Source organism: Paenibacillus sp. JT22N7 (assembly GCF_059383875.1).
Genome location: NZ_JBXENY010000007.1, coordinates 1 through 57,671 on the forward strand (window position 1 = coordinate 1; position 57,671 = coordinate 57,671).

The window sequence follows — 57,671 nt, forward strand, 5'->3', positions numbered from 1 at the left end:
CCATCTCCAGTATTAGGAAATGAGGTTACCGTTAGTTTCTGGGCTTGTCGTCCTTCGGCTACCCCTGCAGTGATGATTTCGTAAGTTCCCGTGACCCCTGACGCCATATATCGATCCCAGCCATCTGCTGCATTCTCGGAACTCGAATAATTCTCAAACCCAGAATTAGATAATAGATTATCGATCATAGATTTACTCAGTAAATTCCCATTTTCATCGTATTTCATCTCAATTGTACCGTTCGAATCAGTTAATTCAACTAGTTGTCCATTTTTGTTATAAATATAATTTGTTCCTGATTTCGCTCCTACAACTGGAATAACTAATATAAAAACTATTATTACGTAAATAAACAAAAAGGCTGATTTTCTTAGCATCATTTTTCTCCTACATTCTAAAATTCGTAATTTTTCAAATGTTTCACTCTACCTTGGTAGTTATTAAATTTCCGTTCTCGTCATAATAGTATCTAATCACTTGATTATCCGCCAATCTAATTTGAACTAATCTTCCATTATCATCATATTGATAAGTTGTTAATTGTTGAATGATTATATCATCTATGGAGAGTGCACCCATCCCATGAATTCCCCAAAACAAATAGTAATTATCTTGATCCCCCGTTGTGAAGGTTACCGTTTTCATTCCTTTGGTGCCTGTGACATCATTCCATATAGTCCAGCCTTTCATTTCAGTATTATCCATTCCCCGGGCACTAAAATAAAAATAACGATTATTATCATTAGGCTGCATATCTACTGCTTTATAAGCAAAGCTCACGGTGTAGGTCGTATTACGCTGAAATTTCACTTTGTTAGTATCCGTGCTCGCGAAGTCTTTTCCTCCATGGGCTGCAGTATTACTTAAGAATGCAGAGTATGACCCGCTGACTACTTTTGCAGGATCGCTAGTAATTATTCCGGAAACCGGAAAAAAGTTAGTTGCGCTGTAAGATCCTTGCTCAAAGGATTCACTAACTTTTTCAATTTTGATATCATCCAACGATAGAGCCCCGCCCTGATGTATCCCCCAGATTAAATAGTAGTTTGCTTTACTGCCTGTTGTGAACGTAACCGTCTTCTTGCCTTTGTTTCCCGTAGAATCCTTCCAAGTCATCCATCCCTTATCTTCCAAATTATCAGTACTTCTAGCCAAAAAGTAGAAAAAACGATCGTTATCCGAAGCATCCATATCTATAGATTTATAGGAAAATGTCACTGTATACGTTGTATTTCCTTCAAACTTGAATTTATCAGAATCAGTATAGGAGAATTCTTTCCATACCTCACCTGTCTGGGATTCAAGATAAGCGGAATATTGACCTGTAATCACTTTCGCAGGATCATTTGTAATGATGCCGCCATGACCCGCAGTAAAAATTGTATTAGTATAAGTACCGCTTTCAAAAGATTCATTCATCTTAGTAATCTCTATATCATCTAATGAAAGTGCTCCTCCTCTATAAATACCCCAAATTAAATAGTAATTTTCTTTGTTTCCCGTGGTAAACGTTACTGTTTTACTCCCCTTATTCCCACTGACTTCGTTCCATGTTGTCCATCCCTTATCTTCTTTATTATCCGTACTCCTTGCCAGAAAATAAAAACTGCGATCTGCTCCTGCTGCCTCCATATCAATCGACTTATAAGAAAAGGTGATTTTATATTTAGTGTTTTTTTCAAATTTGACTTTATTCGTGTCTGTGTATGAGAACTCCTTCCAGTCTTCCGTCCGCTTTGAACTGAGATACGCTGAGTATTGTCCACTCACTACTTGGGCTGGATCATTTGTAATCACACCATCGCCTGCCAAAAAATTAGTGGAGGCAAAAGAACCGTTTTCGAAAGATTCGCTGCCGGCAGAAGTGGTTTTTACAATCTGAATATCATCAATGGAAAGTGCTCCTCCAGCGTGGATCCCCCATATTAAATAGTAATTCTCTTTATTTCCTATAGTAAAAGTCATCGTTCTGATCCCGCTATTCCCGACTTCATCCGTCCAAGTGATATATCCTTTGTCCTCCTGAGTATCATTATCAGTGCTTCGAGCTAGAAAGTAGAAAAAGCGATTAGCATCGGAGGGGTTCATCTCGATTGATTTATAGGAGAAAGTAACAGAATAGGTTGTATTCTTCTCAAATTTAATTTTACTAGAATTTGTATAATTAAATTCTTTCCAGACTTCTGACGGAGGAGAACTTAATAACGCTGAATATCTCCCATTCACTATTTTTTGCGGGTCACTGGTAATCGTTCCATCAATCGGAATGTAGCTGGTGCCAGCATAAGCCCCACTTTCGAATGTTTCTTTAGGCGTGATAATATTTTCTGCTGCAAATGCTTTACTATGACTAATACTAAGCATAAAAATAAAAAAAACGGTCTGTAGCAAATAAATTAGTATTTTAGTTCTTTTCAATACGTTCACACTCCTGAGGTTATTTAGGTAATCTGAGGACAATTAGCAGATACCGCATTTTTACTGTTTTGAATTTCAAACTCTTTGGGGTGCCATATATAAGCGCTCTAACTTATGGAAACAATAACTTCCTCAACAATCATAAGTCACCATCTCATCTTTTGAAATGGTGGTATTTTGTCGATTAATAAGATTATTTGTCGATAATTAATCTATTTTGTCGATTAAAACCAAAAAAATTTAATTACACAATAGAATTAAATGATTTAAGAGTTAATGCGAAATGTCCCCAACTTTCTAATAAATTATTATAGCTACATAGGTAGATGACGAATTGTAATATGAAGTGCGACACATAAAAATGACCCATGACCGATTCGTGTGTAAAATGAAGTTCCACACTACCCCTACACAGGAGAATCAGCCATGAGTTACCAATATTTTACTACAAGAGAGAGAAGTCAGCTAGAAGTACTCCGTCAATTGGGATGGTTCGCTAGAGCGATTACACGTAAGCTTGGGCGTCATCACTCCAACCTATCCCGCAAGCTCAAACGTCAAGGAACAGAAGAGCCATAGCTAACCCCTCAATTATAAAGATTCACTTCTAAAATCGGCTCATAACTTCATATTAGAATAACTCGACGTAATAACCGCAGCGTTCCCTTCTTCCTTCAACACATGCTAATAACTCTTTCAGCGATTTTTCGGGCTGCCCAATTCATGATTCAATTCATTCACCGTTTCCTCCCAAGTTCGTTCCATCCTCATATTATATAAAGGATCAACTTTACAATCGGATGGCAAATAAGTAGCGGGACCAAACCTTTTGCCAAAACGGCTTAAATCCTTACGTAGTCGATTTTGCAACCGTTCATCTTCTAAGAGGGTATACCTAGGTCCATTTCCAAATCTCTTGAGCATGTGATGTATCTAGCATTATCTCAGTGAGCTTTTTGCAAGCAAGCCCCAAGTCAGATCCCTGATTTTGAAAAATCGCTGTAAATGTTGATCCCATATATCCTCCTTAAGTGTTTCTAAACTCATATGTGGTTGATTGAACAACTTAAAATTATATCTCTTCACTAAATGGCAGCGGTATCAAGTCCTTCTTCTCTTTTCTCCACCAAAATGAGTTTACCCCATAATAAATATCATTTGCCCATTCTTCAGGCAGCATATGAAACAACAAACTCTCATCATCGAAACGATTCCCGGACCAATGTCTATTTACCCGACCCAAGGCCTCCTTGTTTGAAATATTAAATAGTTTTACCATTTCATTAATTACTTCATCACAGTACTGTTCAGCATTAATTGAGACCTGAAAATGATACTTATTCAAAGTTTTATCCACTCTCCTTCACCAATCTAATGGTAGATTGACCGAGAATTAGATAGTAATTTCTATCTTTTTTTAGAAATCTGATTCAGATGTAGAAGGGAGGATTGAAGCTATTTGTTATTAGACAGTGCAGTGCCGTAGACAGGGAGAACCTAGCAGTAGATAAAATTAACCTATCCAAATTTGAGAGAAACGACATTTAAAAAAGTAAATGGGCTATACGTATGGAGTTGTTACACACGCAAATTCCCTGTCCTAGGACTTCAACCTATATATATTTTATTATTTGTCTATTAAATATCCTACTCCATCCAGTCTATCACGTTCTTCTAAATCCCAAGGCTCTATCGTTTTTACTGCACTCAATGGAATTAATAGCCTTGTATCATCTTCAGCGTCTGAAGGTAATATGACTAAGACATTGTTAAAGTAATAATAATTAAGATATATCCCTATTACATATAAGTTATCGAGAAAAGTTATTTTTATGCCTCGATTTAGATACCTCTTCATAAATATCTCTTGATTTTCCATGGTATATACCCCCTCCTATTTATAACTAAACTCTGAAAAATAATTATTATATCTTACCATTCATTCCTGACTGAATACGAACGTAATATCAAAAAGCAGCTTTATTCTCTTGATTTAATTTTTCTCCTTTATGGGTAGAGATATTATTATCAATTCACCTCTACAAACAAACCCATATTTTCAATTGAGGGAATAATGGATTCTATCGATTTTAATGTGTGAACTCCCATTAGAAAATCGTATCCAATAAATACTTTGACCTTGTCTTCATAGAAAACTACCATACCTACATCTTCCCTCAACAACAGTCTAATAATAGGATCAATTTGTTGAGCCGTATACTTTGTTCCATTTTTTAAAATATAATAGGTGTCTTTAATATCTTTACTGCTATAATGCTTACTATATCTGTTTGCCGTACGTTCAAAGACAGTATCATTAAAACTCTTCCGAATATGATTAACTGTAAGGTACGGTATTTGTATATATTCCATAATCATCAGTAAGGCGTTCACGTAACTATCTTCTACTGACGTGTAACGTTCATTAGTTAAAATTTCACCATTAAATGCTTTCCCTATATCGCTAATTGCAATCCAGTCCTCAGGTGTATACCTTCCTGCACTGTCCCTTAAATTTGGATCATACTTTGAAATTTGATAATTTCTCATCCTATCATCAATCCTATTCCACATCAATTGTTCCATACTACGTTAATTTAATCATATCGTCATACAACAAATGTTGATGCTCTGGCAGCTCTTGATTATGATGAAAATGACCAAAAAACCATTTTTCATACTCAAGCTTACCTTTGATTTCATTGAAATAGTCATGCATTTGATCATTGTCTACGTGATTTAACTTCTCAAAGTTCAAGGATAGCCACTTCAAAGCATCAGCTGAACATGTATGGGTAATGACATAGTCCACCTTCCATGAGCTTTGATCCAGGTTATGGAGACCCTCTTCATATTCCCCATAAGATGGCATTTCCCTAGCCCACCAAGAGATGTCAACCTTGCGGTATTGTTTGTCATGTGAAGCTGCTCCGCCAAATGTAAAAAGCTTTTTCCCTTCGAGCTCAAAGATCTGGCCTCTCATCAAATGAATAATGCTTGGCGTAATTTTATGAACCTTGCCGCCCTTCCATTCCTCAACCGGATAGGCTTCAAGAAGATTGAAATTTTCATGGTTCCCATCTATAAATAATGTAGTCCAAGGTTTATTCGTTAGCCACTTCAGCCAATACCAGTCTTCTCGATTCCCCGCCCATAGCAAACCAAAATCACCAGCAATAATGACATAATCATTTTTGGTCAGCGTTTTTCCGACAGGAAAATTTTTAGAGTTAAAACGTTTCCCAACGCTGATTGATCCGTGAATATCGCCCGTTATGTATATAGCCATCCTACCCATCCCTTTCAAAAAAATCAGTTTCACCAACACATCGACCACTAGTTTTTTTGCATATAAGCAAACCATTAAATCATTGTTCTTCCTTTCTGGAATAGGGCTAGCTTTATTTTCCTGTCACGTTCAGATGCCGTAGGCTCTTTGAATTCCTTTAGCCCATTTTCAGATATAGCTCCATGATCCAGTGCAAAATCTAAAGCATGGTATGCTCGTAAATGGATTAGATTCACGACTTGATTGGCGCCGAGCTTCTCCCCCGACCTCACCTTTTCTCTACATTTGAAGGCCTCTGCTTCCTTATGAAAAGCATTCCCGCTTAAAAATTGCTCCAGTTCCATCACTTGAGCCAAACTTAAGCTGTCTTTTTTCATTTCGGTAATTAGAATACTCTCTAAGCCAATGAACCCATTCGCTTTATATTCATACAGGATTTCATTAAAAAGCAGCTTATCGATTTGCCCCTGCTCCACTATTTTTCCACTAAAATAGGCGAAAGCAATATGCTCCTTCACATGAGGGTGCATTTCAACCTTATCCCTAGCATTGTAAATGTTACTTAAGGCTTTAGGTGACAGCAATCCATGAAGCTCCAGTTGTTCATCTAGATCTATTTTTGCAAGTAATATATTAATGGATTCGATTGATTGATTGTCTTCAATATTATTCTCTAGAGGGGTTGCTTCTAAATATTCAATCACATTTTTCACAGCTTCTAATTCTTCAGCAGAAAATATATTCTCACATAGGCTTATAAATTGTTCTAACGCCTGCTTCTCTGGAGCCATAGATATCCCTCCACGTCTGCTATTTTATTTTTCTGATTAGGAATGTTCCATTAACAATAAAAGATCCTCATTTCGAATATTCACTCTTTTATATGATTAGTCGCCTTCTAGCCAATCCATATTTCTTCTCTATCTAATGACATCATATGATCTGTTTTCATTGACCAATATTCTTCTAGGCATACATTTATTTTGGAGGATTCATCTAAAATAAACATCCCAATAAGTCCTGCTAAAGTATCATGAGCTACCAGCAGCAACTCATCTTCTTCAGAGATTATTTTTATGCCGACATCATTTCTTATATTATTGACGGAATATCTTCTCTCAACCTTTCCATTACTTCCATTTTAGTAGGTTTTGGAATTTACATAAACTATTTCACAGAATCAAAAAAATGACCTTAGGTTTTCCCCAGGTCAAAGTTCTTTATTTATTTCGTAATATTTATTCTTTGGAGTTGTTCCTTTAGACTCCAGTGCTGCGGTTTTTTCCTGCTATTACTAAACCATACAGCACCTTCTCTAATCCATAAATCCCTAAATTCTTCAATAGTCATTGGTTCGTTCATAGCATCATCATGAAAACCTGATTGAAATCCGCAACAAGGACAGATACATTGTGCTGCATATCCAAGTTCATCCCTTTGCGGATAATCCAATCCATCATACCCGCAAACTATACATATATACATTTTTCCATTCTCCTTAATGCTCCGTTTAATCTCATTTAATAAAGTTACACGAAAATAATCTCTGTTCGTAAAACCTAAATAATATTCATAGTCCTCCTCATCCATAGAGGAATAATATTCTTGGTGAAATAAGACATTGGAATATTGTTTAAATTCAGCACCTTGCTTTACAACAACACTTCTAAATAAATGATCCATTTCGATTGCTTTAATCATTTCCTCTTTTTGCGTTACTGAGAACCATATTAGGATCGGCGGAGTCTTATTTGGATCATCCCAATGCGGTATAGATTCCTTCCACGGCAATACCCATTCAGAATTTTTGAATACACACCTGTTTAAAATAAATTTTTGTGTACCTTCATCGTACAAATGCAGATTTCTTTCATAAAAAGAGAAAAGTAACATTGCTCCGTCTTCAAGGAAAAATTGTAACAATTCGGCGATATCCTCATCCGACATATTGTGCTTAATTATACCAAAAGTCGGCTTAAAAATGATTTTCACTCTAATCATTCCATTCTGGACTATGATGGTAGGACACTCCAGGGAAACACCCATTCATTATTTGAATATCGCAACCTTGACTTATAAACCCCATCTGTTGAGAAGTACAGCGGTTCTTAAAATGGCTTTCTGTAAGGCAAAAAAGTATTTCGTAGTTCCTCTTAAAAAGCCAAGCATTAACATAATCCTATTCACTGGGCCTCTCTAGCCCTACATAAATAATCCTATATTTCTGCTTTCAAAATCTTCATTCCAATTTACTGTCAACATTCTGTAAACTCACTTCTATTTCGGCGTGGTCACCTATTGCATGCGGAACCTCAACACTAATTCCTATCGCATCCTTTGTTAAATAGCTGTACGTACCGGATGAGAATGAATCTGCGTTTAAAAGCATTTGTAACCATTCCTCATCTGTAAGGTTATCCAATTCCTCTTGAGCTTCAGTAATAGGGGACTGAAGCTTGCCTTCTTTCAGAGCAGAGATGAATCCATTATCTATCTGTACCATATCTTTTAAAGATAGCTGTTTTTCTGCTTGAATATCTATATTGGTTGTGTAATACATATTAACGGGATGAGCGGCCCTCTCATGATAAGTGTATCCAGAATATTGTATACTTAAATACTTACTGTCTTTTAATGTAATTTCATAATCAATGTCTGCACTCCAATCGCTGATTTCTTCATCAGAATATCTCCCAAGATATCCGTACGCATCATCCTGAATCAAACGATTAATAATATCCTGTTTATTACTATTCTCTAATCCAGATAACTGGGGATAGTGAATAACTACATTTGGTTTAGAAAATACTTTATCAATCATTTCATAATTACCTATTTTATCCAATACAGTTATGTTTCGTTGATCATGTTCTGTTGATGCCGATTTATTACCACATCCAGCTAATAGGGCACTTGTGTAAACAAGAAAAATAATAAAACTTAGATTTTTAAACATTGTAGCACCTCTTCTTTATACATATTTACGCTTTTTCCCCAATGGATTTCTAAGTCCGGTGTGATATTTCGATAGATTGTTTCGAATGATATTGGCTCTTCGCTATACTCCGTGGCTAAATCCACCTTTTCTAGACTGATAGTGCGATTTGACATGGAGCCTCTGCGGGCATGAGTACTCGCGAAAGTCGCGAGGCACAAAGACTTTGCGATGCCAATCAGCATATCATGCCCACCACTCCATATAAAATCATAGTCTATTTACCCATTTCGAGTAGCGAGGAAGCTTTATTCCAGTAAAGCATCGTTCCTATTCTAGTGACTTTGCAATTTGTATATCTGATATATTTCACCTCAGAGCCTTCTCTGCTTAAGGGAATTCTTTAGCATTATTCTACAGATCATGCTGCATATTAGAGGAGTGTCACCTTATCTCATTCGATATAAACCCCAAAAAAGCCAATATTGATGAAAATTTTATGAATCATGGCTGATTCTGTTGTCCTGTAACTTCACTGTAAACACGAATCAGCCATGGGTTATTATAAACGTCGCCGATCATTTTAAAATCGAAATTCAATAATGATGCTTGTTTTCTTATCATTGATTCACTTCAAATTACTTAGTTTATAGATTGTCACTTAATTACCTTTAAAACAAGTTTATATTTTTTTTGTCTATCCTCCCAACCATTTGGTAGTCCTGTACTCCTGTTAAATCCATTTACTTTCTTAGAAACAGCCAACAAAGCAGAAGAACCCTTTTCGGCAATGGGATTAATTTTTTTATATACATCCCAGAAGAATCCCGCTGATTCCCATGCATAGTTTTTGGCAACATACGCATATCCTTCATCTACTATTTTAGGATCTCCCATATAATCTGCAAAAGCTTGATATACGTCTCTACCTGTTAATTGCATATATCCAGCTCCTCTATATTTCGCCCCGTCCCCCTTTTCCGTATTTCCATTTCTACCATCATACATTGAAAAATAGCTTTCAGGATCACCATTGTATTTTTCAATTAAAATTGAACCGCTACCTGTCTCATGTAAAACTTGAGCTAGAAAATGTTGAATTTTTTCTGTTGTATCAATATGAAATGTTGCTAGTGTGTCATTTAGACTATTAACCATACTATCAGTTACATCCTTGAAACCTAGCTGATTTAATTGTTCCTTTGTCACATAAGTTTCATTTAGTTTTGGAGAAGGATTACAACTGTCTGCCCCTTCACAAACTCTAAGAGGTGTAAGTATTGGCACCTGTAATCCACCTTGATTTCCAATACTAGATCCTAACACACCTTTTTTCTCGAAGTTTCCTGCAAAAATGGAATTATCATGTAATTCAGGACTTTCTATAGAATACTTTCTATAAGATTGTGAATCTTGTTGTTTAAATTCCAAAACACCCTTGCCTTCAGTAATATTTGTCCAACTTTCTTTATTAAAATATTTATTCGTCGTTAAATAAGTACTAGCGGATTGAGCAATTGATAATGTTTCTGAACCATGTTTCGGACTTGATGCTGTTGAATTTTTATTGTCGTTTTTACGTATGTCTTCTGCTTGTTGATGAATCGCCGCCCTATCTTCTTTGGTTTGAGCTGCATAGTACTGAGTAGTCAAATCAACAATTTCCGCTTGAGAATCTTGACTCAGTTTTTGATCTCCTTCCGCCCAATGCCCCGTCGGATCCCAATATATCAACGGATTATTAAGAACATACGTATACCGATTCAGCGACAACGGCTCATTTGCCCGCCCTTTATACGTATCCTCGGATATAAACCGCCCCACATACGGATCGTAATAGCGCGCTCTCAGGTAATACAACCCTACTTCCGCATCGTAAAACTCTCCCGAGTAGCGAATGGTGCTTTCATACAGCTCAATTGTTAGGGTCGGGCTACCAAATACATCATAGTCATATTGGTTCTCAATTGTTCCCTGCTCATCCACCGTCTGAACAACGTCCCCATGGCCGTTGAATAGGAAATACGACAGCTTGTCCGTCTGATCGATTCGGGCGATATAGTTAATGCCCTTCACATAGCGCACACTGATCGCGTCCACTTTATCCGTCTCCAAAATGACGTATTGACGGTCATACAAGTAGTTCGTGACTTGCTCTGCGTAGCCGTCGACCGAGCTGCGCACCGTTTTCTGCGTCCGAAGATCGTCCCCGTCATAGGTGTATTCCACCGTCGAGCGCTCTCCGCCCTGAACATTGATCGCTTGTGTCAGACGGTTGAAGCCGTCAAAGGTGTTATTCACCTTCTCCAGAAGGCTGCTTATTTCTTCGTTCTGCTCATCCCCATAGGGATTCGCTCCCGTTACCTGATTCATCCCTCGGCTATGCGGACGCAAATAGCTGGTCTGCTGACGCACTTCATTCCCGTTGTTGTCAAACAAGGAAATGACCTTCTTCTCCAGCACCTCTTCGCCCGCTGCATCCTTCATTTGCTCTGTCAGTTGCAGCAGCTCGTTCGCATTCGAATATAGATATTCGCTGCGCTTCACGATATATGTCAGCTCCGCTTTACTGATCGGATCGGTATAGCCTGTCGGCTGCTCCGACGTATACGTCTCCAGCATCGACTCCCGATTGCCACTGCGGTCATACGTGTAGACCGTCGTTTTGCCCGGGGCTTCCGCTTTTACGATACGGCCGACTTCATCATACCCATAATTCGTCGCACCGTAGCTGTCCGTTTTCGTGAGTTGGTTGCCCGACAAGTCATACGTATAGCTGTATTCAGATAATACGGCTCCGTCCACCTTCGTATTGACCAGCTTCAACAACTGGCTGTTACGATCGAACGTGTAGCTTTCCTTCACGCCACCCGCATAAGTGATAGACGCACGGTTTCCGTTCTCATCATAGCTGTAGGACGTCGTTTTCCCTTGTGCCGTTACCGTACTCATTCTGCTCGATTTGTCATACGTATAGCTGGTGATAAAGCCTGTTTTATCCTTCAAGCTCCTCACATTACCTACCGCATCATACGTATACGTGAGCTGGGTCTTACCGTCCTTCGCAACTTCCAGCAAACGATTGTTTCCATCATACACGTAGCTGCTTTGACCGCTGCCATCGCTCATGGAAGCACGGTTACCAACTTCGTCATACGTATATTGAATGCGATCCTCGGTTGCTGCCACCGCTTTTTCAACCAAAAGTCCCCGATTGTCATAGCTATATCGCGTGTGATTCCCATTACGATCCGTCAGCTCTGCCGTTTGCAGCGCCAAATCATAGCGGTAGGACATCGCTTGATTGTTTGGATTGATGACCTGCGTCACCAGACTAAATGCCCCATAGCGATAGCGAGTGACTTTCCCTCTACCGTCCGTCATATCTAGCTGGTTGCCTAGTAAATCGTAACCATAGGTCACGCTGACGCCAAGCGGATCGGTTACGCTCAGCAAGCGTCCCGCTTGATCATAGGCATACGTATGGGTAAACCCTAGCGCATTCGTGTCGGAGATTCGATCTCCTGCTGCATTGTATTGATACTTATTCATTTTATTTTGCAAAGCGGCTTCTGGCTCTGCCTGAGCAATCAGGCGGTTCGCCAAGTCATAGCTGTATACCGTTCCATAGCGCTGCGCATCCGTTGCTGCCGATGCATAGCCTTTCGCATCGATCATTTTAACCAAATTGTCTGCTGCATCATACACATTTCGCGTCACAATGATGTTGTACGGGTCTTTGACCGTCACCAGACGGTTAAGCTTGTCGTACGCATAGGTCATGCGATGGCCGCTCGCATTCGCTTCCGCTATTTTGTTGCCTGCGAGGTCATAGGTGAAGGTCGCCTTATGCCCTTCTCCATCCGTAACGGCCGCTACGCGGTTAAGCTCATCATAGGCGTATTTCGTCACAAAGCCGCGCTCATTCGTTTCTTCCGCTACATTCCCATTTTCATCATACGCAAAACGTTTGACCGCATCCTGCCCGTTCACCTTGCGGCTCGTCTGTACCAGACGATTCATCGCATCATACGTATGCGTTGTCGTGTATTGGCTTCTGCCCGCTGTATCTGTTGAAGCAAACATAAAGGCTCTCGGATCTAGCTCTTTCACCACATTGCCGAGCACATCATACACATATCCCGTTATGATTTGCAGCTTACCCGGATTTTCTTGATCTTGCAGAAGCTCCGTATGAGCCGAGCTATCTAAATACATATGCTGAGCATCGACCAGCTTCACGCTTTGCGTCACTCGATCCTGACTGTCGTACACGAAACGCTCCACATCATAAACCGATGTATCCCGCAGCGTTGAAGTTTCCGTCACATTGCCGTTCTTATCATATTCATGAATCGTCAATGCCCCGCTGTTGTCCGATTCGCGTTTCAGCAAGTCATGTTAGATGTGTTATTGGTTGAATGAGGAGTACATTCGACATTAGCCCTCCTCTGACTCGGAATAAAGCAAAACGGTTATCCAATATGGATAACCGTCAATATCTTATGAGTCTTTGCTGACTAGACGCTCCTACCTATATCTCGGTCAGCTTCTATTTGAAGTTCTATCGTTTTAGATCCCATGTATTTTCTTGCAGTCTCGAGAATCGTTCTGTCATTTCCAAGTATTTCTAGTACCGTAACTGAAAAATTGTTCTTTAATTGAATATCTTCGCAATTAGATACTTCTTCAAAATAATTAAATATACTTTCTAACAGATTGATGTTTCTTTCCTCTTTTAGTAGTTTAATGATTTCAGGCATGAAAATGTCCTCAATTATGATAGTTTCTAGCACCTCATCGTAATACTCGACTGATTCTTTATACGCAGCCTCAGTCGACGGTAAGAAATGCAACATCTTTCTAAAGAATTCTTCCGATTTCTCACTCATATCTACCAACTCCTCTAGTTAAAAAGTCTTATTGCATTTTCTAAATCATCTACTAAAGCATCGATAATATCTAGATCATTAAGACCAACTTTCCCAGATTTAGAAAGATCTTTTAACTCCTTTACCCGGTTCTGAGCTTTTTGTAGATGTTTTGAAGAACCCACATAAAACTCCTGTATTAGTGCATCAGCAGTTCCGCCATCTCCAACTTCTGCAGTTTCTCTATAAAGTTCATTTATTACTTTTTTTAATTTCTCATTCTGAACAGCAGCTAGCAATTTTTCTCTAGTAGTACCAGTAAATTCAGGCATTGTGTCTAAAAGTTTAGTAACATTATTTTCACTACAATAGGTATTATGCACCCAAATCCCAATATCCGTCACATAATACGTATGGTAGTCTGCTACCGTGAAGTTATACACTGTCACTGGCTTATCCAGTTTCACGTACTCGATCTGTCCGATCGTGAGGGTGCTTCCGTCCGCCTTTTGGAGTTGATCTCCCACCTCAAGCTCGTTGGCATACACCCACCCCTTACCTTCTACCCAAAATGGATGGTTATCTGTCGTCTCGATTAGTTGATCCCCAACATGTAGCTTAATAATATCATCGCGCTGGTTTCGGTACAAGGCTGTAACTTCTTTGTAGGCTAATTCTCCATCCGGGTTATTCTCATCTTTGGCAAGAACCCTATCTCCGACTTCAATGTCTTCAATATTTTTCTCACCTTCATCTGTTAAGACCCTAGTTCCTGCCGTAAAACAGTTACATCCAGTAACGTTACTTTTACTCTGAACTTTTACCGGATCTTTTTGTTTCTTAGGATTTATTTTCAATCCACTTGTCACTGCACCAGAAACCATCATATCTAGTGCTGCCTCTACCATTTTTTTCTTTTGGGCGTCAAACGCAGCTTGTGCTTGTGCAACCGTCATTCCTTTCAGACTCAATTCGTAGGCTGTTATCAGATGCTTATCCGTACTGTCGAATCCCCAAAGATGACTGCTTGCTTTTAGACCATAAGAATTTAATTCCTTATTCGTTACCTTTCCGCCATTTAGTATCAATAAATCTAAGGCTACTAATGATTCTTCCAGTGTATACGAGCTATCCGTTGCCATGGAAGTTAGGAAAGCCATTTCATTGGCCGTTACATTGTAAGATAAACCAATATTCGCCGTTGATATATTCGTTACTTCGTGGGTCTTACTGTCTGACTTATAGTAATACTTTGAACTCACCGTTAAATTCGTTCGCCCGATTACTGTTGTGGTTACCGTAGATATCCCTTGCATACTCGCATATCCTGAACTAGTTGAGTAAATGCCAACTTTATTGATAGTCGCCGTCCACTGCTCACTCGTCATATAGTTTCCTTTGGAAACTGCGGTGGCAACCACCTTTTCTATTTCCGCGGTTTGGAAGACCAGGGGGGTCGTTACGCTATTTTTAGCTTCTTTACTTCCTCGTATTTCCTCTGCTTGTTCTTTAATGGCTTTTCGCTCATACGATGTCTGAGCATTATAATAAGCACTCGTTAACGCAATAATTTTAGCCTGCGCTTCAACATTTAACTTACTATCCCCCTGCTCCCAATGCCCTGTCGGGTCCCAATAAATCAACGGATTATTCAGCACATACGTATACCGATTCAGCGACAACGGCTCATTTGCCCGCCCTTTATACGTATCCTCAGATATAAACCGTCCTACATACGGATCATAATAACGTGCCCGCAGGTAATACAAGCCTACTTCCGCATCGTAAAACTCTCCTGAGTAGCGGATTGTGCTTTCATAAAGCTCAATCGTCAGTGTCGGACTGCCAAATACATCGTAGTCATATTGGTTCTCAATCGTTCCCTGCTCATCCACTGTCTGCACAACGTCGCCATGGCCGTTGAACAGGAAATACGACAGCTTGTCCGCTTGGTCGATTCGGGCGATATAGTTTATGCCCTTCACATAACGCACACTGACCGCGTCCGCTTTATCCGTCTCCAAAATGACGTATTGACGGTCATACAAGTAGTTCGTGACCTGCTCTGCATATCCGTCTGCTGAGCTGCGCACCGTTTTCTGCGTCCGAAGATCGTCCCCATCATACGCGTATTCCACAGTAGAGCGCTCTCCACCTTGTACATTGATGGCTTGCGTCAGGCGATTGAAGCCGTCAAAGGTGTTGTTTACCTTCTCCAACAGGCTGCTAATTTCCTCGGTCTGCTCATCTCCGTAGGGATTTGCTCCCGTTACCTGATTCATCCCTCGGCTGTGCGGTCTCAAATAGCTCGTCTGCTGGCGCACTTCATTTCCGTTGTTGTCAAACAGCGAGATAACCTTCTTCTCCAGCACCTCTTCGCCCGCTGCATCCTTCATTTGCTCCGTCAGTTGCAACAGCTCGTTCGCATTCGAATACATATATTCGCTGCGCTTCACGATATAGGTCAGCTCGGTTTTGCTGATCGGATCGGTATAGCCCGTCGGCTGCTCCGACGTATACGTCTCCAGCATCGACTCCCGATTGCCACTGCGGTCATACGTGAACACCGTCGTTTTACCTGGCGCTTCCGCTTTTACGATACGACCGACTTCATCATACCCATAATTCGTCGCACCGTAGCTGTCCGTTTTCGTCAGCTGGTTGCCCGATAAGTCATACGTATAGCTGTATTCAGATAATACAGCACCGTCCGCCTTCGTATTCACCAGCTTTAGCAGTTGGCTGTTGCGGTCGAACGTGTAGCTTTCCTTCACGCCGCCTGCATAAGCAATGGACGTACGGTTCCCGTTCTCATCATAGCTGTAGGACGTCGTTTTCCCTTGCGCCGTTACGGTGCTCATCCGGCTCGATTTGTCATACGTGTAGCTGGTCGTAAAGCCCGTTTTATCCTTCAGGCTCTTCACATTGCCTATCGCATCATACGTATACGTGAGCTGGGTCTTTCCGTCCTTCGAAACTTCCAGCAAACGATTGTTGCCATCATAAGCGTAGCTGCTTTGACCGCTGCCATCGCTCATGGAAGCACGGTTACCAACTTCGTCATACGTATATTGAATGCGGTCTTCGGTTTCTGCCACCGCTTTTTCAACCAGTTGTCCCCGATTGTCGTAGCTATATCGCGTGTGGTTGCCATTTCGATCCGTTAGTTCTGCGGTTTGCAGCGCCAGATCGTAACGGTAGGACATCGCTTGATTGGACGGGTTGATGACCTGCGTCACCAGACCAAATGCTCCATAACGATAGCGGGTAACCTTCCCTCTACCATCCGTCATATCTAGCTGGTTGCCGAGTAAATCGTAGCCATACGTCACACTGACGCCGAGCGGATCGGTTACGCTCAGCAAGCGTCCCGCTTGATCGTACGCATACGTATAGGTAACCCCTAGCGCATTCGTGTCGGAGATTCTATCTCCTGCTGCATTGTATTGATACTTATTGAATTTATTTTGCAACGCAGCTTCTGGCTCTGCCTGGGCAATCAGGCGGTTCGCCAAGTCATAGCTGTACACCGTTCCATAACGCTGTGCATCCGTTGCTGCCGATGCATAGCCTTTGGCATCGATGACTTTAACCAAGTTGTCTGCTGCATCATACACATTTCGCGTCACGATAATGTTGTACGGGTCCTTAACCGTCACCAGACGGTTAAGCTTGTCGTACGCATAGGTCATGCGATGGCCGCTCGCATTTGCTTCCGCTATTTTGTTGCCTGCCAAGTCATAGCTGAAGGTCGCCTTCTGCCCTTCTCCATCCGTTACCGCTGCTACGCGGCCCAGCTCATCATAGGCGTATTTCGTCACGTAGCCGCGCTCATTCGTTTCTTCCGCTACATTCCCATTTTCATCATACGCAAATCGTTTGATCGCATCCTGTCCGTTCACCTTGCGGCTCGTCTGCACCAGACGATTCATCGCATCATACATATGCGTGGTCGTGTATTGGCTTCTTCCCGCCGTATCGGTTGCCGCATACATAAAGGCTCTCGGATCAATTTCCTGTACCACATTGCCAAGCACATCATACACGTATCCCGTTATGATTTGCAGCTTGCCTGGGTTTTCCTCATCTTGCAAAAGCTCCGTATGAGCCGAGCTATCTAAATACATATGCTGGGCATCCACCAGCTTCACGCTTTGCGTCACTCTGTCCTGACTGTCGTACACATAACGCTCCACATCATAAACCGATGTATCACGAAGCGTTGCCGTTTCCGTCACATTGCCGTTCTTATCGTATTCATGAACCGTCAATGCCCCGCTGTTATCCGATTCGCTTTTCAGCAAATTATTCAGGTAATAGGCATAGGTTTTCTCGCGTAAAAAAGCTTCATCCTTCGAGCTGCTTAGGCTCTCTTTAATCAGATTGCCTGCCGCATCGTAAGCATAGCTCTCTACGGCGTATACGACATTGCCGCTGCTGTCTTGCTCCAACGGCGTTTTCGTTTCAATCAGCTTCTTGTTCGCATCGTAGGTATACAGCGACACGCTTCCTCGCTTATCTTTAAGCGACACCAGATTGCCTGCCAGATCGTATTTCGACTCCGTACGCTGAAGCAGCGCGTCCGTCACCAGCTTCACTTGCCCAAAGGCATTATACGCTGTCGTCGTCTTATTGCCGAGCTGATTCGTTTCCGCAGTCACGCGTCCCAGCTTGTCATATTCATAGGACGTCTCTCCGCCATTAGCAAAGGTTATCAAGCGAACTAAGCTATCTGGATAATAAGCATATTCCGTTATCATGCCTCTGGCATCCGTCGATTTCGTTACATTTCCAAGCACATTGTAAACAAACGTAGTCGAATGCTGCAGCACATCCGTCTGCTTGATCAATTGGCCTAGCCCATCATAAACATAGCTCATGCCCAAAGAGGCAGCTAAATCCCCTGTATACTGCAAGCCATCGACCGTTTTGCTTATTCGACCATTCACATCGTAGGCGATGTATTCCATCCCCTTACCTTCTGGCGAGGTCGTAGAAGTAAGGCGATTCATCGCATCATACGTATACGATAGCCCCTTCATGGACTTGACTGTGCCATCACGATCCAGAGAAGCCGTATACTGATTCGGCAAAATCTCTTTGATTACATTGCCGTTCGCATCATAGAGATAACGGGTAACAGCTTCCATTCCATCCGCCGCTGGCTGCTTTTTGCGAATGACCCGATCCAGCTCATCATAGTCATAGCGAGTAAGCAGACCGAGCGGATTTTTTTCTTCAACTAAATTGCCCTTCTCATCATAGGTATAGGTGGTTGCTGCTCCAAGCGGATTGATTTGCTTCACGATGCGGTTATCCAAGTCGTAAGCCAGCTTGGTTACATAACCTTTCGGGTCTGTCTGGCTCACGACATTGCCGGATTTATCGTAGGCATACACCGTTGTCGCCAGCACACGATCGTAGTAGGTATCATCGACCCCGGCATCTGCAAGCTCAGCCTGCACTAGCTCATCCATTTTCACCAAGAGCGACTCCGACAGCTTACGGGATTGTATATCATACGCATAACGCGTGATGTCATAGTCGCCGCTTGCTACCTTCATCCGCTTCAGCGTAATATTCCCAGCCTCGTCATATTGCTGGAGCGTTTCCCGGCCATTTGGCCCGCTAACGCTAAGCACACGCCCCGCTTTATCGTAGCTATTCGTGATTTTATCACCAGCTGAAGCCTTCGTTCCTTCCGCCCCAGACTTCGGCTGTTTAAAGCTGAAGGTTTCACTGCTGAGCAGGCGATTCGCTTCATCATACTGATGCTCCGTCAGCTTATACTGAGTGGAAGTCGAATTAGACGAGATGTAAGCCTGCTCAGCCACTAAATTGCTGCTGGAATCATAGCGATAATAAGAGGCTTGCCCCGCCTGATCCACCTTCTCGATTAATTCACCTTTAGCAGAATAAGACATGCTTTCGACTGTTCCATCCGGATGCTCGATCCGGTAAGGCTTCTCAAACACATTGCTCCTTACGGTCGTTACATGGCCGCTTTGATCCTTCTTGCTAACGAGCGTCTTGCCCGTAAGGTCATAATTGTAGCTTTCCTTGCTTCCATCCGGATAGACTTTCTCCTTCAATAGCCCATTTAAATAATAGCTGTACGACGTTTTACGCCCCAAGGCATCCGTTTCTGAAATGACATTTCCCAAAGCATCATACACATATTGGTTGGTGTAATACGATGTGCCTTTGCTCTCATTGTCCGCGCCAGTCTGTGCAGAAATGACAGCAATAACTCTATCATTTGCATCATATTGATAGGCCGTTCCATACGATTTCGATGGATTTGCCGCCTGATAGCCTTCGCCTTTCCCTTCCTTAATGACGTTGCCGCGCTCATCGTATTGCTTAAACATCACGACCTCTTTGACTTTTCCGTCAAAGGAGCTGGCGGTTGTCATGCGGTTCAGCGCATCATACTCATAAAGTGTTCCCGGCGCATCTTCGAGAGCCAAGGCAGAATATCTGCCGTCACTTTCTTTGATCACTTTACCGTTTGCATCATAAGCATACCGGCTTCGATTGCCAAGAGCATCGCTCTTCGTTGCCATACGGCCAAGTCCATCATAAGTCATCGTTTGCGTAAGGTCAGTTCCTTGCACCGTTAGTGTTTCTGTTAAAAGCTGGCCAAGCTTGTCATAGCGATAAACGGTACGTTTTCCATTGGACTTGCCGCCGTAAGGCTCAACCTTCTCGATGACCTGATTGCGGTAATTATACGTAAACAGTATCGTATCGTAGCCGTCTCCATTAAATACCTGCTGCTTGATGACATTGCCAGCAAGATCCCTATTATAGAACACGCGGTAGCTTCCATGCTCTTCTGTTTTACTGCCATTTTTCTCTTTAAAAACGCCTTCTTCCTTCGTCACCTGACCAGCAAAATTATAGGTGAACAACTGCTGCTTAAAGCTGGTTTCAGCTGCATCCGTATAATACGTCCCGGTAAGCTTATTGCCGTTAAGATCATAGGCATACCGAACATGTGCCGTTCTCGAGCCATCAAGCTTGGCGTATTCATCCGTCACCCGGTTCATCGCATCGTAGGTATAGCTTACATCGCTAGCTACGACACCCGCCGTTCCCGTTAATTTGCCCATTCTCGTTCGAATTGGATTTCCCGCTAAATCGTAATTATGGCGGGTATACGTATAATCCGCTTCACCCTTGGTATAAATACGCTGCTCCGCTACACGTCCAAGAGCATCATAAATAACCTCCGTAACCTTTTTCCCCGGATCTTGCTGGAGCTTTAATTGATCAAGCGCATTGTAGGCATATGAAGTCTCATTGCCTAATGCATCCTTCTTCTCTATTAACCGCCCCATATTGTCATAGCTATACGCTGTCAAACCGTTTTTGCCATCGGTTTCACGCAGCAAATTGCCCATAAAATCATATTCATAGCTAGTTGTATACACCTGCTTATGATCTGGCGTCGTTTCTACCTTAACTGGACGATTTAATAGATCATAATAGAACGTAGTTGAATAGCCCTCCTCATTCGTCAAAATAACGATAAGCGGGGCAGCGCTATTGCCCGTGTACTTATATTGAAGCGTCAGCTCCCCTTTATTGACCTTATCCTGTTCATAAGAGGAACGTTTAGTCAGGCGGAAATTACTATCATATTCAAGGCGGAAGCAATTGCCGTTTGCATCGACTTCCTTCGTTTTTAATCCGAGAGCATCATACTCATAAGCTTGTAAAACATGCCACTCCCCGCTGTCCTCCACAGCTGCTTTAAGCAAATTACCCATGATGTCATATTCATATTGGAATCGATTTTTATTCGGATCGGTATATTGAATGCTTAAATTGGCGTAAGGATTTTCTAAATAGCTGTAGCCTTTTATGCCTTTATCCGGCTCGATCGTTTGAGTAACCCGTCCCAGCTTGTCATAGGTATAGCTTGTTTGCTCCTTATTAGGATTAACATCAAGCTTGCGGTTGCCCGTATTAAAGTCATACGCATACGATTTGGCTGCAATGTCGCCATCTGCGCTGCCATATTGCTTGGTAACATAGGCTCCCTTCATATCCAAGCCGCTCGCATCCACCCCATACTCAAACTGGGTTACGAAGCTTTGTCCCCCAGCGCTTGATGCCTGACGCGTCATATTGCCGTACGAGTCATATTGATAGTCCGTCACGGTCCAGCTATCCTCTGACTGGGCATTCATCTTCGTTTCCCTTGTCACATTTCCTTTCGGATCGATTGCATACTGGATTTGGCTTACGGAATTTTTATCCTTCTTCCATGTCTTTGATGCCAATACATGAAACTTGTCATAAGCATACGCATAAACAACCAAATGATCATTGTTTACAGGATAGCCCTGACTATCGCGCTCTGCTTCCGGGCCAGTGTAATTCGTCAGGTTGCCATATTCATCGTACCGGTAGTTTTCAACGCGCTTAACAGGAGTGTCATTCGATTGACCATTCGTTGTCTGGTAAATCAACGTTTCCTGCTTTTTCACCAGCTTCAGCTCGTCGCGCTCGCTCGATACGACCTCCTTATGATCCTTCCCGGTATTTTCGGTTAAAATCAGCTGATGCAAGCCATCAAAGGTATATTTCATTTTATTTCCAATCGCATCGGTCGTTTCCGTGTAATAGCGAAACTTATCCTTCAAATACGTATTGTCATTTGGGTTATAGTTATCGGTTTTGTAGCCGTCAGCCTCGTTCGTGTAGCTGTATACCGTTTTATTTTTCACCTCGGTGGTAAAACGATCCTCAAACTTGGCTTTGGATGCATCGTAATCCTTCTTAATCAGCTCGCGCTTCTCAAAAATTTTACGGTACTGCATGCTGCCCTCGCTAAGGCCCTTCGTAAACGTATTGTAGATGTAGCGAGTGATATGATTGGTAGGAACATAATCCACCTGCATTAAATTTTCATAGCGATTGTAGACGCCATAATTGGTGCCATTTACAAACGTAAAGCCAAGCTCAGGCTGCTCATACCAAAAATGATATTTCGGGCTGCCGTCCACATCAAATACGCGCTGCAGTCTTGTCCGCACCACATGCTTGGAATCATTGACCAGCACAGCCGATTTATCATAAACGAGCTTATTGTCTCCAGGCAGGTTTACGATTACCTGAAACTGCCCTTGCAGGTCGCCGGAATCCACATTATTCGGATTTTGCGTTGCTTTGTAGGTTTCATTTTTCCCATACGCCTGGTTCGTGATTGCCCCTACTTTATATTGATCGTTTTCTTTATAATCAATGGTCGTAATACGTCCAACGGTATCGACGATTTTGGAAATCAATTTTTTATGCGTCGTTTTGCCATCTACCGTATAGTCTAGTATTTTGTGCTGGAACGTAATTGTATTGCCATAACGATCGACAATGCCGAGAATTGCGCCATCTTCTGCGAAAAATGTTTTTTTGCCTTCCTTATCGGTCATCACATATTTGGAGCTGCCATCCGTTTGCCCATTATTGAACTCCGTCGTTTCCCGAATGACGACATCTTTTACCGTCTGACCTTCCGGCAGCATGACGGGAAGACCATCCTGCGAAGCATTTTTCAAACGGTAAATGTCTCCGCTCTCGGTATGTAGAAATTTATGGCTCGTACCATCTTCATTTTTGCGAATTTCCATGCTCGGGAACGAGAAACGCATTCCAATCCCCAGATTATAGCGATCCTCATAGAAAGAAGAGGATTCATCGACTGGCTCCACATAGTCTACCCATGCGCCATTTACATACTTGACATTCATTTGCTGCACATTGGAAATGCCGCTCTGATAAATCCGTTTAATTTCCAAATCCAATCCATTGCGCCCAGGGAGCACATAATCGGTCTGTGTTAAGCTCAGCTCTCCACTTTGCGGGTTGATGTATTCGGCACTTTTATTGTTGTTCAAATAAACAGGGGACAGCATCGTATTGTAATTTTTCTGCGGTCCTATTAAATTGTTCATCTGCTCTTCCAATGTTTCCGCATAGGCTAATGGAGCAGGAAGCATAGATATAAATAAGATAAATAAGGACGTCTTAAGCCAACGTTTCACCCTTGCACCTCCAAGAAGTTTAACTGCATTTGTAGATTGTTATGCTTGCGAAAACGATTAATTGTATTTGTCTGTGTACGCTTTCGCCATAATCGCTTCATCAGAGGTTCCTGCTTTTTTCTTCGCAATGACGGACTCCGGGGTTAACCCAAGCTTCTGAGCTAATACAAAGGCTTCTGCTACCTGCTGCTCTGTAAACTTTCCTTTTTGAACATATTTGCTCAGCTGCTCCTTCGTAATTTGCAGGCGCGGCAAGCTGAGTGAGCCATTCAAAATATCAAGAGCTGCTGAAATTTCCTGCCAGCCTTTGTTTGCCTCAAGCTTTTCCTTCAAAATATCTTCCATCGCTGCCCCGGATACAAAAGAAAGTGTATCTGCAATCATAATGTCATCTGAGCTAAGCTTGGGATTGCTCATCCATTGCTCCAGCTCATCTGCCCCAAATGCTCTGGGAACGAAAGCTTTATGGCTGGAGTGATACCGATTCATAATGGTCTCCCAATCATTCCCCTTCGAGCGCTCTAAAGCTAGCTGCTCCAAATCTTGCATTTTGCCATAGTTTTGGTATAAAAACTCGTAAGCAACAAGCAAATCAGGCAGGCTGCTGCCCGCTGCTACCAGACGGTCAAGCTCCTTTTGGAATTTTTCATCCACTTGCAGCGTCTTAACCATGCTTTCATAGTTAGCAAGGTTGCGAGCATAAGCCGTCTCATCCGCTTCTTTGATTTGATCCAATGCCGTTTGCGATAGCGACAGGGTCGCAGCACTTTGGAAGATTTTATTTGTGTTGACTGTCGTTTTTTGATCAGTCAAAGCATTTTTCGCAAGCACGCTTCCTAGCTGCAGCACCGTGCCAAGGGCAAGTATGACAACTAAGGATTTTGTCATTTTATTAAATTTATATTTCATTGGTAGTCCGCCTTTACGGTCGATTTGGGTTAATGGCCTCTATTTCCTTCATGACATCAGCCGCTGGGTTGCCAGGCCTAATATCCTCTACAACAGGCAAAGGAACATCCGGTAAAATGTTCTCCCCTTTGCTGTCTTTTACATCTATCGATGCTGTAGTCCCCTGCGTCGTTGTCGTCAAATTATCTTTTATACGCGTGTTGCTTTTCTGAATTTGCTCCAGCAGCGCAAGCTCAATGCCAGACATCGTAATCATTTCATGGGAAGGGCTGCTCATCCGCTTCTCATCTCTCGCTTTTGTATAAGCCTCTTGATCGGAGATATATAGGTTCAAATCCAATTCCAATTGAAGCGCGACCAAATATTCATCCAAAACAGCCTCTGCGCTTCCTACCTTGTCTTCCAGCAAAAGCATGAAATACACAGCGTCGGCAACATTGAACTGTTGAAGCAGCTTCTCATAGCGCTCCTGCTGATCTTCCTCTTTCTTGTCTATGCTTGCCGTAGGAACTTGAACAGCAGGGGCAGGCTGATTGCCGCCCCCCAGCTCTTTCAGTTGGAATTGCAATCGTTCTGCGAGCATTTTCGCCTCTAAAATATCCTCATTCTGATAGCCTTGTGCCTGAAGCTTGCTTGTCACTTCATCCATTCCTGACTCTGCAAGCAGCCCGCTGCGCTTGCTCCGGTCCTCGTCATTTCCCGCAAGCTTGGTTGACTTCAACTGCTCAAGCACCTCGTTCCAAGAAAGCCCCGTGTCTTTCAGCTTTATAATTTCCTCTGCCTTGACACCTGTCATATTGGAAATATCCGCGGCCATCATGCTGTCGCTCTTCATTTCAACGGCAGCTTCTTCTTTATTTGGATTGATTAAATTGTTATCTAGCAGCAATACAAAGGTTTCTGTGATTAAAGCGATGACAACAACAATCGCTACCCATTTGTAATGCTTTTTGAGAAAATGCCTCACATACTCAGCTCCATTTCCGTTTCCATTTCAGTTTCCTGTTAAACCTTTACGTCAATCGTCGTTTGACCTGTTATTTTAGATTTGAAGATGATCGTCGTTACTTCACCGGACCAGGATGTGCCCGGCACAATGTTTTGGCTTTTCTTAAAGGTGATACGTCCCGGTGTGTAGGTGACTTCCAGATTGGAGCCTGCTATTTTGCCGGACTGCTGGTCCAGTGCTGGCGTGAAATCATACAAATCTACAACCTCCAGCGCCGATGCATCATACGTAACGACATACGTTAACTCGCTGAAATCCTGCACATTGCTGCCCAGCAGCGACAAATCAAACGTCTTCCCTTTTACACCATTGACAATATACGAAGGGCTCGTTGTACTCTTCACAATTGCCGGGCTCCATACCGTCACGCCTGCTTCGTTCTTCGCGCGCACCCGGTACGTATGCGAGGTACCAGACTCCAAGCCTGTATCCGTATAGGTTGTTGATGTACCCGTTGATGCTACGGTCTGACCATCCACCTCAATGTCGTAACCGCTAGCTCCCTCTACCTGATCCCAGCGCAGCTCGATGCTGTTGTTATTCGCTATTGCATTCACTTCAATATTCCCTTGGAGGGAGTCAGGAAGGGTAGACAACGACAACACGGCGATCCAGTTTGCTGGCGTCCCTTCTTGTTTCAAGCGGATCTTGTACGTATGAAATTCATTCGCCCCGAGCCCGCCATGATGATAGATCGTGTCCAGCCCGTTATCGGTTAGGACTCCGTCCACTTCCACCTCATAATGCGCATCTATTGCTACCGTTTCCCAAGATACGGTGATTGATCGATTTGTCACGACAGCTGCTACATTCGTTAGCGCCAAATCTGATGCTTGTTGATTAGGCAGAGCTGTGAGCGTAACCTTGCTGCCCCATTCGCTATATCCGCTTATGTTCACCGCACGTACCCGGTAAGCGTAGGCTTTATTTGGAACGAGTCCCGTATGTGTGTATTGATTAGTGGTTACATTCATAATCGTAGAACCATCAATCTCAATCTCGTAGCTTTCCGCATGCGGTACTTTATACCATGTCAGCGTGTTGCCATCCGCTTCAGCTGTTGCGATGAGATTTGTTGGTATGGCGGGCTTTTCAGGATGCGTGACCGTTTCAAGCGGCTCGCTCCACGCGCTTTTCCCTCCCGCATTCGTCGCTCTTATGCGGTACGTATGAGGGCTTAGCGCCGCCAGTTCTTTATGGAGGTAGCTCGTGCGATTGGCATTATCCAAAATTAAGCCGTCTACCTCAATTTCATATCCTGTTGCTCCTGCAACGGGCTCCCAGCTCACCGCCATCTCATGTATCGCCGGCTCTGCTGTTAAAGTGGCTGGCTTTTGTGGAGGATAAGGCAGCGTTTGTGAGGTGACCAAGGCGCTCCATTCGCTGATCCCACCTGTATTTTTTGCCCGTATCCGGTACGTATGCTGTGTTTCTGGTTCAAGTCCAGCATGTACATAACGCTGACCACTTCCAGCATCTTTTACAACTCCATCGACTTCAATGTCGTAGCTCTCTGCTCGAGCCACGATTCCCCAAGTAATCGTCTGCTCCTTCTGGGATGGTGCAACCTCTATTTCCAGCGGAACCGTAGGCGGTTCTGGCAGTGTAAAGGCAGCGAGCAGCGGGCTCCAGCTTCCAGCTCCACTCCCATTTTTCACTCGCACCCGATACGCATGTCTCGTATTTGGCGTGAGCGAGCTATGGAGATACGTGTTTGATGCGCCATTGTTAACGATCGCTCCATCGACTTCAATCTCATATGTGACGGTGCCGCCCGTTGCGGGCCATGAAATGCGCAAGTAGCGCTGCGAAGCTTCTAGCGTTAGTGTCGTCGGTGGGCTTGCCAAGGTTTCTCCGTTCCTTGTGCTGCTCCAACCTGTTTCCTCTCCTAGTGCATTTTTAGCTTTTGCCTGGTACACGAGCGTTGTATTGGATGCTAATCCAGTGACTCGTATTTTCTTGTTCGTCGGGGTAAACCATACGGCCGTGCTGCTTAATCCTCCTGAACCATTCACATACTGAGCTCCAGCTTTCAATTGGTACTGTGTTCCAGCCGGATTTCCATCTTGAAACGTGACCTCAAGACTGCTGTCATTTGCTTGTCCTAGCACGAAAGATGGGCTTTGCGCCTTTGTTTGAACGCTTTTCGTTTGTGATCCAATATGTCCTACTGCATCTCTTGCTTCAAATTTCACGGTGTAATTCGTATTCGGGATAAGACTCGTCGCAGTATGCGCACCTGCGGCCAGCCAATCCGTTGCGCTTGTCCCTATCGTGAAACGATGTGGCAGAGCATGCAATCCTGATACCGTATCCATTGCTGTGCCCGCTACTTGGATAGTCGTATCCGTTGCTGTTGCCTGAAATACGCCAACTGCTGGAGCATTCTTATCCACTTGGAAAGCTACCGTATCTTGAATTTTTTGTGCCCCATCGTTCACCGTAAATTTCATCGTATGCGGGCCCTCACTCAATGATTGGACATTGAGCGCATTAAAGTTTACTTGCTGTGCTGTCGCTGTATTAGAGATGACTTTTGTATCTCTTGGTGTGCTCTCGTTATCTACATAATAGGACAGGGTCAGATTCCCACTTGCTGCCCCTGTAAGCCTGACTGATGGAACAAAGACAGACAGATCACTTACTATTTGTCCTGCTGTAGGAGAGAGAATTTCTTGCTTGGTAGGAGTTGCTATAGTAAAAGGACCCGCATACGCGTATCGTCCCCATAACCCTTTATCCTGCGATCGCATTCTTATATAAGCATTGGTTGTATTAGGCATAGCTGAAATATCAATTAAATAATCAGTTACTCTATGATTAAACTCGCCCCAGTCGGTAAAACCTCTATCAACAATTGAAGTCCAATTTGATCCCCCATCTAGAGATAGTTCAAGGCTGTAGTAATCTGGCTTCCTATGCTGTCTAGGATAATAACCTCTATAGATCCATGTCACTGGTAATTGATTAGTAAAACTAGACCCGGCTATAGGAGCAATAATAAGAGGGGGCTCGTTCAAGCTTCTGGAGATTCTATAGAGTTCGAAATCCGCAGAACTATAAGCTTTTGTACAATCCTTATTAAAATAAACAAGATAATCAGAAACGTAGTCTTCGCTTAATATTATCTCGTAATCGTAACTTTCATATTTATAATAACTCCATTGATTATCGACCCCATCTTTCAAATAACTAACATTAAATTTACAAGTTGGACTTATTTTGTTCGTTGGAAAAACAAGCTTGTAGTCATACTCATAATAGGTACTCGGATAAATTTGCGGCGGAGAAACCCTAACATTCACAAAGTAGCGTTCAAAACGATTGTCATCCTTAAAAGTCCTTACCAATTCCCAATTACCAACATGCACTGGCTCTGCACTATATACAGGAACCAATTCAGTAAACATGGATAAAAGAACAATAATAGCTATCATATTTTTCCGTAAAATGCTTCTCATCATGACGCTCCCCCACATATGCTATTCCACAATATAAGTAATTTTTGAGTAGTCATTTGTTTTCGCCAGAAACTCAATGCTGTTCACTATCGTTTTGTCGGCATTAATAACCTCAAACACGATTTCTCCAGGCACGAATTTCCGTACGATCATATTAGTACCTTGAATTAAACCAGTGCCCAGCTCGATTTCTGGCGTCATTCCACTGAGATCTAGAACCTCTACTTCAGAAGGCTGATAAGTTACCGTAATCGTTCTCTGTGTGACACCCTGCTTCTTAGGAGCAGCAACGACTACATTGAACTTATTGTCCTTGCCTGGGTTTACAATAATTTCAGGTATTGTATTTTTCTCTACTTTTTCAGACCATTCGCTAGAGCTGCTCGCCGAATGGGATCTAACCCGATAAACATGTCGTGTATTGGATTTCAGCCCCTGATGAACATAGCTGACCCCTGAAATACCTTCAATAAGTACACCATCGACTTCAAGGTCATAGCTTGCAGCTCCTGATACCGAGGTCCATTCGACAGTTATTTGATTTGTTTTTGCTACAGTAGAAATGATTTCCGGTACCCCTGCCGAGCTTATAGCTGTGACCGCTTGACTCCACTCGCCTATGGCGCTGCTCGATTTTGCTCGCACCCGATACACATGCTTTGATCCCGGAGCAAGCTGTGCGTGTACATATCGGGTCAGATTGCCGTTATCTACAATCCTTCCATCTACTTCAACGTCATAACCATTTGCACCGACAACGCTGTCCCACTCTATGGTAATACTCGTACTTGCGGAGAGAACTTTATGAATAACTGGAATGCCCAGCCCCGTACTTGCTCTAACCGTGTCGCTCCAATCGCCAGTCAAATCATTATTTTTCGCCCTTACACGGTAAACATGCAGCGAATTAGGCGCTAGCCCTGCATGTTTATAGCTAGTCCCCGTTGAAACCTCTACTAGCACCCCATCAACAGCGATTTCATAGCTAGTAGCTCCACTGACACTATCCCAAGAAATTGTGATTGTATCATTTGTTGATGCTGTCTTAACGTTTTGCACCTTACCAAGTGAAGTTGCTTGTGTAATGATCTCGCTCCAGGGACCGTTCCCCCCAGTATTTCTAGCTCTGATGCGGTAGGTATGCTCCGTAAATGGCAGTAAATCCTTATGCACATACGTTAAATTCAAGCCATTATTTACGATTAGCCCGTCCACTTCAATATCATAACCAACTGCCCCTATGACTTGATCCCAGGTTACGGTGATAGCTGTGCCTGTAGCTGTAGCGCGTATATTGGAAGGCACTCCCGAAAGTGTTGTGCGTGTAATGGAATGGCTCCATTGTCCAATAACGCCATTATTTTTGGCGCGTACCCGGTACGTGTGCTCACCGTTCTGCTCTAAATTGGAATGCAAATAGCTCGTATTCAAGCCATTATCTAAAACATTCCCATCCACCTCGATGTCGTAGCCAGTTGCCCCAGAAACCTCATCCCACTCGACTGAAATACTGGAGGTACCAGCTGCTGCATGGAGATTTTTCGGGACGGAAGGCACTGTAGTCGCCGTAACTTTCTCGCTCCAATTACTTGCTCCATTGCTATTTTTCGAACGAATTCGATACGTATGTGTTGTATTAGGCTCTAACTGATCATGCAAATATTCCGTTCCCGTTATATTGCTTTTAACTGCGCCATCCACCTCAAGATCATAGAAATCCGCCCCAGAAATAGAATCCCAAGTAATAAGAATCGATTTATCCGTTGCTGTTGTATTCAGCACACCAGAGGTTCCTGGAAGCGTAGATTTCACAAGTATTGGGCTCCATTGCCCTGGACCGCTTGTATTCACCGCTCTTATTCGATAGGTTCGCTGAATGTTTGAATTCAGATTTTCTTCAAAATAGCGATTCACATTGCCGATGTTAACGACCGTATTGTAGGTTTCCACCTCGTAGCCGGTAGCGCCCCTCACATTCTCCCAAGTCAAGGTCACTGAATCGCTTGTCGATTGCAGTTTAATATTCTCGGGGACATCCGGCAAAGTCCAAACCTCCGATACAGAAGACCATTCGCCCTTTAAATCGCCGCTCGTCGCTCTGACTCTGTAATAATGCACCGTGCCTGATGGCAGCAGCTCATGAATAAATTCATTAAGAATGCCCAGTGGATAAATGCTGCCATCCATTTCAACCTCATACCCATCTGCATTAAATGCAGTAGTCCAACCGACCTTCACCGCATTTTCAGATGGAATAGTCTGAATGGCAGGAGTTGCAAACGGAGATAGCTGACTAGCTGGTACAACCTCTTTCGCTCCTGAAGCGCTTTGCCATGATAAAATGGCTTTAGGCGATCCATTACGACTAACGTATTCCATTTGAATGTCAACCTTTTGACCAGCTTCTAAGGCAATAGAGCCAGTAAATAATTTATTTCCTTGCGCTGCCCACTCATCAATAATTAGAGTTCCATTCACATATAGTTTGACTCCGCCATTAACATCAGCCTCGAACGTATAATTTTCAGCGTAATAAGGCTGTATTTGTCCAGACCATCTAACAGAAAACCGTCCATCATTTAGGCCTGTCGAAGATACAGGAGCCTTGCCTTGCAAAGCGGGCTGCTCCAGCACCGTCGTTTTTTCACCATCCAAATTTTCCTCTGTAAAATATTCCGCCTTTAACCCTGCTGCCAAATATTTCAGCTTCGTTTCCCCTTCAGTACCGACACCGATGTTAATAATCGGTTTCTGATTAGCTGTAATACCGCCTCCGATGGCAACGATGCCTCCGGTCTCAATATTCAAGTGATTGTTGACATGCATATCGCCTTGAATAAATAAATCTCCACGTTTCACAGAAATATTGGCCTGCTGATTATTGGAAACCAAGCTGCCAACTACCATTTCCTCATCAATATTCATAGTTACATTTGTATTGATATGAAGACTTCCAGGTACAATGACTCTTCCTGCTTGTACATTAAGCAGACCACTGTTATAAGTAAGGCTCCCAGCTATGAAATTGTCCGCAATCGAGACACTAGAATTATTATTCAAGTGCAAGGAACCTTTAACCCACAGATTCCCTCCCATTGTCCGAGTCGAATCGTTAGGTTTTTTAATATCAATAGTCAGCTCAGTGTTCGCATTCATGCTCCCATTGACGACCAAAGTTCCATAAACCGTAATGGTGAGCTTATTATTCGTATTGATGCCCTCTGCGATAACATAAACCGGTTTCGTAGGAGAGCCCAATGTCAGTGAGGAATCTAAATTTAAATGGCCCACCGTCACAGCTACCATATCGCTGCTGCTGTTATTAATTGCTGCCTCCAGGCCTGAGGCACTGCAATTATTACAGGAAATAAATGAAGGATTGGATGCCGCCAGTTTGCTTTCCAAAGACGCCATTTCTGCATTCATGTAGCGGCTAATTTCCGGATTTAAATCGCCTACCCGGATAAAGGGAAGCGCATTATGCTCATTATTTTGATTGCCGGAAATAATAATTTTATTGCCCTGAAGCTTGTTTTGCTCCGCTGGCTTCCCAATTTGCGGTTTTGGAATCGTTTGGATGACAGGCTCCAGAGATTTAATTTCGATATATTGAATAGCTGTTGTATCTCCACTGCTGCCCGCATTGAGCGTCAGTTTCCCGTCAGCAATGACAACCCCCTTCTGAAAAGTTACTTGTCCACCAGCAGGCAGCTCCGTATTTTCCCAAAAAGTGTTGCCCTCTACATAAAGCGTATTATTGCTTTCATATACAGAGTTCCCGACACTGACCTTCACGTTATACCTGCCATTCGGCAGCTCAATCTCCCATTCACCGCCTTCTTGCACTTGAATAGAAGAGTTTAGAAGCGGCGCATCGTAGGTGCTTCCTGTAACCGTAGACTGCGCATGATCCATATTCCAACCGTAGAAGTATCCATTGTGTGGACCATACTCATCGCCATGGTCGGCCAAATAGCCATCTGCTGCTAAAGCATCAGTTGCTTTAAACTGAACATTAACACCTCGAAATGACGCGGCAGCCTCCGTGGAATTGCTCCAGATGGAAGGAAGGAACATTTGAATAATTAAAGATAAACATAATACTCTTATTACACCTTGCTTAATCTGACTAAAATACATTTGAATATCCCCCTCTATTAAGAAAAACGTCTGGCGGCGTCCTTTCTATTAGACGCCATCGTTTTGGCAAAACGTATAGAGAAAGTATGAGAAAATTCATATCCTTTCCTATACGTCAAGCGTAAACGGCTATCGCTGCTCTCTGGCGGCAAAGCTACCGTTTAGCGTATGAAATATAAGCCGTTTATAAGGATGAAACTTATAAATTCTTATATTTGCATAAAAAAAGCCCATTTACTTTTGGCGGCCCGGCTGTCATACGGCAACCATAATTATGGTTTTCCGTGAAGACCCGCGGCTTTGCGTCCCTGTCTTTCGATCAGGTTTGCCTTTATCAATTTCAATGGGCTTGTTGATTCTTAAACCTACATTTCTAGTAGTCTCCACGAAGACCCTCGACTTTACTCCCCCGCCTTTCGAACGAGTCTACCTTTCAGTTCAATTGATCTAATAGTTCTTTGTACTTAGTATATCGGTTGGATATTTGAAATTTTATACTACATAAGTCATGAAAATAAATATTTTTATTTGGCATGTCATTCCTCATTAACAGTGGACTCCTTATATTTAGTAAATTCTAGATCATACAACAGGAAGTTAATCCTATTTGAACTATTAAAAATCTTCCTATTTATCTCCTTGCAAATTATTAGTCGTATGATCAACAAAAAAATGCCCAACCCGCTAAACCACGGGCTGGACCTATCATTTCATATTTAAGTTCACTTTTTAAAACTCACATTACTATTAATTTAGGCAATATGGCCTACTACTTCAACCCAAAAGCCTGCTCCAGCTCCGCAATCCTCGACTGCTCCATATGCACAATAGCTCCAATGTTTTTCGCTGAAATGGTCGCTTTCGCGCTGTATTCGGCGACCTCCAGGCGGTCGAAGGCGTTCAGCAGGCTTTGCCCGGTGACGATGACGCAGTCATTTTCGGCAATGACGATGGGCGTGTTCTCCTGAAAAAGCTGCGCCGCCTCCTGCGGCTTCGTATACAAATCCCCATAAGGAAGCTTAGGAATATTCCGCAGCAAAATATAGCTTTCCGGAATCGTCCGCGAATCCAGCAGCTCCTCTGTCACCGCAAACGCCATAATATTAGGCGGATGCGTAATAATAATCGAGTTCACATGAGGCTGCGTCTCATAAATATGCTGATGAAACTGTACAGAGCGGCTTGGTACCTTGCCCGCCTCTTTCTTCCCGCCGTCAATCCGCACGAGATCCGCCGGCTCCACATATTTACGGTCCTGATCATACGGTGTAATAATGAAGGAATTTTCACCGACCCGATGGGAAAACGTGCCCTGCGTGCTCGTAAACAGCCGCTGATCGTAAGAACGCTTAATGAGCTTGCACATCTCCCAGCGTGCTTCCTTCTCCTCACTGCTGTAAAAATCCGGTACAAACTCCTCCAACAGCACCTCGCGCGTATCCGCCAGCTGATCGCCCCGCAGCGTTACTGGCGTCCCAATCCGGTTCGCCTGTATTTCCATCCGCGCACAATATTCCAGCGTCTCGAATCTTTGAAAAGCTTCAAATAAATCTCGGCCGCCTACGACGACACCGTGATTTTCCAGCATAATCGTGTTCAGCCCTTCGCTGAATACGTCCGCTATATTTTCACCCAGCTCCGCGCTTCCTGGCAAGCCGTATTTCGCCATGCCTACCTCGCCACAGATCAAATAGTCATTCGGAAGCAAGCGGACATTAGGCACTTTACGCACCATGCTGAATGCCACAAGCGCCGGAGGATGTGCATGAACAACCGCCCGAATGTCCGGCCTTCTGCGATAAATCATCTGATGAAACGGGTATTCGCTTGATGGTCGGTGATTGCCCGCGATTGTACCGTCCGCCTTCACACAAACGATGTCCTGCCGCGTCAGCTCCCCCTTGTCGATGCCCGCAGGCGTAATCCATAAATCACCGTTATCGTCCAAAATCGATAAATTGCCGCCTGAAGTCGTCGTCATGCCATAACCGTAAATGCGCTCCATCATCATGACCAGCTGATCGGAAGGATGTAATAAAGTAAATTCCATTTGTGTGTCCCCCTTTTTTGCGTTCAGTATCTTTGTTTATATTGTATTACTTTTGTTTGTTTTTGAAAGTGACTTTTCTTACATTTCTTTTAACCTTTTCGCGCAAAAATAAAGCGGCGTCCAGCAGCTTATCATCTTGCTATACACAAAAAAAAGAATGCCTCGGGTACATAACCTCGAAGCATTCCCATTTCAATCTATATAAGTCGAACTCTTGATTAGCATAGAACGATGGTCGTCACTGCGAGAAAAGCCGGACCTCCGTCCGCTGTTGTTTTCTGATTTCTTGCTTTAATGCTTCCTTTTTACGCCAATTTCAAACTACAGCTTGCGCTCCCGTCTGCGGGCAACTCCCGAAGCATAAGCTGCTTCAATGACCGCCTCTTTGACGCGATCCGCCACATGCGGATTGAATATGCTCGGTATGATGTAATATTCATTCAGCTCATCCTCGGTAACAACCGCAGCAATCGCTTGGGCGGCAGCGAGCTTCATTTCCTCCGTCACCCGTGAAGCCCGGCAGTCCAATACGCCACGGAATAATCCGGGGAAGCATAATACATTATTGATCTGATTTGGATAATCCGACCGTCCCGTCGCAATGACGCGCACAAGGCCTTCCACTTCCTCTGGCGTTATTTCCGGTGTTGGATTCGCCATCGCGAACACAATGGCATCCTTCGCCATTTTGCGAACATCCTCCGCCTTCAGCACGCCCGGCCCTGATACGCCGATAAAAATATCTGCGCCCGCAATGACTTCGCTCAGCTTGCCCTGCTCCCGGCTTGGATTCGTATGCTCCGCATACCATCTCCATGCTTCATGCTCGTAGCTGCTGCCAGCGACAAGTGCGCCATCACGGTCAACCCCGATGATGTTCCGCACACCTGCCGCGAGCAAAATCTTCGTGCAGGCAATTCCTGCTGCGCCAACGCCGCATAGCACGATCTTGCAATCTGCAAGCTGCTTGCCTGCCAGCTTGACCGCATTAATAAGGCCTGCAAGCAGCACCACCGCTGTGCCATGCTGATCATCGTGGAACACCGGAATGTCCAGTTCCTCAATAAGACGCCTTTCAATTTCAAAGCAGCGCGGCGACGAAATATCCTCAAGATTAATACCGCCGAATGTAGGGGCAATGCGTTTAATCGTCGCAATAATCTCTTCCGTATCCTGTGTATCGAGACAGATCGGGAAAGCATCAACTCCTGCGAGCTGCTTGAACAGCATCGCCTTGCCCTCCATGACCGGCATCGCCGCGAGCGGCCCGATATTGCCGAGCCCTAATACGGCGGTTCCGTCCGATACGACGGCTATCGTATTTCTTTTTATCGTGAGCGAGTGGGCCCGCTTCGGGCTTTCATGTATCGCCATGCAAATATTGGCGACGCCCGGCGTGTATACCCGTGACAGATCATCGCGCGTTTTAATCGTCATTTTTGGCGTGACTTCGATTTTGCCGCCCAGATGCATAAGGAAGGTCTGGTCCGATACTTGAAGCACCTTTACGCCTGGCGACTTATTTAATACGCTTACAATTAGCTCTTTGCGCTGCGTATCCGTTATATTGACCGTCACATCGCGAATCGTTGATGTTTTGCTTGTCCCGCTGACGTCAACCGCTACAATGTCGCCGCCCGCTTCGCCAATTGCCGTAGCAATCCGCCCGAAGGTTGACGTTTCCTTGTCCATTTCCAAACGCAATACGATATTCGTGCTTCCCGTTGCCGGCACTGCCACCCTGACCACACTCCCATCAAACGCTTGAGCGCTTGCTATTTGCCTTCATGTTAACGGTTACATGAAAACGTGGGAAGCTTTTGGCCATATTGTTGATTTTGGTCATTTTGGTCTTTGCTGCAATACGTAGCGATTGACCGGGCGTCCTACCCCGCCATAGTTGATTTCCAGCTTCACATAACCGCTCTTCTCCAAAAAATCCAAGTAGCGCCTTGCCGTTACTCTGGCAATGCCGATGCCCTCGGCTGCTTCCTCCGCCGATACCCCGCCCTCCAAGCGATGCATGGCCTCGACAATTTGCCGCAATGTGGCCGCATTCAGCCCTTTCGGCAGGCTGCTTTGCTGACCATCGAGCCCAGCAAATGAGGCTTGTTCTGCTGGCCCAGTTTCCTGCTCCCCATAACCCAGCTTCTGTCCTTGCGCCCAGTTTTCCCCACTGAGCAGCATGCGATCCAGCTCATCCTGAGTCACGGCCTTTTCTGCTGCCAACAAGCTTTCGTGGCGATCGCGATAACGCTCTAGTGTCTGGCGAATCCGTTCCAGCTTGAACGGCTTAATAATATAATCCATCGCGCCCCCGCGCAGCATTTCGCGAATCGTCTCCGGATCCTTCGCCGCTGTTACCACAATAACATCAACGGGCATTGCCGCTGAACGCAGCTCCCGAAGCGCAGCCATTCCGTCCAGCGCTGGCATAAAAACATCAAGAAACACCAAATCCGGCGCAAGCTCACGAATGAGACGCAAGCCTTCTTCTCCGTTCCCCGCAATGCCTACAACCTGAAAGCCGTCTACTTGCTCGACAAACTGGCGGTTAACCTCCTGCACCATGGGATCATCTTCGATTAGCACCACTTTAAAAAAACGTCCATCCTGCACCTTGTCCTTGTTCTCCGCCTTCACGTTCATCCGCCAGCTCCTCCCATCGGAAATGTTAGCTCTATAGCCGTGCCGCTTCCTAGCTCCGACTGAATGCGCAGCTCCCCATCGCCCTTATCGACGATGCTGCCTACCAAATACAGTCCAATGCCGCGATTATCGCTGCCTTTCGTCGTAAAGCCCCGCTCCAGCACACGCGACTGCACCTCTTCCGTCATGCCGCAGCCATTGTCTTCCACTAGAATGGACAGCAGCTCTTCATCCTGCTCCATACTAACATAAATTTCCTTATTTGTTCGATCCGCTTTTGCCAGCGCGTCAAAAGCATTTTCAATCAAATTGCCGATAAGCAGCACCATATCATGCTGATCCAGCATAACGGGAAACTGCTTTACCTCCATATGAGGATCAAGCTTGACCTGAATGCCCAGCTCCTTGCCCCGGCTGATTTTGCCAAGCAGCAGGCCTGCCAGGCTATCATTCGCAATATGCTGATGCAGAAACTGCGTCAGCTCCTCCTGCTGTCCGGAAATATCGTATACGTATTGCAGTGCCTGTTCTTTTTTATCCAGTTGAAGCAGTCCCGCAATCGTATGCAGCTTGTTGCTATGCTCATGATTTTGCACCCGCAGCGCATCGACGAACTCCTGCACACCCGTCAATTCCTCTGCCATTCGCGCCACCTCGGTCCGATCTTGAAAAATCGCGATGGCCCCGATCATTTTTCCCTGCTCACGAATTGGAATGCGGTTGCTCCAGATCAGCGCATTGCCCACTCGCAGCTCCTGATTGAACACGGGCCGCTCCAGCTCCATAATTTCCGGCAGCCGCGTATCCGGCAGCACTTCCCGGATTGGCAAGCCCACTACGTCGCGGGATACGCTGAAAATCTGCTTTGCCCGCTCATTAAAAATCGTAATCCGCTCAAGGCGGTCAATCGCAATGACCCCTTCATGCATCGCCTGAAAAGCCGCCGAGCGTTCCCCATACATGCGGGCAATTTCATGCGGCTCCAAATTGTACATTTGCCGCTTAATATGGCGGGCAAGCAGCGCAGACCCGAAAATCCCAAACAATAAAGCGATCAGCAGCGTGAGCACAATCGAGCTTTTCTGCTCCTCAATAAGCTTCGCTAGCCCGGGCAGCAGTCCACCCGCTACGACGATACCTACCTGCTCATGCGCCTCATTCATAATCGGGACATAAGCGCGCAGCGCAACGCCCGCTTCCCCTTTCACCTTGGACATATACGTGTGCTCGGCAAACGCCGCGTCCGCATCCGCCGATTCAAACTTGCCGCCGATCCTCGCCGCCAATGGATGCGATAGCCTCGTCCGGTTCATGTCCAGCACGACGACATACGCCACATTGTTGATGATGCGGATATTGTCCGCCACAGGCGCAATCCAGCTTGCGCTATCCGGTTCATTGATTTGATTTTTAATGCTCGGCAGCTCGGCAACGGTGCGGGCCGTAATCAGCAGCCGCTGCTTAAGCTCGTCCTCCTTCATGCGGGTGACACTCCCAATCACAACAATGCCACCGATAAGCAGCGAGAGGAGAACGAGTCCGAATGACAGCAAAATCATTTTCCAATAAATTCGCAGGCGGCTAAGCATTGCTTCTCCTCCGTATTTTACGTTTTTTCTCTATTGTGAAATAATGAGGGTAAAATAGCAACTGCGGCAAACGCTGCTAAACTGGCCAAAGGGAGGTGGGTCAAAAATGAAAACCGCAATCGGCATGATCAGCTTTATTGCTGTTGGTTTGCTGGCGGCCATTTTGTTCGGCTTTCGTCCCGAGGCGACTCGTTCCCTGCCCTTTGACGAAGAACAGACGGGACTGAAAGAGCGGTTCGTCATTAAATTCAGCCATGTGGTCGCGGAAAATACACCGAAAGGGCTGGCGGCAAGCCATTTCGCCAAGCTCGTGAAAGAAAAGACCAATGACACCGTCGAAATTCAAGTATTTCCGAACGGCATGCTGTATACCGAGGATACGGAGGTCGCGGCACTCAAACGTGGTGATATCCAAATGATTGCACCAGCCTACTCCAATCTCAGCGTCATTGACCCCGCTTGGCTCATTATGGACCTGCCGTTTGCTTTCGCTGATCAGCATGCCGTCGATTCGGCGCTTGATGGCACATTAGGCGAGCTTTTATTTGCCTCAATGGAGCGGCATCATATAAAGGGTGCTGCCTTCTGGAGCAACGGCTTCAAGCAAATGACCGACAGCGTCCGTCCACTGCGGGTTCCCGAGGATTTTAAAGGGCTGAATTTTCGCATATTGCCAAGCGACGTGCTGGTCAGCCAGTTTCAGGCACTAGATGCCACTACAAGCAAAATTCCCTTCAACGAAGTATTTGCAAGCTTAAAGAAAGGCACTGTAGATGGACAGGAAAATACGATTTCCAACATTTTTACGAAGCAGCTTTACCAGACCCAGCATTATATGACGATTAGCAATCACGGCTATCTCGGCTATGGCGTCATGTTTAACGAAAGCTTCTGGGACGGGCTCCCCCCGGGCATTCAGGCCGAGCTGCAGAGCGCGCTTGCAGAAACAACCGAGTGGATGAAGCAAAACACAGCAGCCATGCAGGAGCAGCAGCTTCGCCAGCTCAAGCCATTGAAGGATATTGACATTCATACGCTAACCCCGCAGGAGCGTGAGCAATGGGTGCAGGCTTTTCTGCCGATTTATGACCAATACCGCGAGATTATCGGGGAACCGCTGATGAATGAAATCGCGCGACCAAAATAACCAAAACGAACAATATGACCGTATGCTTGTGACAGGGGCTCTCCTTCTTTTACAATGGGGACGCAAACAAAAGTAAAGCGTTTTCATTTTGATAAAAGAAAGTGGGGACCTCCTCATGAAGCTGAAATTCAACCTGAAAAACCTAACCGTCCAAGTCGTGTGTGCTATTGTTGTTGGTATTTTATTCGGCCATTTCTTCCCGGAGTTTGGCGAGAAAATGAAAGTGCTTGCTGATGGATTCATTAAGCTGATCAAAATGGTTATTGCGCCCATCGTCTTTTTCACCGTCGTAAACGGCATTGCCAATATGGGCGATATGAAAAAAGTCGGCCGCATCGGCGGCAAGGCGCTGCTCTATTTTGAAATTGTGACGACGGTGGCGCTTGCGATCGGTCTCCTCGTCGTCAATATCGTGAAGCCGGGCGCAGGCATTGATGCCAGCAAGGCGAGCGGCGACATTACGAAGTACACCGACGCAGCTGCCCAGTCCAGCCACAGCATGGTTGATTTTATTCTCGGCATTATTCCGGATAACGTCATTTCGGCCATGGCTGGCGGCGATTTGCTGCCGATTCTCCTATTCGCAATTTTGTTCGGCTTGTCGCTAACGGCGATGGGCGAGTCGGCAAAACCCGTTATCCAGCTGTTTGACAAGCTGTCGCATGGCTTTTTCGGCATCGTCAATATGATTATGAAGCTTTCGCCGCTTGCGGCTTTCGGCGCTATGTCCTACACCATCGGCAAGTTCGGCATTGGCTCACTGACCTCGCTGGGCAAGCTGATGGGCTCCGTCTATATTACGATGGCGCTGTTCATTATTATTGTGCTTGGCTCGATTGCCCGTTTTTATGGCTTTAGCATTTTCAGCTTTATCCGTTATATCAAGGATGAAATCTTCCTCGTGCTTGGCACTTCATCCTCCGAATCGGCGCTGCCGCGCATGATGGATAAGCTTGAAAAATACGGCTGCTCCAAGCCGGTCGTCGGGCTCGTCGTTCCAACCGGCTACTCGTTCAACCTTGACGGTACGGCGATTTATTTGTCCATGGCCGCAATGTTCGTCGCCCAAGCCTCCGGCGTTGAGATGTCGCTGTGGCAGCAAATTACGCTGCTCGGCATACTGATGCTAACGTCTAAGGGAGCCGCAGGCGTTACGGGCTCCGGTTTTATTACGCTGGCAGCAACGCTTGCCGCATTCCCGAGCATTCCCGTCGCTGGCATGGCGCTGCTGCTCGGCGTTGACCGCTTCATGTCCGAAGCCCGTGCCATCACGAACCTGATCGGCAACGGCGTCGCAACCGTCGTCGTCGCCAAAATGGAAAATGAATTTCATCCAGGCGGCGCGCCGGAAGCGCCTGTAGCCGCGAAAGTTGAGCCTACTACTGCAAGCACAAGTCTCGCTGGTAAGTTGGTGAAGCCTGCTGCGGAGCAGTCTTAAGCTGGTCCCCAACTAACTTGCTCACAAAAGCATAAAAAAGCGCAGCGTCCTGCAAATACAGGGAAACTGCGCTTTTTTTAGATAGTAGAAACAATCAATATACATATAGCTCGGTTTATCATTTCAATTTCATATTCATGTTGCTGGAAAATCCAATCCGTTCATTATTTTATGATCAAGATCATTTCTAGATATTCTTCACCAAGTTCATCTAATGGGCCAAAAATAAACCTTGCTCCGTTTATAGAATACTCATCTTCTATAACGTCGTAGACTAACTCCCTAGAATAAATTCGTTTTAATTCCGTAAGCGTTGAGCCTAATCCAATTCCGTTAGATAGCTTACCACTGAAATTCTTTTCAACAGAGATGCAGATAAGTTCCTCTTGATCAATTGAAAACCATAATGTAATGGATTCAGATTCATAAGCAATATAATCATGATAAGTAACGATGGAATATTGAAATTCAACATAGGAATCGACTATAGCTTTATGATTCCCTAATTGAAACGGTCCAATTCCAACTTTGGGGTATGTATCATAATGCAAATAGTAATTCAAACTGAACATCATCTAACCTCCCCAATATGTGCTAACCTCTCTTCAAATTCATGGCGGATTGTCAATCTAAGTGCGACACTTCAACCCTAAAAGCTTCGTATGGTGTTTTCCATCCCAGACATTTTCGTAGTCGATTATTCAGGAGAAACAAAGCGCACGTTAAGTCCTCTTCTGAAACATCTACAAAACCAAAGCCTTTGGCAAACACTCTCTTAGCAGTCAGTCTGCATTTTCATTTGTACTTCGCTGCTAGGATGAATACGGATCAGCAAAATAAATCTTTATGCCTTGTAGAGCGGTTAAGCGCTCTACAAGGCATACGCTCTAGCCGACCATCCCAATTGATGCAGCAATTCTAGCTGACTTCGCTCTCTTGTGGTAAGATGTTGATAGCTCATGGCTGATACTCCTGTGTAGGGTTTATGTGGTAACTTCATCCTCCACCCCTCCCCAAGACAATATTGAAACTTCAAACCGTATTTTTAATTTTGCTAAATCGTTTAAAACACTGGGCTGTAATTCAAAATACATTTGAGCCAAATCAGATTGTAGATATAACCGAATACAAATATTTTCGAAGGATGTTTCGGAGATATATTTTTCAGATTGCTGTAACTCTGAAACAAGTTTATGCAGAATAGTGTTTGGAGACTCGTTATTTTCAATTTCTATCTTATAACTCCAAACGTCCTTAGGTGCTTTGTATTTTGTCTTGTTGATAGTTTGTCCTTTGAACGTATAATTTGATGGATTGATATTCAATCCTTCGGAAATACTTTCTTTGTTTAGGTTCTCGCCTCTAATTATTAATGAGCAAGCTCCAGAAATAAAACTCAATAGTTACACCCTCCTTATTTTTCGACAAATTGTCTAGCTATCTCCTGAAGTTCTTTTCATGTGAAGTTATCATCCCCACGTTTTCCAACTTCACCTTTCAGATTCAATCGTGAGAAAAGATGAAATATCGAGCAATTCTATGCAATAAATCGAATAAGAAGTGCAGTATCTGATATTATAAACAAAAAGAAACCACACGGAGCTTACACTCGCATGTGGTCGGATTATTTCATGTGAAATTATCTTAGAATATTATAATCAAACACATAATAATGAGAGTGGTAATTTAGCTGAATGTCATTCTATCGATTTCCATATTACCATATACTCTAAAAACCTCTCACCCTGTTCATTTTTTAATGAAAAGCAAAATGTAAGACCTTGCATATTATATTCGTTTTCCATTGAATCATACTCTAAATCTACTATATCTAAATCCTCTAAATCCATTAATGTTGAACCTATGCAAATCTTACTTAAGTATTTCCCTTTATAATCACCAAATACAGTTATCGTTGATAATTCTCCCGTTTTTTTCGATACAAAGAAGTGAATATTATCTATATCTATATTTATTGTATTCGAGCTCTCTGATATGACATAAGGAGATTCAATCACTTCAAGTAATTCCTCCAAACTACTCCCCAATTTATACTTCCCTACTCGCTCGCCTGCAACTATGTCACCGAAATTAACATTCATATTCCCCGACCTTTACTATAAGTATTATTTAACTGCAATGCTGACCGTCATAAGGATGGCTGTATAAAAATGACGAGTAGTATTCGCATTATCGTAGCTATTTCTCCAGTCCGCCATAGTCCCAAATGCCTTCTGTGCGGCGGCAGTCGGAGCAATTGAAACATGTCCGTTACCATCAAAAACGACGCTAAATAACCCCGTTGCAGTAATAGCTTCTGCAGTAGATACCCAACCAGGCAACATCATATTAGTCGACCAAGATAATGCCTTATCATCCTTACCTTTTGCTTGCAATACTCCTCTCCTCATTTTCAGAACATCTCTATGTTCTGCTGTCATACTTTGAGAATCGGTATTGTCAGATCTCCTATAAATGAAGGTTACATCATCGTCCATAGATTTAACAAACATTTTTATTATTGACTTTGATGCATTCTTTATGGCACTCCTTGGGTTAGGTATGGAATCAGCAATTGCCTCAACAAAATCATCATTTAGCTTCGCCCTAGTTTGATTAGCTACGTTTATAAAGTGATCTATCCTAAGATTTTGAGCTGCTTGACTTAAATTTGCTTGTAAATCTTTATTGCCTTTGGCCTTATACCAATCAGAAGTAAGTTGCCTTATTTTAGTCTGATCCGATACTGATAATTGATTATCAATACCTTCAATCCAATGACCTAGAGAGTCAACCCAGTTAAGAGGATTATTATGCACATACGTATAAAGGTTTTGACTTAAAGGATTCGTCAGATCCCCTTCATACGTATCCTCATTAATAAACCTTCCCATCCCTGGATCATACCAACGAGCGCGAAGATACTGTAAATCTGTCGTATCATCCCAGTACTCGCCGGAATAACGGAAAGAATTTGTCACACTCTCGGTTGCTTTGAGCGAATTTCCCCAAAGATCATATTCGTATTCATTTAATATTGCACCAGTTGTATCCCGTATTGATACTACATCACCATGCCCGTTTTGCGAATAGTATCCTTTTGCTCCTGTAACATTCTCCTGCATGATAAGTCCGTTCCCACGTAAATAACTCACTTTTTCCTTGACTGTCCCATTTGATTGTAAACTACCCTCTGCAATCAAATAATTACCATCATAATAATAACGAGTCGTTACGGCATTTTCCTGCCGCTCCACCATTAGATTATCTCCGTTATAACGATAAGTCACATTCTTCCCATCAGCCTTAACGACTTTCTTTAAGCGGTCTCACTCATCATACTCATAGGAAACATTATCTGTAAGCCCTACTTCACTGTCACTAGATAGAGTTTTCCTATTTCCCCGACTGTCATAGGTGTACGATTCATTTAACTTCGTAGATGTCTTAATACGGTTTAATATATCGTATGTGAAAAGGCTATCCACTTCTGGCTTATCTGAACCCTGCTCATTAATGCTTGTGATGTTGTTGTTCGCATCATACTGGTAACTATAATTAGATGAAATCCCACCATCCATTTTCAACTGCTTCAAGTTCGTCAGTTTTAAATCGGTATAACTATATTCTGTCAATAGCCCATTCGCCTGCTGCTTCCTGGCAAGTTGACCGCCTGCATCATAGGTGTAGCTTTCCTGAACGGCCCCATTCCACGAAACAAGGTTTAGTTGATTGTTATTGGTATAGCTATAAGATGCAGTATCCCCAAATGGTGTGGTTACACTCGCTACTTGACCACGTATATCATAACCATATTCTAGCTTCTTCCCGTCTGGATAGATTACGGAAGCCAACTCCGCTGTATATGGCTTATACGTATATTGAGTCGTCCCCGTGCTATCCGTCATCGTTTTTCGTGAACCATTATCGGTATAAGTAAAGGAAATCGTTTCACTTGGTCCTTGCTTAGACAACAACAAATTTCGGTTAGTATAAGAATATTGAAATACCTTACCTGTTTTATCAATCACTTTGCTTCGATTACCATTGGCATCATAATAGAATTTTTCACTATTCTGCTGTGCATCGGTACTACGAATAACGCGTCCAAGTTCATCATAAGCCTTCGTTTGCACATTTGCATCAGGAAAGATTGTTTTTATCAAATTACCTGCATGATCATATTCATAACGCGTCATTTCATTCTTCGTATTCGTAACCGAAGCAAGCTGTCCCAATATTGTATACGTAAACGTCGTAACTTGCTGCTTAGCATCCAACTGCTGCACGATTTGTCCATTAATTGGGTGATACGTGTTTTTAAGCAATGGAGTAATAATTCCTGTCGCTTGTGCCTGTTCTTCTGCTTTCTCCAATCGGCCAAACTTATCATAGGTTTCAATGTTTCTATTGCCTAGTGGATTAGTTGTCATCTTTCTATGCAGGCTATCATCATAAGTTGCTGTCGTTTCTGATCCATTCGGCAAAATAGTTTTGGTTGATCGCTTCCAATTTATCAAATTCATAGCGAGTCCGATATCCTAAAGCATCTTCCGACCATTCCACACGTCCATAGGCATCATAATCGTTTCTGGCTTTCATCTCATAACCAGCTTGATTGATTATACCGGATTCTATTTCCCAACCTAAACCATTCCAACTTCTCTGTGTTTGATATCCTCCTTCATCTGTAACAAGCAAGGTATTCCGAACATCATTATATGCCGCCCGCAGCAATTTCCCATCGGGATGAGTGACTTGTTTAATACGCCCAAGTTTATCATACTGATAAGCCGTACGTGCATTTTTCCCATCTGTGGAGGCAATCATCATACCAGTGCCTAAGTCGTACTCCGCTTTCGTCACTATGGTACTCTTTTGATTGCTGGCATCCGTTACCGTCACTCCTTGGCTCGTTGGGAATGCAAATTGATAGGCGCTATCATATGCTACTGTCATTTGCAGCGTCTTATCCCCATAGGAGATCGTACGAAGGGTCACATTACCGTATATCATTATTTTAATATTATTATATAGGGTTGAATGGTCACTATTAAATTTGTGAATCTCCATAAGTTCAAATATATTTTTCAGATGAAGACCGCCCATAAAGGCTGGTCTTCTATTTTTTGAGCAAAAAGAAACCACCTGGAGTTGTTAGACTCACATGTGGAATATTAGTTCAATCCGTTTTACATAAGTTGGATGTGTTATTGGTTGAATAATGGATTAATTCGGCACTGGGTGGGGGTAAAAGAAAGACCTTGAGGATGACATCCCCAAGGTCACTAAGACTATTTTTCCTTTAGTTTGCTTCGAAACATATATTCCGAGTATGCTTCTTGTATCTTTTTTTTGCAAACCTCTCTCCAGAGTTCCTTTAACTCCACATCTTTAATTTCAGAATAAATTTCCGGCTCCATGTCCCCACCAAATCCAATCCAAGCGTCATCCTCTACTTCTCCGTTGTCATCTGAAAAAGCTATTTCATGTGGAGCAGGAGCGTGCCCAACATAAGGACAATTGTTTTTCAAGCAATGATAACCTGGATTTTTAACTCCGTATCTGCAGTACTCAGGAATAGTCCCATGTTCCTCACTCTCAACTAAACCATACAAACAGTGCACTTCAACAATAACATGATTAAATGGAATAACAATCTCCACTCTTTCCTATTTATTATTTCATATGTTTCAAATCAATTTCAGTAATAGTTATTTTACCATTTTCCATTTTGAAGTAAATCCTCGCATTTCCGCGCCCTCCTCCAAAACCTTTGAAATCCGCTGACCATAGCCCTTTTTTATCTGCAGTTAATAGGTGAACATTTAATCCTGAATGGTCTCCGCTTGCTAGCATTGTTACTATATTGTCAAAACTTTCCTGTTGTTTCGCACTTAAACTCTTTAACTGATTAGTTACACTCTTCTCCTCTACAACCGTCATCCAAGAACAATTTGTATTATGAACCCAAATGCCCAAATCCGTTACATAATACGTATGTAAGTCAGCAACCGTAAAGTTGTAAACCGTTACTGGCTTATCCAGTTTAACGAACTCAACCTTATCGATCATCAGATTGCTTCCGTCTGCCTTTTCGAGTTTATTGCCAACCTGGAGGTCGTCTGCGAAGACCCACCCTTTACCTTCTACCCAAAACGGATGGTTATCTGTCGTTTCGATTATTTGCTTCCCAACATGTAACTTTATAATATCATCACGTTGGTTGCGCTATAAAGCCAATACTTCTTTGTAAGCTAATTCTCCATTAGGGTTATTCTCATCCTTGGCAAGAACCTTATCTCCGACCTCAATGTCTTCGATATTTTTCTCCCCTTCGTTAGTTATAAACTTGATTCAGGGAAGAATGAAGGCGGCAACTGTTTCAGCTACCACCATTATATCTCAACTTGCCAATGGTTCGGGTAAAGAAGCAAGCCTATATTCTGTCTTGTACTTCATCATGCTGTAAAGGATGTTCACAAGCCTTCTCATAATGCAAATGATTGCCTGTTTCTTCTTTTTGCCTTCATTCAATCGCTTCTCATAGTGGATTGTCAACAGTAAATCAGACAACTTTTTTAAGGGCTTCTTGGCGATACTGAACAGGCGTCATATAGTCTAAGGTTCCATGGATGCGATGCTTGTTGAACCAGTTGACGTAATCGTATAGTTCGAGTTCCAAGTGACGAAGGCTCTGGAAGTTCATCTGGTTCACAAACTCTGTTTTCATGATCTTGTAGGTGGCTTCAGCCACAGCGTTGTCGTACGGACAGCCTTTCATACTTAACGATCGACCGATTTCAAACGTCTCCAGAAGCTCGTCCATCTTTTGATTTTTGAACTCACCGCCACGGTCGGTATGAAACCATTGAATCTGATGTAGATCACCCTTAACGGTCGCGAAGGCACGAGTAATCAGAGCAGTGTCCTTGTTCGGGCCTGCACTATGACCAATGATTTCTCGATTAAACAGATCCACCAGCACACAAATGTAATGCCATCGGTCCTGGACTTTCACATACGTCAAATCACTGACGACGAAGCGTTTAGCTTCCGTTTGCTCAAACTCCCGCTTTAAAACATTCGCCGTCGTTGCTTCGTTACATGCCGTTTTATGGGGCTTATATTGTGCCACCGTGTAGGTGGAAACGAGCCCTTGCTCTTTCATGATGCGGCCAATGCGACGTCTGGAGACGATCACCCCACGCTCATGAAGCTTCACTTTGATCTTGCGTGTGCCGTAGGCTTTTCGATTCTTGTGAAAGATATCCACAATAGCTTCGGTGACATCGTCTTTAGTGGCTCGTTCTTGGGCGTCATAATAAAATGTACTTCTTGCGATTTGTAGGACGTCACACATTGCTGATACCGAGTATTTATCCCGATTATTCTGGATGATAGCTACTTTCGTCCCATGATCAGCGCGGCTTGCTTTAAAATATCCACTTCCATTTTCAGACGCTGGTTCTCTTTTTGCAAAGCGATCAGCTCATTTTCTTCAGATGAGCGATTGTCCTTCTCTTTGAAGGAACCCGTCGCCTGAGCTTGTTTGATCCAGCGGTCTAAAGCTGAGGCTGTGAGGCCATATTCCTCCACAAGGGCTGCTCTGGATTTCCCATTTTCATAGAGTCCCACCATTTGTTTTTTGAATTCTGTTGTAAAGGTACGTCGTTGTTGTTTTGGCATTGTAGGGATTTGCTCCTTAACATGATAGGTTTATTCTACAAGCCCTTATTTTTTCTGTCCAACTTAGTGTAGTCGATCCAGTCACCAAATTGCTTTTGCACAGTAACTATCGGAGTAAATGGACAAATCGTTGCAGATGAAAATCCTCGAATTTCCTTACCCTCGCTATAGTGGTCGAGTTCTCTCATTGCAGAGTTGCGGCTTAATCGGTAAAACAGCAAGGATTTCTTACATTTTCATTGGATTTTGAGAAAGCTGTGAGAAAACAAAGGTAAGGTTTTGACATTCAAATACGGTGGTATCTGACGATTTTAAGGCTATAACGGGAATGCAGATTTAGACAAAGGGGTTATATTATCAAGCATTTTGTGTGTGCGTACAGTTGTTTCGGAGAAATATCATACGGAGGTGATGAGGGTTAAGTTCTTCCTGTATATGCCACCCGATTCACTCGGCACTGAGTGGGGGCAAAAGAAAGACCTTAAGGGTTGCCGCCCTTAAGGTCTTCAGATTAACTATTCTATTAATAAGACCTCGAATCTCTTTTTAATCTCATCCAATGAATTAGCAAGAAACAAATCCTTATTTGTAAAACCTAAATAATAATCGTAATCTTCCTCATCAATAGAAGAATAATATTCCTGATGAAATAACACAGTAGAATATTGTTCAAATATTGCCCCCTTCTTAATAACAATACATCTAAATAAGTTATCAATTTTGATTGCTTGAATTATATCTTCTTTTTGTAATACCGAAAACCATATGATTTTCGGCGGTGTTTGATTGGGTTCATCCCAATGTGGTGGAGTTTCACTCCATGGTAATACCCATTCAGAATTCTCAAAAACACATCTCTTCCAGATAAAATCCTGTGTACTTGCGTCAAATAACTCCATATTCCTTTCATAAAAGGAAAACAATAATATCGAATCATTTACGGTGAGTAAACTTAACAAGTCTGCAATTTGTTCTGTTGACATATTGTGCTTAATCACACCATAAGTTCTTTTAAGATTTATTTCCAAATTCATCATCCTATTCATTTGAAATAATAATGTTGCGATGCGGTTAGACGAACGTGACATATCTCAACGCCAGTTAGCCGCAATGGTCAATATGCGTCCGGGTACGATTAATGCTCTATGTAGAGAAACAACCGACAGAATCTACATCAGCACCTTGGAGCAGATTTGCAACGTATTGGATATTCATATCCATGAACTGATTGTCATGGAGGATGACTAGCCTTACTATGCGACAGGGACTTTGCTGATTACGCCGCCCAAAATGGCACATGGAATGGTTATTGCTTCTTGCCATTGTTCCACCGCTACCGTATTGAAGTCAAGAACAGTACGTTTGCTCATCTCTGCTTTTATCTGACTCCGATAATAGTAAGTCACGTCCTTCTGCTCCAGTTCACCACGCATCATGCCTTGAACCTGCCGCAACAACTTTGGCTTTACTTGTTCAAGTTCAGTTGCATGGGCGCATAGATATAACCTACCGAACTCAGGTGAATGCTGAACAAGCTTGTCCATCGGTATCTTGTCATCCGGCTTATACACGATTTCAAACCTCGTTAATTCTCCTTCAATGGCTATTCCTCGCCTTTGTAACAGTTCCAACCTTTTGTCATACACCCTGCAATATCCGGCAACTTGCCGTTGATAACGCTCGTTTGAGTAATACGTTCCCTTTCTTTTCTTCATGTTCCGCCCAGTCAACGACAGAACGAACAGTTCAGATAAAGACAATGGGATGTCAAAAGCCACCTCGGAACGAACATGCATAATGTCTGTCGCGTGATTCCCAATCTCAGAAATCCACGAACGAAAGTGAATGAGCGATTCCGGCGGACATTCTAGCCGAAGCGTATGCTTCCTTGCCATTTTTGCATAGACGAGCTGATAAGAAAGATGCACCCAATATCTGCCTTCCCTCACTCTTACATGATACTTAAATCCTCTATCTTTCACGTAGAATGCGGCATTGCAGTAATGACATAGTCTTTGACGAAGTGGATTAAAGAACGTCCACTGTACATTCATAAAATCCACAACAATACGGTCTATTGATACTTTCACGCCTTCCATGTTCAGCCCCCATCGGAAATTTTTAATGAATTTCCGTCTATAATTAGAGGGCAAGGCGGCTAGCCTGAACGTTACCTTACCTGTATATGTAAACTGGTCGTCACCAAATTGCTTTTGCACAGTAACTATCGGAGTAAATGGACAAATCGTTGCAGATGAAAATCCTCGAATTTCCTTACCCTCGCTATAGTGGTCGAGTTCTCTCATTGCAGAGTTGCGGCTTAATCGGTAAAACAGCAAGGATTTCTTACATTTTCATTGGATTTTGAGAAAGCTGTGAGAAAACAAAGGTAAGGTTTTGACATTCAAATACGGTGGTATCTGACGATTTTAAGGCTATAACGGGAATGCAGATTTAGACAAAGGGGTTATATTATCAAGCATTTTGTGTGTGCGTACAGTTGTTTCGGAGAAATATCATACGGAGGTGATGAGGGTTAAGTTCTTTCATGACGTACCGCCCAATTCATTCGGCACTGGGTAGGGGTAAAAGCAAGACCTTGAGGATTGCCGCCCTCAAGGTCAAAAATCAAAACAACTTTTCAGTTAAATCTGTAAATGAATCGCTGATATCAACAACATTGTTCTCACCAGTATCGCTTGGTCTGCATATTGATATTACAGGCGGTTCACCTAAACGATAATTAAAACAAAATAGATAACTATCCGACCCTAACCCAAATGGTATTAATCCTGATGGAATATTTTTTTTTAATGAATTGTACACATCGAGAATATCAAGCTCATCAAAAGCTAAGAACGTCAATAAGCAACTAAACTGTACAATTGTATTCTCATCCACCATGATGTTACATAGAGATGGTTTACCACCTTGATATTTAAGTACACACTCTAAATAGTCCTTTGGGAACTCAAGAGACAGCCGTTCCTCAACAATTTTTATGTTCTCCAACTGTGCTTCATCGTACTCTGTATTCCAAATGACCATTCCTCACCTACCTTTTTACAATATAATCAAATTTACTTTAACCATTTAATATCACTTGACGACCAATAGGTACCCCAATTCGGGTCATTAACGTCACTAGCTTGGATAATTTCTCCCGTATCGTTCCTCCTAGCTACGTAACCACCATTTTTGTGATAGTATACTGTGACTGGTGCATTATTCATGCCTTTTCTTTGATCTGTCCAATTTACAATACCTGCAGGATTATCTATTGCTTCGCCAATACGTTTATCATTCCAACCTCTTTCAGATATTTGGTCTGCTATACTCTTTCCACCTTTTTTGACAGGTTGATGACTATAGCTGAATGAAGTTCCGGCAGATGTACAATTCGTATTATGCACCCAAATGCCCAAATCCGTTACATAATACGTATGGTAGTCCGCAACAGTAAAGTTATACACGGTAACAGGCTCATCCAGTTTAATATACTCAACCTTATCAATCGTCAGGTTGCTTCCGTCCGCCTTTTGGAGTTTGTCCCCCACTTGAAGTTCATCTGCGAAGAGCCACCCTTTGCCTTCAACCCAAAACGGATGGTTATCGGTTGTCTCGATGACTCGCTCCCCGACATGTAACTTAATAATATCATCACGTTGGTTGCGATATAAAGCAGTTACTTCCTTATAAGCTGTTTTTCCATTAGGATTATTCTCATCCTTGGCGAGAACCTTATCTCCGACCTCAATGTCTTCGATATTTTTCTCCCCTTCATCTGTTAATACCTTTGTTCCGGATGTAAAACAATTACAACCTTTATTTTTGTTATTTTTACCTGTTTTACCAAATCTGCCTATTGTAACGCCTGCTATGAAGTATTCCAGTGCCATACCATTTTTAAAAACTTCGGAAAATGCAGAACTTTTTAATATTTGCTGCAGCTCTGCAGGAGCATTCCGGTAAACAGCGTCTCCATAAGTACTCCAATCATTGTATATAGATCCCATTTGAGTTTCTGTGTAATAATTATATGTTCTCAATGGTCCCATGAAGTTTTTCCCGTTTTTTACTGATTTTCCGTTGTTTTGGTAGTCGGGACTCTCTTTTGAAGAAGAACTGTTACACGAACCTGGATGAGACCACGTCTTATCTTTAGATTCACACCAATTCCCCGTAGGATCAAAATATATTAAAGGGTTATTATGCACATAAGTATAGAGATTCTGACTTAATGGGCTGGATAACTGCCCTTCATACGTATCCTCATTAATAAACCTTCCCATCCCTGGATCATACCAACGAGCACGAAGATACTGTAAGTCTGTTGTATCATCCCAATACTCGCCGGAATAACGGAAAGAATTGGCTACACTCTCGGTCGCCTTGACCGAATTTCCCCAAATATCATATTCGTATTCATTTAATATAGCACCTATTGTATCCCGTATTGAAATGATATCACCATGACCATTTTGCGAGTAGTATCCTTTGGTTCCTGTCGAATTTTCCTGCATAACCAGGCTATTTCCACGCAAATAGCTCACTTTTTCCCTAACGGTTCCATCGGATTGTACGATACCTTCCGCAATTATTTGATCACCGTAATAATAATAGCGAGTCGTTACGCCATTCGCCTGTCGCTCCACCATCAAGTTATCTCCGTTATAACGATACGTTACATTGTTCCCATCGGCTTTAACGACTTTCTTTAGGCGATCCCGCTCATCATACTCATAGGATAGATTATCTGTAGGCCCTGCCTCATTATCACTTGATAACGTATTCCTATTCCCCCGATTGTCATAGGAATAAGACTCATTGAATGGAGTAGCTGTCTCGACTCGATCCAATACATCATACGTGAACAGTTTATCAACCTCTGATTGATCGTTATTCTGTTCATTAATACTCGTAATATTGTTGCTCACATCATATTGGTAACTATAATTTAATGTTATACCACCGTCCAATTTCAACTGCTTCAAGTTCGTTAGGTTTAAATCGGTATAACTATATTCAGTCAATAGCCCATTCGCCTGCTGCTTCATTGCAAGCTGACCACCTGCATCATAGGTATAGCTTTCCTGAACAGAACCATTCCACATAACATTATTTAGTTGACTGTTCTTAGTGTAGCTATAAGCTGCAGTATCCCCAAATGGTGTCGTTACACTTGCTATTTGACCTCGTATATCATAACCGTATTCAATCTTCTTACCGTCTGGATAGATAACGGAAGCCAGCTCCGCAGTATATGGCTTATAAGTATATTGAGTTGTCCCCATGCTATCCTTCATCGTTTTTCGTGAACCGTTATCGGTATACGTAAAGGAAATGGTTTCACTCGGTCCTTGCTTCGACAACAACAAGTTACGGTTACTATAAGTATACTGGAATACCTGACCTGTTTTATCAATCAATTTGCTTCGATTACCATTGGCATCATAGTAGATTTTTTCACTATTTTGCTGTGCATCCGTGCTGCGAATAACGCGTCCAAGTTCATCATAACCCTTCGTTTGCACATTCGCATCAGGAAAAATGGTTTTCGTCAGATTACCTGCCTGATCATATTCATAATGCGTCATTTCATTTTTCGCATTCGTAACGGAAGCTAGCTGTCCTAGCATGGTGTACGTAAACGTCGTAGCTTGCTGCTTTGCATTCAGTTGCTGCACAATTTGTCCATTAACCGGGTGATACGTATTTTTAATGATTGGGGTAAGGATTCCTGTCGCTTGGGCCTGTTCTTCTACTTTTTCCAATCGGCCAAACTTATCATAGGTTTCGATATTCTTATAACCAAGTGGGTCACTTGTTATCTGCTTACGCAAACGATCATCGTAGTTTACTACAATTTCTGAACCATTCGGTAAAATCGTTTTGGTTGATCGCTTCCAATTGTCATATTCATAGCGAGCCCGGTTTCCTAAAGCATCCTCCGACCATTCCACACGCCCGTAGGCATCATAATCGTTTCTGGCTTTCATTTCATAGCCAGATTGATTGATTATACCTGATTCTACTTCCCATCCTAGACCATTCCAGCTTGTCTGTGTTTGATATCCTCCCTCATCTGTAACAAGCAGAGTATTCTGAACATCATTATACGCCGCTCTCAGCAATTTACCATCAGGATGCGTAACTTGCTTAATACGGCCCAGTTTGTCATACTGATAAGCCGTACGTGCATTTTTCCCATCTGTGGAGGCAGTCATCATACCCGTGCTAAAGTCATACTCCGCTTTCGTCACTATGGTGCTCTTCTGATTGTCAGCATCTGTCACCACCACTGCTTGGCTAGTAGGAAATGCAAATTGATAGGCACTGTCATAGGCTACCGTCATTTGTAGTGTCTTATTCCCATAAGAAATTGTACGGAAGGTCACATTACCATATGCATCGATATTTTTGTTGTTAATCTGCTGGATAACTTCTCCAGACGCATTATTTTTACGTATTGTGGTTTCAATGATATCCCCTTGCGCATTACGACCAAAGGAAGTGTACAAGAAAGTACCCGTATCAACAGGCGTCGTCTCGCTGACTTGCCATTTTTTCACACTGTCATAGCCGTACGTAGTAGTTAATCCCGCCGCATCCGTTGCTTGCAGCACATTACCATAATCATCATACTGAGCGCTCATGATTAACGTAGAACTAGACATATTATCACTTAAAACGGTTTTTGTTGGAACTGGGACTGGGTAACTTCGACTACCAACATTTTTGCCATACGTATATGCCGTTGTCTTCTGGAGAGTCCCACCCTTTTCCACCTGCTGCTCCAGGTAATACTTTGCCCCGGTAGCTTCATCAATATAATCCTTCTTATAGCTAAAGGTAGTTTGCGTCAATCCAAAATCAATTTGTGTGGAGAAGGACATGTCCTGTCCATAAAGACCGCTGAAATCATTTGTATAGAACATAGACTGTCTATTAAAAATCTCGGTTGTTCCATTTTCATAGGTCAACTTGTCCCGGCGCTCTGACACGCGATAAGCTTGATTGGTTGAGCTTTCACCCAAATAACGAGTCACTGCACTCGGCTCATATACATATTCACTCAATGCGCCTGTCGGATGCTGCACACTCGTTAACAAAGCATACGGATTGGAGCGTGCCCGCTCTGGATAAGCCCCCATTAAATTGAATTTCGCTTCACTTAGCAGATAAGAATAGGACGTTTTTCTTCCTTCTGCATCGGTTACGGAATCCAGCAATTCTATGCCTGAGGCGGCATCTTTACGCTTCTGGTAAGTCACGCTTTGGTTTCCTTTTGTCACTACAACTTCGGATGCACTATATGAGATCGTTATGGTGTTTCCAATCGCATCCTTAACCTGAGAAAGCAGTTTTCGACCGTAAGTAGTATTTTGAGCATACAGAAACTGAAGCGTATTTCCATAGGCATCCGAAATACGAATTAAACTTCCATCCGCATTAAAATGCTGTTTCATTGTACCATCTACAGACGATATGACATACTGAGAGGATTCTCCGTTGACTTGAACGGTTGTATCCGTAGAAAATAAGAGCCCTTCCCAATCCATTCCTTTTATCGTATTGCCCGCTACTTCATAACGTCCGCCATCTGCCGGATAAAAATATTGCTTATTGTTCTCTGTCACTATATGTGGCAATTGCCATGACCAGCCTTTTCCAATTGGATACCACTGTTCATTTAATGGCTTTGAAATATCATTGAAATAAGATACCGTCGTATAAGAACCAACTTGGTAACTCATAACAGTCGCTTGCGGCGCATAGGAAATATAGTAGTTATATCCGTCTTCGGTTTTCAGATATATACCTGTATTGCTAGTAACACTATTTTTAAGCTGCGTTGCCTCAGAACTGCTCTCATACAAATTAGAGGTCATAGGAACCTCGCGACCAGCACCCTCATATAGCTCTGTATCTACATATAAGGCTCCCTTAGGGGCATATGCATATCTCCATCTTTTACTTCCATTAGGCATCCATTCGCTAAAGTTTGTATTACTAACATAGCTC

Annotated in this window: 36 protein-coding genes and 1 riboswitch (1 of these 37 running past the window's edge); of the genes, 3 read left to right on the forward strand and 33 right to left on the reverse strand. The window is 43.3% G+C overall.

All coding sequences use genetic code 11. From position 1 onward, the window contains the following. The 20 genes from AC50Y5_RS19020 to AC50Y5_RS19115 form a co-directional block, all read right to left on the reverse strand. On the reverse strand, positions 1-380 hold a 380-nt coding region (locus AC50Y5_RS19020), incomplete at its 3' end, for a hypothetical protein (RefSeq protein WP_494862916.1). Positions 381-420: 40 nt separating this feature from the next. Next, complete coding sequence (locus AC50Y5_RS19025) at positions 421-2,418, reverse strand: RHS repeat protein (protein WP_494862918.1); 1,998 nt, start codon at positions 2,416-2,418, stop codon at positions 421-423. Positions 2,419-3,490: 1,072 nt separating this feature from the next. Further along, positions 3,491-3,775, reverse strand: coding sequence for a hypothetical protein (locus AC50Y5_RS19030; RefSeq protein WP_494862920.1), 285 nt, complete (start codon positions 3,773-3,775; stop codon positions 3,491-3,493). Positions 3,776-4,045: 270 nt separating this feature from the next. Continuing rightward, a complete protein-coding gene (locus tag AC50Y5_RS19035; protein WP_494862922.1) occupies positions 4,046-4,297 on the reverse strand; it encodes a hypothetical protein in 252 nt (83 codons plus the stop codon). 149 nt (positions 4,298-4,446) lie between these two features. After that, positions 4,447-4,968, reverse strand: a complete 522-nt coding sequence (locus AC50Y5_RS19040) for a hypothetical protein (protein ID WP_494862924.1) — start codon at positions 4,966-4,968, stop codon at positions 4,447-4,449. 37 nt (positions 4,969-5,005) lie between these two features. Continuing rightward, positions 5,006-5,707 carry a metallophosphatase gene (locus AC50Y5_RS19045; RefSeq protein WP_494862926.1) on the reverse strand — a complete coding sequence of 234 codons (702 nt, stop codon included), beginning with the start codon at positions 5,705-5,707 and terminating at the stop codon, positions 5,006-5,008. A 74-nt stretch (positions 5,708-5,781) separates the two neighbouring features. Further along, complete coding sequence (locus AC50Y5_RS19050; RefSeq protein WP_494862928.1) at positions 5,782-6,498, reverse strand: hypothetical protein; 717 nt, start codon at positions 6,496-6,498, stop codon at positions 5,782-5,784. A gap of 433 nt (positions 6,499-6,931) precedes the next feature. Continuing rightward, complete coding sequence (locus AC50Y5_RS19055; protein ID WP_494862930.1) at positions 6,932-7,699, reverse strand: hypothetical protein; 768 nt, start codon at positions 7,697-7,699, stop codon at positions 6,932-6,934. Positions 7,700-7,946: 247 nt separating this feature from the next. After that, complete coding sequence (locus tag AC50Y5_RS19060; RefSeq protein WP_494862932.1) at positions 7,947-8,663, reverse strand: PdaC/SigV domain-containing protein; 717 nt, start codon at positions 8,661-8,663, stop codon at positions 7,947-7,949. 636 nt (positions 8,664-9,299) lie between these two features. After that, a complete protein-coding gene (locus AC50Y5_RS19065; RefSeq protein ID WP_494862933.1) occupies positions 9,300-13,037 on the reverse strand; it encodes an RHS repeat-associated core domain-containing protein in 3,738 nt (1,245 codons plus the stop codon). Between the two features lie 125 nt (positions 13,038-13,162). Beyond that, complete coding sequence (locus AC50Y5_RS19070; RefSeq protein WP_494862935.1) at positions 13,163-13,534, reverse strand: DUF7674 family protein; 372 nt, start codon at positions 13,532-13,534, stop codon at positions 13,163-13,165. Between the two features lie 14 nt (positions 13,535-13,548). Beyond that, on the reverse strand, positions 13,549-23,565 hold the full coding sequence (locus AC50Y5_RS19075) for a polymorphic toxin-type HINT domain-containing protein (RefSeq protein ID WP_494862939.1): 10,017 nt from the start codon (positions 23,563-23,565) through the stop codon (positions 13,549-13,551). Between the two features lie 57 nt (positions 23,566-23,622). Next, positions 23,623-24,474 (reverse strand): hypothetical protein, encoded by an 852-nt coding sequence (locus AC50Y5_RS19080; RefSeq protein WP_494862942.1) that lies wholly within the window; start codon positions 24,472-24,474, stop codon positions 23,623-23,625. Between the two features lie 13 nt (positions 24,475-24,487). Further along, complete coding sequence (locus AC50Y5_RS19085; RefSeq protein ID WP_494862944.1) at positions 24,488-25,441, reverse strand: hypothetical protein; 954 nt, start codon at positions 25,439-25,441, stop codon at positions 24,488-24,490. A 38-nt stretch (positions 25,442-25,479) separates the two neighbouring features. Beyond that, positions 25,480-27,936: a fibronectin type III domain-containing protein gene (locus tag AC50Y5_RS19090; protein ID WP_494862946.1), complete on the reverse strand. Its 2,457-nt coding sequence runs from the start codon at positions 27,934-27,936 to the stop codon at positions 25,480-25,482. Positions 27,937-28,965: 1,029 nt separating this feature from the next. Next, positions 28,966-33,084, reverse strand: coding sequence for a fibronectin type III domain-containing protein (locus AC50Y5_RS19095; RefSeq protein WP_494862948.1), 4,119 nt, complete (start codon positions 33,082-33,084; stop codon positions 28,966-28,968). A 239-nt stretch (positions 33,085-33,323) separates the two neighbouring features. Next, a riboswitch (cyclic di-GMP riboswitch) is annotated at positions 33,324-33,424 on the reverse strand. A 429-nt stretch (positions 33,425-33,853) separates the two neighbouring features. Next, positions 33,854-35,134: a class II aldolase/adducin family protein gene (locus AC50Y5_RS19100; RefSeq protein WP_494862950.1), complete on the reverse strand. Its 1,281-nt coding sequence runs from the start codon at positions 35,132-35,134 to the stop codon at positions 33,854-33,856. Positions 35,135-35,455: 321 nt separating this feature from the next. Next, complete coding sequence (locus AC50Y5_RS19105) at positions 35,456-36,874, reverse strand: NAD-dependent malic enzyme (protein WP_494862951.1); 1,419 nt, start codon at positions 36,872-36,874, stop codon at positions 35,456-35,458. Positions 36,875-36,976: 102 nt separating this feature from the next. Further along, positions 36,977-37,783 (reverse strand): response regulator, encoded by an 807-nt coding sequence (locus AC50Y5_RS19110; protein WP_494862953.1) that lies wholly within the window; start codon positions 37,781-37,783, stop codon positions 36,977-36,979. Then, positions 37,780-39,372 carry an ATP-binding protein gene (locus AC50Y5_RS19115; RefSeq protein WP_494862955.1) on the reverse strand — a complete coding sequence of 531 codons (1,593 nt, stop codon included), beginning with the start codon at positions 39,370-39,372 and terminating at the stop codon, positions 37,780-37,782. The genes AC50Y5_RS19110 and AC50Y5_RS19115 overlap by 4 nt, the downstream gene beginning before the upstream one ends. A 106-nt stretch (positions 39,373-39,478) precedes the next feature. On the opposite strand from AC50Y5_RS19115, the gene AC50Y5_RS19120 reads away from it, so the two are divergent. Both AC50Y5_RS19120 and AC50Y5_RS19125 read left to right on the forward strand, forming a co-directional pair. After that, positions 39,479-40,519: a DctP family TRAP transporter solute-binding subunit gene (locus AC50Y5_RS19120; protein WP_494862957.1), complete on the forward strand. Its 1,041-nt coding sequence runs from the start codon at positions 39,479-39,481 to the stop codon at positions 40,517-40,519. A gap of 115 nt (positions 40,520-40,634) precedes the next feature. After that, complete coding sequence (locus AC50Y5_RS19125; protein WP_494862959.1) at positions 40,635-41,957, forward strand: dicarboxylate/amino acid:cation symporter; 1,323 nt, start codon at positions 40,635-40,637, stop codon at positions 41,955-41,957. A 164-nt stretch (positions 41,958-42,121) separates the two neighbouring features. On the opposite strand, the gene AC50Y5_RS19130 is transcribed toward AC50Y5_RS19125, so the two are convergent. The 10 genes from AC50Y5_RS19130 to AC50Y5_RS19175 all read right to left on the reverse strand — a co-directional run bounded on the left by AC50Y5_RS19130 (position 42,122) and on the right by AC50Y5_RS19175 (position 50,680). Then, positions 42,122-42,532 (reverse strand): hypothetical protein, encoded by a 411-nt coding sequence (locus AC50Y5_RS19130; protein ID WP_494862961.1) that lies wholly within the window; start codon positions 42,530-42,532, stop codon positions 42,122-42,124. 408 nt (positions 42,533-42,940) lie between these two features. Further along, entirely contained in the window at positions 42,941-43,357 is a 417-nt protein-coding gene (locus AC50Y5_RS19135; protein WP_494862963.1) for a DUF4279 domain-containing protein, read from the reverse strand. Positions 43,358-43,654: 297 nt separating this feature from the next. Further along, entirely contained in the window at positions 43,655-44,059 is a 405-nt protein-coding gene (locus AC50Y5_RS19140; RefSeq protein ID WP_494862965.1) for a hypothetical protein, read from the reverse strand. A 24-nt stretch (positions 44,060-44,083) separates the two neighbouring features. Beyond that, positions 44,084-45,217 carry an RHS repeat-associated core domain-containing protein gene (locus tag AC50Y5_RS19145; RefSeq protein ID WP_494862967.1) on the reverse strand — a complete coding sequence of 378 codons (1,134 nt, stop codon included), beginning with the start codon at positions 45,215-45,217 and terminating at the stop codon, positions 44,084-44,086. A 69-nt stretch (positions 45,218-45,286) separates the two neighbouring features. Continuing rightward, positions 45,287-46,483: a hypothetical protein gene (locus AC50Y5_RS19150; protein WP_494862969.1), complete on the reverse strand. Its 1,197-nt coding sequence runs from the start codon at positions 46,481-46,483 to the stop codon at positions 45,287-45,289. Next, positions 46,410-47,066, reverse strand: coding sequence for a hypothetical protein (locus AC50Y5_RS19155; protein ID WP_494862970.1), 657 nt, complete (start codon positions 47,064-47,066; stop codon positions 46,410-46,412). The genes AC50Y5_RS19150 and AC50Y5_RS19155 overlap by 74 nt, the downstream gene beginning before the upstream one ends. A gap of 185 nt (positions 47,067-47,251) precedes the next feature. Continuing rightward, on the reverse strand, positions 47,252-47,623 hold the full coding sequence (locus AC50Y5_RS19160) for a hypothetical protein (protein WP_494862972.1): 372 nt from the start codon (positions 47,621-47,623) through the stop codon (positions 47,252-47,254). A 13-nt stretch (positions 47,624-47,636) separates the two neighbouring features. Continuing rightward, entirely contained in the window at positions 47,637-48,170 is a 534-nt protein-coding gene (locus tag AC50Y5_RS19165) for a polymorphic toxin-type HINT domain-containing protein (RefSeq protein WP_494863503.1), read from the reverse strand. Between the two features lie 355 nt (positions 48,171-48,525). Beyond that, a protein-coding gene (locus AC50Y5_RS19170; RefSeq protein WP_494862974.1) for an IS3 family transposase occupies positions 48,526-49,646 on the reverse strand; the annotation gives its coding sequence in 2 pieces (ribosomal slippage) (positions 48,526-49,397 and positions 49,397-49,646; 1,122 coding nt in all). A gap of 515 nt (positions 49,647-50,161) precedes the next feature. Then, complete coding sequence (locus tag AC50Y5_RS19175) at positions 50,162-50,680, reverse strand: hypothetical protein (RefSeq protein WP_494863505.1); 519 nt, start codon at positions 50,678-50,680, stop codon at positions 50,162-50,164. 31 nt (positions 50,681-50,711) lie between these two features. Here AC50Y5_RS19175 and AC50Y5_RS19180 point away from each other — a divergent pair, with 31 nt between their 5' ends. After that, complete coding sequence (locus AC50Y5_RS19180) at positions 50,712-50,894, forward strand: helix-turn-helix domain-containing protein (protein ID WP_494862976.1); 183 nt, start codon at positions 50,712-50,714, stop codon at positions 50,892-50,894. Between the two features lie 5 nt (positions 50,895-50,899). Here AC50Y5_RS19180 and AC50Y5_RS19185 read toward each other — a convergent pair whose 3' ends face one another. The 3 genes from AC50Y5_RS19185 to AC50Y5_RS19195 all read right to left on the reverse strand — a co-directional run. Further along, positions 50,900-51,745 carry a replication initiation factor family protein gene (locus AC50Y5_RS19185; RefSeq protein ID WP_494862978.1) on the reverse strand — a complete coding sequence of 282 codons (846 nt, stop codon included), beginning with the start codon at positions 51,743-51,745 and terminating at the stop codon, positions 50,900-50,902. Positions 51,746-52,274: 529 nt separating this feature from the next. After that, positions 52,275-52,694, reverse strand: coding sequence for an SMI1/KNR4 family protein (locus AC50Y5_RS19190; protein ID WP_494862980.1), 420 nt, complete (start codon positions 52,692-52,694; stop codon positions 52,275-52,277). Positions 52,695-52,726: 32 nt separating this feature from the next. After that, positions 52,727-57,671, reverse strand: the 3' portion of a protein-coding gene (locus tag AC50Y5_RS19195; RefSeq protein ID WP_494862982.1) for a polymorphic toxin-type HINT domain-containing protein. The gene runs 1,433 nt beyond the window's last position; the window shows 4,945 of its 6,378 coding nt (coding positions 1,434-6,378); its start codon lies beyond the right edge, outside the window — the gene reads right to left on this strand; the stop codon is at positions 52,727-52,729.

What these genes read in the sequence shown, in the direction of transcription:
- AC50Y5_RS19035 (WP_494862922.1), bottom strand. Translation starts at nt 4,297, where the DNA reads ATGGAAAATCAAGAGATATTTATGAAGAGGTATCTAAATCGAGGCATA.
- AC50Y5_RS19040 (WP_494862924.1), bottom strand. Translation starts at nt 4,968, where the DNA reads ATGAGAAATTATCAAATTTCAAAGTATGATCCAAATTTAAGGGACAGT.
- AC50Y5_RS19045 (WP_494862926.1), bottom strand. Translation starts at nt 5,707, where the DNA reads ATGGCTATATACATAACGGGCGATATTCACGGATCAATCAGCGTTGGG.
- AC50Y5_RS19050 (WP_494862928.1), bottom strand. Translation starts at nt 6,498, where the DNA reads ATGGCTCCAGAGAAGCAGGCGTTAGAACAATTTATAAGCCTATGTGAG.
- AC50Y5_RS19060 (WP_494862932.1), bottom strand. Translation starts at nt 8,663, where the DNA reads ATGTTTAAAAATCTAAGTTTTATTATTTTTCTTGTTTACACAAGTGCC.
- AC50Y5_RS19070 (WP_494862935.1), bottom strand. Translation starts at nt 13,534, where the DNA reads ATGAGTGAGAAATCGGAAGAATTCTTTAGAAAGATGTTGCATTTCTTA.
- AC50Y5_RS19080 (WP_494862942.1), bottom strand. Translation starts at nt 24,474, where the DNA reads ATGAAATATAAATTTAATAAAATGACAAAATCCTTAGTTGTCATACTT.
- AC50Y5_RS19090 (WP_494862946.1), bottom strand. Translation starts at nt 27,936, where the DNA reads ATGAAATTTACGGTGAACGATGGGGCACAAAAAATTCAAGATACGGTA.
- AC50Y5_RS19095 (WP_494862948.1), bottom strand. Translation starts at nt 33,084, where the DNA reads ATGTATTTTAGTCAGATTAAGCAAGGTGTAATAAGAGTATTATGTTTA.
- AC50Y5_RS19100 (WP_494862950.1), bottom strand. Translation starts at nt 35,134, where the DNA reads ATGGAATTTACTTTATTACATCCTTCCGATCAGCTGGTCATGATGATG.
- AC50Y5_RS19110 (WP_494862953.1), bottom strand. Translation starts at nt 37,783, where the DNA reads ATGAACGTGAAGGCGGAGAACAAGGACAAGGTGCAGGATGGACGTTTT.
- AC50Y5_RS19115 (WP_494862955.1), bottom strand. Translation starts at nt 39,372, where the DNA reads ATGCTTAGCCGCCTGCGAATTTATTGGAAAATGATTTTGCTGTCATTC.
- AC50Y5_RS19120 (WP_494862957.1), top strand. Translation starts at nt 39,479, where the DNA reads ATGAAAACCGCAATCGGCATGATCAGCTTTATTGCTGTTGGTTTGCTG.
- AC50Y5_RS19125 (WP_494862959.1), top strand. Translation starts at nt 40,635, where the DNA reads ATGAAGCTGAAATTCAACCTGAAAAACCTAACCGTCCAAGTCGTGTGT.
- AC50Y5_RS19130 (WP_494862961.1), bottom strand. Translation starts at nt 42,532, where the DNA reads ATGATGTTCAGTTTGAATTACTATTTGCATTATGATACATACCCCAAA.
- AC50Y5_RS19140 (WP_494862965.1), bottom strand. Translation starts at nt 44,059, where the DNA reads ATGAATGTTAATTTCGGTGACATAGTTGCAGGCGAGCGAGTAGGGAAG.
- AC50Y5_RS19145 (WP_494862967.1), bottom strand. Translation starts at nt 45,217, where the DNA reads ATGGTGGAGCGGCAGGAAAATGCCGTAACGACTCGTTATTATTATGAT.
- AC50Y5_RS19150 (WP_494862969.1), bottom strand. Translation starts at nt 46,483, where the DNA reads ATGAATTTGATAAATTGGAAGCGATCAACCAAAACTATTTTGCCGAAT.
- AC50Y5_RS19155 (WP_494862970.1), bottom strand. Translation starts at nt 47,066, where the DNA reads ATGGGCGGTCTTCATCTGAAAAATATATTTGAACTTATGGAGATTCAC.
- AC50Y5_RS19175 (WP_494863505.1), bottom strand. Translation starts at nt 50,680, where the DNA reads ATGAATTTGGAAATAAATCTTAAAAGAACTTATGGTGTGATTAAGCAC.
- AC50Y5_RS19180 (WP_494862976.1), top strand. Translation starts at nt 50,712, where the DNA reads ATGCGGTTAGACGAACGTGACATATCTCAACGCCAGTTAGCCGCAATG.
- AC50Y5_RS19185 (WP_494862978.1), bottom strand. Translation starts at nt 51,745, where the DNA reads ATGGAAGGCGTGAAAGTATCAATAGACCGTATTGTTGTGGATTTTATG.
- AC50Y5_RS19190 (WP_494862980.1), bottom strand. Translation starts at nt 52,694, where the DNA reads ATGGTCATTTGGAATACAGAGTACGATGAAGCACAGTTGGAGAACATA.